This is a genomic window from Mesorhizobium sp. WSM4311, assembly GCF_002295115.1.
Taxonomy (GTDB): Bacteria; Pseudomonadota; Alphaproteobacteria; order Rhizobiales; family Rhizobiaceae; genus Mesorhizobium.
The window spans coordinates 225,300-281,437 of record NZ_NSFV01000008.1; the positions used below are offsets into that span (position 1 = coordinate 225,300).

Annotated in this window: 56 protein-coding genes and 1 pseudogene (1 of these 57 only partly in view); 15 read left to right on the forward strand and 42 right to left on the reverse strand. The window is 61.9% G+C overall.

Annotated elements, in window-relative coordinates; genetic code table 11:
- The 4 genes from CK226_RS22355 to dusB all read right to left on the reverse strand — a co-directional run.
- On the reverse strand, window positions 1-605 hold the start of the coding sequence (locus CK226_RS22355) for a PAS domain-containing sensor histidine kinase (protein WP_095775757.1). Its footprint begins 1,681 nt before the window's first position; only the first 605 of its 2,286 coding nucleotides appear in the window; it begins with the start codon at window positions 603-605; the stop codon falls past the left edge of the window.
- Between the two features lie 128 nt (window positions 606-733).
- On the reverse strand, window positions 734-2,194 hold the full coding sequence (gene ntrC, locus CK226_RS22360) for a nitrogen regulation protein NR(I) (RefSeq protein WP_010909344.1): 1,461 nt from the start codon (window positions 2,192-2,194) through the stop codon (window positions 734-736).
- The gene (locus CK226_RS22365; protein ID WP_095793089.1) at window positions 2,191-3,333 is read right to left on the reverse strand and encodes a nitrogen regulation protein NR(II); all 1,143 of its coding nucleotides are present in this window, start codon (window positions 3,331-3,333) and stop codon (window positions 2,191-2,193) included. The genes ntrC and CK226_RS22365 overlap by 4 nt, the downstream gene beginning before the upstream one ends.
- The gene (gene dusB, locus CK226_RS22370; protein ID WP_095793090.1) at window positions 3,330-4,358 is read right to left on the reverse strand and encodes a tRNA dihydrouridine synthase DusB; all 1,029 of its coding nucleotides are present in this window, start codon (window positions 4,356-4,358) and stop codon (window positions 3,330-3,332) included. The genes CK226_RS22365 and dusB overlap by 4 nt, the downstream gene beginning before the upstream one ends.
- 244 nt (window positions 4,359-4,602) lie before the next feature.
- Here dusB and CK226_RS22375 point away from each other — a divergent pair, with 244 nt between their 5' ends.
- Complete coding sequence (locus CK226_RS22375; RefSeq protein ID WP_095793091.1) at window positions 4,603-5,826, forward strand: bifunctional 2-C-methyl-D-erythritol 4-phosphate cytidylyltransferase/2-C-methyl-D-erythritol 2,4-cyclodiphosphate synthase; 1,224 nt, start codon at window positions 4,603-4,605, stop codon at window positions 5,824-5,826.
- A complete protein-coding gene (locus tag CK226_RS22380) occupies window positions 5,823-6,311 on the forward strand; it encodes a CinA family protein (RefSeq protein ID WP_095793092.1) in 489 nt (162 codons plus the stop codon). Before CK226_RS22375 ends, CK226_RS22380 begins: the two co-directional genes overlap by 4 nt.
- On the opposite strand, the gene CK226_RS22385 is transcribed toward CK226_RS22380, so the two are convergent.
- The 10 genes from CK226_RS22385 to CK226_RS22430 form a co-directional block, all read right to left on the reverse strand.
- Window positions 6,308-6,766 carry a type II toxin-antitoxin system RatA family toxin gene (locus tag CK226_RS22385; RefSeq protein WP_095775763.1) on the reverse strand — a complete coding sequence of 153 codons (459 nt, stop codon included), beginning with the start codon at window positions 6,764-6,766 and terminating at the stop codon, window positions 6,308-6,310. The genes CK226_RS22380 and CK226_RS22385 overlap by 4 nt on opposite strands.
- Window positions 6,767-6,776: 10 nt before the next feature.
- Window positions 6,777-7,742 (reverse strand): lipoyl synthase, encoded by a 966-nt coding sequence (gene lipA, locus CK226_RS22390; protein WP_095793093.1) that lies wholly within the window; start codon window positions 7,740-7,742, stop codon window positions 6,777-6,779.
- 137 nt (window positions 7,743-7,879) lie between these two features.
- A complete protein-coding gene (locus CK226_RS22395) occupies window positions 7,880-8,137 on the reverse strand; it encodes a GlsB/YeaQ/YmgE family stress response membrane protein (protein ID WP_095775765.1) in 258 nt (85 codons plus the stop codon).
- A 99-nt stretch (window positions 8,138-8,236) separates the two neighbouring features.
- Window positions 8,237-9,682: a dihydrolipoyl dehydrogenase gene (gene lpdA / locus CK226_RS22400; RefSeq protein WP_095788723.1), complete on the reverse strand. Its 1,446-nt coding sequence runs from the start codon at window positions 9,680-9,682 to the stop codon at window positions 8,237-8,239.
- A 16-nt stretch (window positions 9,683-9,698) separates the two neighbouring features.
- Window positions 9,699-10,334, reverse strand: a complete 636-nt coding sequence (locus CK226_RS22405) for an SGNH/GDSL hydrolase family protein (protein WP_095793094.1) — start codon at window positions 10,332-10,334, stop codon at window positions 9,699-9,701.
- Window positions 10,335-10,353: 19 nt separating this feature from the next.
- The gene (locus tag CK226_RS22410; protein WP_245437816.1) at window positions 10,354-10,638 is read right to left on the reverse strand and encodes a hypothetical protein; all 285 of its coding nucleotides are present in this window, start codon (window positions 10,636-10,638) and stop codon (window positions 10,354-10,356) included.
- A 14-nt stretch (window positions 10,639-10,652) separates the two neighbouring features.
- Window positions 10,653-12,029 (reverse strand): pyruvate dehydrogenase complex dihydrolipoamide acetyltransferase, encoded by a 1,377-nt coding sequence (locus CK226_RS22415; protein ID WP_095793095.1) that lies wholly within the window; start codon window positions 12,027-12,029, stop codon window positions 10,653-10,655.
- A gap of 18 nt (window positions 12,030-12,047) precedes the next feature.
- Complete coding sequence (locus tag CK226_RS22420; RefSeq protein WP_095775769.1) at window positions 12,048-13,433, reverse strand: pyruvate dehydrogenase complex E1 component subunit beta; 1,386 nt, start codon at window positions 13,431-13,433, stop codon at window positions 12,048-12,050.
- Between the two features lie 14 nt (window positions 13,434-13,447).
- Complete coding sequence (gene pdhA, locus CK226_RS22425) at window positions 13,448-14,485, reverse strand: pyruvate dehydrogenase (acetyl-transferring) E1 component subunit alpha (protein ID WP_095775770.1); 1,038 nt, start codon at window positions 14,483-14,485, stop codon at window positions 13,448-13,450.
- A gap of 193 nt (window positions 14,486-14,678) precedes the next feature.
- Complete coding sequence (locus CK226_RS22430) at window positions 14,679-15,002, reverse strand: septum formation initiator family protein (RefSeq protein WP_044550389.1); 324 nt, start codon at window positions 15,000-15,002, stop codon at window positions 14,679-14,681.
- 216 nt (window positions 15,003-15,218) lie between these two features.
- On the opposite strand from CK226_RS22430, the gene CK226_RS22435 reads away from it, so the two are divergent.
- Entirely contained in the window at window positions 15,219-15,737 is a 519-nt protein-coding gene (locus CK226_RS22435; RefSeq protein WP_095793096.1) for a MarR family transcriptional regulator, read from the forward strand.
- Complete coding sequence (locus CK226_RS22440) at window positions 15,734-16,330, forward strand: gamma carbonic anhydrase family protein (protein WP_095775772.1); 597 nt, start codon at window positions 15,734-15,736, stop codon at window positions 16,328-16,330. Before CK226_RS22435 ends, CK226_RS22440 begins: the two co-directional genes overlap by 4 nt.
- 170 nt (window positions 16,331-16,500) lie before the next feature.
- Here CK226_RS22440 and eno read toward each other — a convergent pair whose 3' ends face one another.
- Window positions 16,501-17,775 (reverse strand): phosphopyruvate hydratase, encoded by a 1,275-nt coding sequence (eno, locus tag CK226_RS22445; RefSeq protein ID WP_095793097.1) that lies wholly within the window; start codon window positions 17,773-17,775, stop codon window positions 16,501-16,503.
- A gap of 199 nt (window positions 17,776-17,974) precedes the next feature.
- Between eno and CK226_RS36030 the strand changes: the two genes are divergently transcribed.
- Complete coding sequence (locus tag CK226_RS36030) at window positions 17,975-18,100, forward strand: hypothetical protein (RefSeq protein ID WP_095775774.1); 126 nt, start codon at window positions 17,975-17,977, stop codon at window positions 18,098-18,100.
- 60 nt (window positions 18,101-18,160) lie between these two features.
- Here CK226_RS36030 and CK226_RS22455 read toward each other — a convergent pair whose 3' ends face one another.
- The 6 genes from CK226_RS22455 to CK226_RS36035 all read right to left on the reverse strand — a co-directional run bounded on the left by CK226_RS22455 (window position 18,161) and on the right by CK226_RS36035 (window position 21,336).
- Complete coding sequence (locus tag CK226_RS22455) at window positions 18,161-18,526, reverse strand: PRC-barrel domain-containing protein (RefSeq protein ID WP_032933411.1); 366 nt, start codon at window positions 18,524-18,526, stop codon at window positions 18,161-18,163.
- Window positions 18,527-18,609: 83 nt separating this feature from the next.
- Entirely contained in the window at window positions 18,610-18,813 is a 204-nt protein-coding gene (locus tag CK226_RS22460) for a dodecin family protein (protein ID WP_095775775.1), read from the reverse strand.
- A gap of 86 nt (window positions 18,814-18,899) precedes the next feature.
- A complete protein-coding gene (kdsA, locus tag CK226_RS22465) occupies window positions 18,900-19,760 on the reverse strand; it encodes a 3-deoxy-8-phosphooctulonate synthase (protein WP_095793098.1) in 861 nt (286 codons plus the stop codon).
- Complete coding sequence (locus tag CK226_RS22470; protein ID WP_095793099.1) at window positions 19,757-20,647, reverse strand: VOC family protein; 891 nt, start codon at window positions 20,645-20,647, stop codon at window positions 19,757-19,759. The genes kdsA and CK226_RS22470 overlap by 4 nt, the downstream gene beginning before the upstream one ends.
- A 93-nt stretch (window positions 20,648-20,740) precedes the next feature.
- Window positions 20,741-21,031: a Dabb family protein gene (locus tag CK226_RS22475; RefSeq protein WP_095775777.1), complete on the reverse strand. Its 291-nt coding sequence runs from the start codon at window positions 21,029-21,031 to the stop codon at window positions 20,741-20,743.
- A gap of 170 nt (window positions 21,032-21,201) precedes the next feature.
- Window positions 21,202-21,336, reverse strand: a complete 135-nt coding sequence (locus tag CK226_RS36035) for a hypothetical protein (RefSeq protein ID WP_257784390.1) — start codon at window positions 21,334-21,336, stop codon at window positions 21,202-21,204.
- A 281-nt stretch (window positions 21,337-21,617) separates the two neighbouring features.
- Here CK226_RS36035 and CK226_RS22480 point away from each other — a divergent pair, with 281 nt between their 5' ends.
- Window positions 21,618-22,874, forward strand: coding sequence for a cyclopropane-fatty-acyl-phospholipid synthase family protein (locus CK226_RS22480; protein WP_095775778.1), 1,257 nt, complete (start codon window positions 21,618-21,620; stop codon window positions 22,872-22,874).
- Window positions 22,875-23,003: 129 nt separating this feature from the next.
- Here CK226_RS22480 and CK226_RS22485 read toward each other — a convergent pair whose 3' ends face one another.
- Together CK226_RS22485 and CK226_RS22490 are read right to left on the reverse strand one after the other, a co-directional pair.
- Window positions 23,004-24,983 (reverse strand): bifunctional 2',3'-cyclic-nucleotide 2'-phosphodiesterase/3'-nucleotidase, encoded by a 1,980-nt coding sequence (locus CK226_RS22485; protein WP_095793100.1) that lies wholly within the window; start codon window positions 24,981-24,983, stop codon window positions 23,004-23,006.
- 149 nt (window positions 24,984-25,132) lie between these two features.
- Window positions 25,133-26,398 (reverse strand): NAD(P)/FAD-dependent oxidoreductase, encoded by a 1,266-nt coding sequence (locus tag CK226_RS22490; protein ID WP_095793101.1) that lies wholly within the window; start codon window positions 26,396-26,398, stop codon window positions 25,133-25,135.
- 162 nt (window positions 26,399-26,560) lie between these two features.
- On the opposite strand from CK226_RS22490, the gene CK226_RS22495 reads away from it, so the two are divergent.
- Window positions 26,561-27,211 carry a 5-formyltetrahydrofolate cyclo-ligase gene (locus tag CK226_RS22495; RefSeq protein WP_095775781.1) on the forward strand — a complete coding sequence of 217 codons (651 nt, stop codon included), beginning with the start codon at window positions 26,561-26,563 and terminating at the stop codon, window positions 27,209-27,211.
- A gap of 32 nt (window positions 27,212-27,243) precedes the next feature.
- Here the strand turns inward: CK226_RS22495 and CK226_RS22500 are convergent, their stop codons facing one another.
- Window positions 27,244-27,717, reverse strand: coding sequence for an Lrp/AsnC family transcriptional regulator (locus tag CK226_RS22500; RefSeq protein WP_095775782.1), 474 nt, complete (start codon window positions 27,715-27,717; stop codon window positions 27,244-27,246).
- Between the two features lie 157 nt (window positions 27,718-27,874).
- Between CK226_RS22500 and ald the strand changes: the two genes are divergently transcribed.
- Together ald and CK226_RS22510 are read left to right on the forward strand one after the other, a co-directional pair.
- Window positions 27,875-28,990, forward strand: a complete 1,116-nt coding sequence (gene ald, locus CK226_RS22505; RefSeq protein WP_095775783.1) for an alanine dehydrogenase — start codon at window positions 27,875-27,877, stop codon at window positions 28,988-28,990.
- A 212-nt stretch (window positions 28,991-29,202) separates the two neighbouring features.
- Window positions 29,203-30,507 (forward strand): outer membrane beta-barrel protein, encoded by a 1,305-nt coding sequence (locus tag CK226_RS22510; RefSeq protein ID WP_095793102.1) that lies wholly within the window; start codon window positions 29,203-29,205, stop codon window positions 30,505-30,507.
- Between the two features lie 229 nt (window positions 30,508-30,736).
- Here the strand turns inward: CK226_RS22510 and CK226_RS22515 are convergent, their stop codons facing one another.
- The 6 genes from CK226_RS22515 to CK226_RS22540 all read right to left on the reverse strand — a co-directional run bounded on the left by CK226_RS22515 (window position 30,737) and on the right by CK226_RS22540 (window position 35,325).
- Window positions 30,737-31,204: a DUF1203 domain-containing protein gene (locus CK226_RS22515; RefSeq protein ID WP_095775784.1), complete on the reverse strand. Its 468-nt coding sequence runs from the start codon at window positions 31,202-31,204 to the stop codon at window positions 30,737-30,739.
- Window positions 31,205-31,384: 180 nt separating this feature from the next.
- Window positions 31,385-31,942 carry an OmpA family protein gene (locus CK226_RS22520; protein WP_095793103.1) on the reverse strand — a complete coding sequence of 186 codons (558 nt, stop codon included), beginning with the start codon at window positions 31,940-31,942 and terminating at the stop codon, window positions 31,385-31,387.
- Between the two features lie 100 nt (window positions 31,943-32,042).
- Entirely contained in the window at window positions 32,043-32,606 is a 564-nt protein-coding gene (locus CK226_RS22525; RefSeq protein WP_095775786.1) for a GNAT family N-acetyltransferase, read from the reverse strand.
- 5 nt (window positions 32,607-32,611) lie between these two features.
- A complete protein-coding gene (gene sseA, locus CK226_RS22530) occupies window positions 32,612-33,508 on the reverse strand; it encodes a 3-mercaptopyruvate sulfurtransferase (protein ID WP_095793104.1) in 897 nt (298 codons plus the stop codon).
- Window positions 33,509-33,547: 39 nt separating this feature from the next.
- A complete protein-coding gene (locus tag CK226_RS22535; protein ID WP_095793105.1) occupies window positions 33,548-34,291 on the reverse strand; it encodes an alanyl-tRNA editing protein in 744 nt (247 codons plus the stop codon).
- On the reverse strand, window positions 34,291-35,325 hold the full coding sequence (locus tag CK226_RS22540) for a cysteine synthase A (protein WP_095793106.1): 1,035 nt from the start codon (window positions 35,323-35,325) through the stop codon (window positions 34,291-34,293). The genes CK226_RS22535 and CK226_RS22540 overlap by 1 nt, the downstream gene beginning before the upstream one ends.
- 226 nt (window positions 35,326-35,551) lie before the next feature.
- Between CK226_RS22540 and CK226_RS22545 the strand changes: the two genes are divergently transcribed.
- Window positions 35,552-36,373, forward strand: coding sequence for an SDR family oxidoreductase (locus tag CK226_RS22545; protein ID WP_095788708.1), 822 nt, complete (start codon window positions 35,552-35,554; stop codon window positions 36,371-36,373).
- A gap of 95 nt (window positions 36,374-36,468) precedes the next feature.
- Entirely contained in the window at window positions 36,469-37,443 is a 975-nt protein-coding gene (locus tag CK226_RS22550) for an alpha/beta fold hydrolase (protein WP_095793107.1), read from the forward strand.
- Window positions 37,444-37,550: 107 nt separating this feature from the next.
- Here CK226_RS22550 and CK226_RS22555 read toward each other — a convergent pair whose 3' ends face one another.
- Window positions 37,551-38,972 (reverse strand): DEAD/DEAH box helicase, encoded by a 1,422-nt coding sequence (locus CK226_RS22555; protein ID WP_095775791.1) that lies wholly within the window; start codon window positions 38,970-38,972, stop codon window positions 37,551-37,553.
- A gap of 391 nt (window positions 38,973-39,363) precedes the next feature.
- On the opposite strand from CK226_RS22555, the gene CK226_RS22560 reads away from it, so the two are divergent.
- Window positions 39,364-40,896, forward strand: a complete 1,533-nt coding sequence (locus tag CK226_RS22560; protein WP_095793108.1) for an acyl-CoA carboxylase subunit beta — start codon at window positions 39,364-39,366, stop codon at window positions 40,894-40,896.
- An 11-nt stretch (window positions 40,897-40,907) separates the two neighbouring features.
- Here CK226_RS22560 and CK226_RS22565 read toward each other — a convergent pair whose 3' ends face one another.
- Window positions 40,908-42,437 (reverse strand): NAD(P)H-hydrate dehydratase, encoded by a 1,530-nt coding sequence (locus tag CK226_RS22565; protein ID WP_095793109.1) that lies wholly within the window; start codon window positions 42,435-42,437, stop codon window positions 40,908-40,910.
- Window positions 42,438-42,791: 354 nt separating this feature from the next.
- On the opposite strand from CK226_RS22565, the gene CK226_RS22570 reads away from it, so the two are divergent.
- Window positions 42,792-43,130, forward strand: coding sequence for a P-II family nitrogen regulator (locus CK226_RS22570; protein WP_006205430.1), 339 nt, complete (start codon window positions 42,792-42,794; stop codon window positions 43,128-43,130).
- A gap of 62 nt (window positions 43,131-43,192) precedes the next feature.
- Window positions 43,193-44,602: a type I glutamate--ammonia ligase gene (glnA, locus tag CK226_RS22575; protein WP_010909302.1), complete on the forward strand. Its 1,410-nt coding sequence runs from the start codon at window positions 43,193-43,195 to the stop codon at window positions 44,600-44,602.
- Window positions 44,603-45,218: 616 nt separating this feature from the next.
- Here the strand turns inward: glnA and CK226_RS22580 are convergent.
- Both CK226_RS22580 and CK226_RS22585 read right to left on the reverse strand, forming a co-directional pair.
- Window positions 45,219-45,485: pseudogene (locus CK226_RS22580) on the reverse strand (transposase); the annotation flags it as partial.
- A 132-nt stretch (window positions 45,486-45,617) separates the two neighbouring features.
- Window positions 45,618-46,658: a glutamine synthetase beta-grasp domain-containing protein gene (locus CK226_RS22585; protein WP_095793110.1), complete on the reverse strand. Its 1,041-nt coding sequence runs from the start codon at window positions 46,656-46,658 to the stop codon at window positions 45,618-45,620.
- A 316-nt stretch (window positions 46,659-46,974) separates the two neighbouring features.
- Here CK226_RS22585 and CK226_RS22590 point away from each other — a divergent pair, with 316 nt between their 5' ends.
- Window positions 46,975-47,166, forward strand: coding sequence for a DUF2735 domain-containing protein (locus CK226_RS22590; RefSeq protein ID WP_095775795.1), 192 nt, complete (start codon window positions 46,975-46,977; stop codon window positions 47,164-47,166).
- Between the two features lie 76 nt (window positions 47,167-47,242).
- On the opposite strand, the gene CK226_RS22595 is transcribed toward CK226_RS22590, so the two are convergent.
- The 8 genes from CK226_RS22595 to CK226_RS22630 all read right to left on the reverse strand — a co-directional run bounded on the left by CK226_RS22595 (window position 47,243) and on the right by CK226_RS22630 (window position 56,056).
- Window positions 47,243-49,132: an MFS transporter gene (locus CK226_RS22595; RefSeq protein ID WP_095793111.1), complete on the reverse strand. Its 1,890-nt coding sequence runs from the start codon at window positions 49,130-49,132 to the stop codon at window positions 47,243-47,245.
- Between the two features lie 185 nt (window positions 49,133-49,317).
- Window positions 49,318-50,109, reverse strand: a complete 792-nt coding sequence (locus CK226_RS22600; RefSeq protein WP_095793112.1) for an ATP12 family chaperone protein — start codon at window positions 50,107-50,109, stop codon at window positions 49,318-49,320.
- Between the two features lie 12 nt (window positions 50,110-50,121).
- The gene (locus tag CK226_RS22605) at window positions 50,122-50,991 is read right to left on the reverse strand and encodes a DMT family transporter (RefSeq protein WP_179295970.1); all 870 of its coding nucleotides are present in this window, start codon (window positions 50,989-50,991) and stop codon (window positions 50,122-50,124) included.
- A 47-nt stretch (window positions 50,992-51,038) separates the two neighbouring features.
- Window positions 51,039-52,019 carry an RluA family pseudouridine synthase gene (locus CK226_RS22610; RefSeq protein ID WP_019857981.1) on the reverse strand — a complete coding sequence of 327 codons (981 nt, stop codon included), beginning with the start codon at window positions 52,017-52,019 and terminating at the stop codon, window positions 51,039-51,041.
- Between the two features lie 61 nt (window positions 52,020-52,080).
- Complete coding sequence (gene crcB, locus CK226_RS22615) at window positions 52,081-52,455, reverse strand: fluoride efflux transporter CrcB (protein ID WP_095775799.1); 375 nt, start codon at window positions 52,453-52,455, stop codon at window positions 52,081-52,083.
- A gap of 47 nt (window positions 52,456-52,502) precedes the next feature.
- Window positions 52,503-54,155, reverse strand: coding sequence for a hypothetical protein (locus tag CK226_RS22620; RefSeq protein ID WP_095775800.1), 1,653 nt, complete (start codon window positions 54,153-54,155; stop codon window positions 52,503-52,505).
- 323 nt (window positions 54,156-54,478) lie between these two features.
- Entirely contained in the window at window positions 54,479-55,309 is an 831-nt protein-coding gene (locus CK226_RS22625; RefSeq protein WP_095775801.1) for an aspartyl/asparaginyl beta-hydroxylase domain-containing protein, read from the reverse strand.
- Between the two features lie 159 nt (window positions 55,310-55,468).
- Window positions 55,469-56,056, reverse strand: a complete 588-nt coding sequence (locus CK226_RS22630; protein WP_245437817.1) for a DUF930 domain-containing protein — start codon at window positions 56,054-56,056, stop codon at window positions 55,469-55,471.
- Between the last annotated feature and the right edge of the window lie 82 nt (window positions 56,057-56,138).

Below are 56,138 nucleotides of genomic sequence, written 5' to 3' on the forward strand. Positions count from 1 at the left end.
AGCGCCGCATGGGCCAGCGACCGGCCCACCGCCTCCTTGTTCAAGAGGTCGAGAAAGCCTGTGCGATCAAGGCCGTAGAGTGTTCGCGACGCGTCGAGATCATAGGCCATCGACAGCGTCGTGCCCTGCAAGTTGCGGGCATTTTCCTGAACATAGGCATCGGCGATCGATAACGAGGAATTGACGATCGTCTTGGTGCGAATCTCGAACCAGCGATCGAGGCCGATATCGAGCGTGATCGAGGCGATAATGGCCACCATGATGGCGGGAATGGCGGCAACCAGCGCGAACATGGCAACGATGCGCACATGCAGCCGCGAGGCCGCCTTGCCATGCCGGCGCGCCATGACGATGCGATGCACCTCGCGCCCGACCAGCGCCATGAGGAACAGCACGAAAGCGGCGTTAAGCGCGATCAGCGCCCAGGTCGTCCTGGCGTCAGGCGCGATCGGCGTCGCGCCGACCAGGATAGTGAATGAAATGGCCGCCATGACCAGCGCGCCGACGACCGCCACCACGCCGGGCAGCGCCAGCAAGCGGCGTCCGTCGCGCGCGCCGGGTTCGCTGAATAGCGGTTGGTTGAGTACAGGTGCCTGCGGAGCCATGTCGCCGTCTGGGAGCCAATGATTGCGTCCGATCTATGCAACGCATTGTGGCGATTATGCAACAAGTGTGACAATGGCGGAAATCTTTCGCCGCTCAGTCCCCTGAAAAGAGTGCGTCAGACCAGCACTCAGCCCGGCCGCGACGATTTATAGACGTTGACGCCCAGTTCGCGAATCTTCTTGCGCAGCGTGTTGCGGTTCAGCCCCAGCAGTTCCGCAGCCTTGATCTGATTGCCGCGGGTTGCCGTCATCGAGGCCAGGACCAGCGGATATTCGACTTCGGACAGGATGCGCTGGTAGAGCCCGGCTGGCGGCAATTCGCCGGCAAACGAGGCGAAATAGCGCTGCAGGAAATGCTCCACCGCCTGGCCGATGGAAAGGTCGTCGGGAATGAGGTTGCCGCCGCCGGGGACCACGGGGCGCTCGCCGGTCTTCAGCTCCGCCTCGATGATTTCGGCGGAGATCTCATCCTGTGAATAGAGCGCGGCCAGCCGGCGAACCAGGTTTTCCAGTTCGCGCACATTGCCCGGCCACGGGTAGCGCTTCATCAGTTCGATGCCGCCGGATGAAATACGCTTGGTCTGCAGCCCTTCCATTTCGCCGAGCTTGAAGAAGTGGCGCACGAGATCAGGCACGTCCTCGGAGCGCTCGCGCAGCGCCGGCAACCTCAGCGGAACGACATTGAGGCGATAGAACAGATCCTCGCGGAACAATCCCTGGTTGATTAGGGTGCGCAGATCCTTGTTGGTGGCGGCGACGATGCGCACATCCGTCTTGATCGGCGTGCGGCCGCCGACCGTCGTGTATTCGCCCTGCTGCAGGACACGCAGCAGGCGCGTCTGCGCCTCCATCGGCATGTCGCCGATCTCGTCGAGGAACAGCGTGCCGCCCTCGGCCTGCTCGAAGCGGCCGGTGGAGCGGTTCTGGGCGCCGGTGAAAGCGCCCTTCTCGTGGCCGAACAGTTCCGATTCGATCAGGTCGCGCGGGATCGCCGCCATGTTGATGGCAACGAACGGTCCGCCGCGACGGCGGCCATATTCATGCAGCGCGCGCGCCACCAGTTCCTTGCCGGTGCCGGATTCGCCCGAGATCATCACCGTCAGGTCGGTCTGCATCATGCGCGCCAGCATGCGATAGATGTCCTGCATGGCCGCCGAGCGGCCGACCAGCGGCATCGTTTCGGGCTGCTCGTCGGGCCGCGCATCGATTTTCGGCCGGCGGGGCTCCGACAGCGCCCGGTTGACGATATTGAGCAGTTCGGTCAGGTCGAACGGTTTCGGCAGATATTCATAGGCACCGGTCTCGGATGCACGGATTGCCGTCATGAACGTGTTCTGGGCGCTCATGACGATCACGGGCAGCTCCGGCCGCGCCTTCTTGATGCGCGGCAGCATGTCGAAGGCGTTCTCGTCCGGCATGACGACGTCGGTGATGACAAGGTCGCCTTCGCCCGCCGCCACCCAGCGCCACAAGGTCGAGGCGTTGGACGTGACGCGCACCTCGTGGCCGACGCGCGAGAGAGCCTGGTTGAGCACGGTGCGGATCGCCGCATCGTCATCGGCGACGAGAATATTGCCGCGAGCGGTCATTTGCGGTCTCCTTCACCGTCTTCTTCAGCGCCGAACGGCGTTTCCTTCCAGGCCGGCATCAGGATGCGGAAGGTGGTCCCGCGCGGGGTCGATTCGCATTCGATGATGCCGCCATGCTCGCCGACGATCTTGGCGACCAGCGCCAAGCCCAGCCCCGAGCCGTTCGGCTTGGTGGTGATGAAGGGATCGAACAGGATCGGCAGTATATCCTCCGAGACACCGGAGCCATTGTCGCGCACGCAGAATTCGAGCGGCAGCGACACGCGGTCCTGCGTGCCTGGAACCGAAACGCGGATGCCAGGCCGGAAGGCGGTCGACAGCACGATCTCGCCATGCGGGTCGCTGCCGATAGCCTCGGCGGCGTTCTTGACCAGGTTCAGGAACACCTGGATCAGCTGGTCGCGATTGGCGAATACCGGAGGCAATGATGGATCATAGTCCTCCAATATCCTGATTTTCTTCGCAAAACCGTTCTTTGCGATCGCCTTCACATGGTCGAGTACGACATGGATGTTGACGGGGTAGCGATCGATCGGCCGCTCGTCGGAAAACACCTCCATGCGATCGACCAGCGAGACGATGCGGTCCGTCTCGTCGGTGATAAGCCGGGTCAGAGCGCGGTCTTCATCGGAGGCGGACAGCTCGAGCAGTTGCGCGGCGCCGCGGATGCCGGAGAGCGGGTTCTTGATCTCGTGGGCGAGCATCGCTGCCAGGCCGGTCACAGAGCGTGCGGCACCGCGATGCGTCATCTGCCGGTCGATCTTGTCGGCCATCGACCGTTCCTGGAACATGACCACGACGGAGCCCGGGAATTCCGTCACTGGTGCGACATAGAGATCGACGACCTTCTCGATGCCGAGGCGTGGCGACGACACATCGACCCGATACTCGTTGACCGGAGCCCGACGCTCGCGCACCTGATCGACCAGGGTCAGCAGCGGACTGCCGAAGGGGACGAGCTTGGACAGCGTGTTGCGCGCCAGCATGGTCGCGCTGGAGCGAAAGAAATCCTCGGCATCGGCATTGGCGAAGGTGATGAACCCGTCCTCGCTGATCATGATCACCGGGCGGCGGATGGTGTTGAGGACGATCTGGGCGGCATCCACCATTTCAGTTCCCTGGCCAGCAGTGGCGTTCATGCGGCGCTCCGCAGGCTCAAGGGTTGCGGATCGCGCGAAAACACATTGCGCAGCAAGGCAATGACGCGGGCCGGATCGAACGTCGTCAGGATGGCCTTTCGGTGGTCGTCGGCGACGCCAACGGCATGGCGATCGAGATACCAGCCCAGATGTTTGCGCGCCTGGCGCAAACCGCTCTCGACGCCATAAAGCGCCAGCATGTCCTCGTAGTGGCCGACGATATAGTCGGCCAGAGCCGCGGGAGTCTGCGGCACGTTGGCCGCCGTTTGGCCTGCCGCAGCTGCCGCGATGCCACCGGCGATCCAGGGCGCGCCGTAATGCGCGCGACCGACCATCACGGCGTCGGCGCCGGATTGGCCGAGAATGGCGGCTGCCTCGGCCGGGGAACAGACATCGCCATTGGCAACGACCGGAATGGACACGGCTTCCTTGACACGGGCGATGGCGCGCCAGTCGGCCTTGCCCTGATAGAACTGGCAGCGCGTGCGGCCGTGCACCGTCACCATCTTGACGCCCGCTTGCTCGGCACGGCGCGCGAGGATGGGCGCATTGAACGCGCCCTCGTCCCAGCCGAGCCGCATCTTGACCGTCACCGGCACCTTGACCGCGCCGACCACAGCCTCGATCAGCGACAGCGCATGGTCAAGATCCAGCATCAATGCCGAGCCGGCATAACCACCGGTGACCTTCTTGGCCGGGCAGCCCATGTTGATGTCGATGATGTCGGCGCCCTCGCCTGCGGCAATCCGTGCGCCTTCGGCCATGTGGATCGCTTCGCGGCCGGCTAGCTGCACCATATGGACCGGCAGGCCGGAATGCCGTATGCGCAGGTCGAAGCCGGCCCTACCCTTGGCGAGTTCGCCGCTTGCCACCATTTCGGACACGACCAGGCCCGCGCCATGCGCATGGGCGCGCTGCCGGAAAGGCTCGTCGGTGATTCCCGACATCGGCGCGAGGAATACGCGGTTGCGGATTTCCACGCCGCCGACGTTCAAAGGCGCGGCCAATCTGGTTGAGTTAACCATGCACAAAAACCAAGCATGTCCATTCGTTGCACATTCTCTAGCCATATCAGCGGCAATGTGCAACGCGGAATGACGTCACATTGAGGCGCAATCGGGAAAATTCCAGAGCCTTGGGGATTTGCCGCGGCCAAGGCGCCGCGCGTCCTTCATGCCGTGTGAAGGAGGCTTTTGAGTTCATATTTGACGCACGATCTTTTCGGAAAACCAATTACACTTTTGGGGATCGTGCGCTAAGCCAATCGCCATGACTGACGGAAGTGAAAACTCGAGCGCGACAGGTGGGGTTGCGGTGGTGATCGTCGCCGCCGGCCGCGGCGCTCGTGCCGGGCAGGCCAACGGACCCAAGCAGTACCAGAACATTGGCGGCCGCGCTGTCATTGCGCACACGCTGGAGATGTTTCTGACCCATCCGCGAACCGGCCGGATCGTTGTCGCCATCCACGCCGACGACCACGAATTGTTCCGGCAAGCGGCGGGCGCACAGGCACAGCGCGTCACTGCCATCATTGGCGGACCGACCAGGCAGGAGTCCGTTCGGCTCGGGCTGCTGGCGCTGAAGGACCACGCGCCGGGCCAGGTTCTGATTCACGACGCCGTCCGCCCGTTCGTCGATGCGGAGTTGATCGACCGCACCATCGCCGCCATCGGCGAGAACGAGGGGGCGTTGCCCGCCCTGCCCGTCGCCGACACGCTGAAGCGCGAGTCGGCCGCCGGCGTGGTCGCGGAGACCGTTTCCCGCAGCGGGCTGCACGCGGCGCAAACGCCGCAAGGTTTTCCCTACGGGCCGATCCTTGCCGCGCACGACAGGGCCTACCAACTGGGCAGGCTGGATTTCACCGATGACGCGGCCATCGCCGAATGGGCGCAGATACCAGTCAATCTCGTTCCGGGCTCGCCGGACAATGTCAAACTCACCTGGGCACGGGACATCGCCATGGCGCACCAGCGGCTTTCCAGCGAACGCACGCATTTCCCCGACATCCGCACCGGCAACGGCTACGATGTCCACGCCTTTGAGCCCGGCGATCACGTCACACTGTGCGGCGTCGCCATTCCACATGACAAGAAACTGTCCGGTCATTCCGATGCCGATGTCGGCCTGCACGCCTTGACCGACGCCCTGCTGGCAACCTGCGGCGCCGGCGACATCGGCACGCATTTTCCGCCATCCGATCAGCAGTGGAAAGGTGCGGCGTCGCGGATCTTCGTCGAACACGCGGCGAAGCTGGTGCGCGAGCGCGGCGGACGCATCGCCAATGCCGACGTCACATTGATCTGCGAGGCGCCGCGCGTCGGGCCGCATCGCGAGGCGATGACGGCAGCCCTGTCGCGGATGCTGGGGATTTCCGCCGACCGCATCTCGATCAAGGCGACAACCAACGAAAAATTGGGCTTTGTTGGTCGTGAAGAAGGCATTGCGGCGATCGCCACCGCCAGCGTGGTGTTCCCCGGCGAGGTGCCGGAATGAGCAACGCCGAACTGGCCATTGCCCTGTTCGAGGCCTGCCGCGAACGCGGCATCATGGTGGCGACGGCGGAAAGCTGCACCGGCGGCATGATCATCGCCGCGCTGACCGACATTGCCGGTTCCTCGGCCGTGGTCGATCGCGGCTTCATCACCTATTCCAACGACGCCAAGATGGACATGCTTGGCGTTTCAGCGGCGACGCTCGAGGCGCATGGCGCGGTGTCCCGCGAGACGGCGATCGAGATGGCGGCCGGAGCACTTGCCCGTTCGCGAGCGGGACTAACCCTTGCGGTCACCGGCATCGCCGGGCCAGGCGGCGGTTCGGCGCAGAAGCCTGTCGGCCTGGTGTGGTTCGGCGTCGGATTGGAAGGCCAAACCGTGACGGCCGAACACAGGCAGTTTGCAGATAAGGGCCGCGATTTCATCCGCCGTGAGACGGTCGGGCACGCCCTGGAGCTTGGGCTGCGAGCGCTTGGCCGGATTTAGGTCGACGACGCGACGCCATAGATGACGTCGGCACGCTTTTCGAAAGCCTCGGCGAACATGCGGAAGGCACGGTCGAACATGGTGCCCATCAGCGCGCCCAGGATACGGCTCTTGAACTCATAGTCGATGAAGAAGCGAACGGCACAGCCGGCGCCATCGGGCTCGAAACGCCAGACATTGCTCAGATATTTGAACGGACCATCGATATACTTCACGTCGATGGCGTTCTCGTCGGGCTTCAAAAGCACCTGCGTCGTGAAGGTCTCGCGGATCGCCTTGTAGCCTATGCTCATGTCGGCCAGGAGAACGGTACGTCCGTCACGCTCCTTGCGCGAGCGTACCGTCAGCGCTTCGCAAAGCGGCAGGAATTGCGGATAGGCCTCGACATCGGCTACCAGCGCAAACATCTGTTGCGGCGTATGGGCGACGCGGCGGGTGGCTTCGAATTTCGGCATTCAACCAGCGCTAGACCGACTTCTGAAGCTGTGCTTCCCGCGCCGCGCGGAGCCGGGCGAAATCGTCGCCGGCATGGTGCGATGAGCGCGTCAGCGGGCTCGATGCCACCAGCAGGAAACCCTTGGTCCGGCCAATCGTCTCGAAGGACTTGAACTCTTCGGGCGTGATGAAGCGGATCACCGGATGGTGCTTCTTCGACGGCTGCAGATACTGGCCGATGGTCATGAAGTCGACATTGGCCGTGCGCAGATCGTCCATCAGCTGCAGGATCTCGTTCCGCTCCTCGCCCAGGCCGACCATGATGCCGGACTTGGTGAAGATCGACGGATCGAGTTCCTTGACCCGTTGCAACAGCCGGATCGAGTGGAAATAGCGGGCACCCGGCCGAACCTTCAGATAATTCGACGGCACGGTTTCGAGATTGTGGTTGAAGACGTCGGGCTTGGCCGCCACCACAATCTCCAGCGCGCCGTCCTTGCGCAGGAAATCAGGCGTCAGGATTTCGATCGTCGTCGACGGCGTTGCCGCGCGGATCGCGCGGATGACATCGGCAAAGTGCTGCGCACCGCCATCGGCAAGATCGTCGCGGTCGACGGAGGTGATGACGACGTGGCTCAGCCCCATCTGCCTGACGGCATGCGCGACGCGGGCCGGCTCGTCGGGGTCGAGTGCGGTCGGAATACCGGTGGCGACATTGCAGAAGGCGCAGGCGCGCGTGCAGATCTCGCCCATGATCATGAAGGTGGCGTGCTTCTTGTCCCAGCACTCGCCGATGTTGGGGCAACCAGCCTCTTCGCAGACCGTCACCAGCTTGTGCGATTTGACGATCTCGCGTGTCTCGGCATAGCCCTTGGAGACCGGCGCCTTGACGCGAATCCAGTCCGGCTTGCGCAACACCTCCTGGTCGGGCTTGTGCGCCTTCTCGGGGTGCCGCAGCCGTGGCGCGTTGGCGATCGTGTCGAGGACAGTAACCATCTGGACCCTGGCTTTTCTCGCGACCGCCCGTCGGCGATCGTCACTTCATCGTCATCTAGGACTTTTCGGCGCAAAGAAAAAGGCAGCGGCGGCGCATGCCGCTACAACCGTTTTCGCATAGCCGGGAACGGTACCGACTAGCGGCGCACCAGGCGACCGACCCAGATCAGCAGGCAGGCACCGATGAAGCCGGTGATCAGATAGGCGGTCCAGCCGACGCCGAACGGGCCGAAATTGAGCGCCTGCAGGATGGCGTTCAACACGATCGCTCCAACGATGCCCATGATAATGTTCATGAAAATGCCAGTGTTGCTCTTCATGACCATTTCGGCGAACCAGCCTGCCAGGCCGCCGATAATGATGGCTGCGATCCAGCCCACGCCGTTCAAGTGCATATGCCTTCTCCTTGCGCGCGTAAAAATGCATGCGGAAACGAGCTGCCTTGCCGTCGAACTCCTGCGGCTTTCGCGGTTGAGTCTCTTGCGGCGAATCTATCATGCGTTCAGCGCGCGGCCATAGGCGTCGAGCACGCTCTCCTTCATCATCTCCGACAGCGTCGGATGCGGGAAGATGGTGTGCATCAGCTCTTCCTCGGTCGTCTCCAAGTTCATCGCGACGACAAAGCCCTGGATCAGTTCGGTCACCTCGGCGCCGACCATATGGGCGCCGAGCAGCTGACCGGTCTTCTTGTCGAAGATGGTCTTGATGAAGCCCTGATCCTCGCCAAGCGCGATCGCCTTGCCGTTGGCGGCGAACTGGAAGCGGCCGACGCGGATATCCTTGCCTTCGGCCTTGGCCTTGGCTTCCGTCAGGCCGACGGAGGCGACCTGCGGATTGCAGTAGGTGCAGCCGGGGATCTTGAGCTTGTCGATGGCGTGCACGCCGGGGAAGTTGGCGATCTTTTCCACGCACACAACGCCCTCATGCTCGGCCTTGTGGGCAAGCATGGGAGGGCCGGCGACATCGCCGATGGCGTAGATGCCGGGTACGTTCGTCTTGCCGTAGCCGTCGACGACGACGCAGCCGCGGTCGGTCTTCACGCCGAGCGCTTCAAGGCCGAGATTCTCGATATTGCCCTGGACACCGACGGCCGAGATCATGCGGTCGGCGGTGATCTTCTCGACCTTGCCGTCCTTCATCTCGACATGCGCGGTGACCGAGTTGGCGCCCTTCTCGACCTTGGTCACCTTGGCTTCGAGAATGATCTTCATGCCTTGCTTCTCGAACTGTTTTTGCGCGAATTTCGAGACTTCGGCGTCCTCGACCGGCATCACCGCCGGCAACAGCTCGACCACCGTCACCTCGGCACCCATGGTGCGGTAGAAGGAAGCAAATTCGATGCCGATGGCGCCCGAGCCCATCACCAGCAGCGATTTCGGCATCTCCTTTGGCACCATGGCCTCGAAATAGGTCCAGATGAGCTTGCCGTCCGGCTCGATGCCGGGCAGCGCGCGCGGCCGCGCGCCGGTCGCCAGGATGATGTGCTTGGCGGTGTAGGTGCCCTCGCCCTTGACGCCCTTCGGCACCGGCGGCTGCGGTTCCATCGGCTTCTTGGCCGTCTTGGAGACGACGACCTCGCCGGGTTTCGACAGCTTGGCTTCGCCCCAAATGACGTCGACCTTGTTCTTCTTCATCAGGAAGGCAACGCCGCCATTGAGCCGCAGCGAGACTTTGCGCGAGCGATCAACGACGGCCGAGGTGTCGACGCTGACCTTGCCGTCGAGCTTCAGGCCATAGTCCTTCAGATGGTCGGAATAGTGCATGATCTCGGCCGAGCGCAGCAGCGCCTTGGTCGGAATGCAGCCCCAGTTGAGGCAGATGCCGCCGAGATGTTCGCGCTCGACGATGGCCGTCTTGAAGCCGAGCTGGGCGGAACGTACCGCCGTGACATAGCCGCCGGGGCCGGAGCCGATGATGATGACGTCGTAGTTCTCAGCCACGGATTTTCTCCTTCAATCACAATTCCAGCATGACGCGCACGACCGATGTCAGCGTCTTGCCGATGTTTCGCGTGTTTTCGGCATCGAGATGGACGCCGTCGAGGGGTGTGGTTTGCGCCACCGTGCCGGCATCGAAGAAGCCGCAGCCGACTTCGTCGGCGAGCGCCGCATATTGCGGGGCGAGCTGCTTCGACGCCTCGTCGCCGCCGGCAAACATGTCCCTGAAGTCGGCATTTTCGGTGCGGCTTACAACGGGCGGCGACACAATGAGTATCTGTGGCGCCGGCCAGTCGAACGGATAGTCATGACCGCGCACGATGTCGATCAACCGTTGGATGCCTTGCTTGGCCGCGACCGGATTGCCGTGGATCCAAGGCTTCATGTCGTTGGCGCCGAGCATGATGACGATCAGATCGATCGGTGCATGCGTCGTCAGCACCGTCGGCAACAGCCGCGCGCCGTTGCGATCGGCACCTGCCAGATGGTCGTCGAAGGCCGTGGTGCGGCCATTGAGTCCGTCGGCGATAACCTGGACGCCACTGCCCAGGCCGGCCTGCAGGACGCTTGGCCAGCGGTCTTCCAGCGCATGACGCCCGCCTTCGGCGTTGTAACCCCAGGTCAGCGAGTCGCCGTAGCAAAGCACCGTCTTCATGCGTTCACCTGTGCATTCATCAAACCGCGCCCCAACCGCCAGCGTACGAACAGCCAGTGGACCAGCACCGTGGCCAAGCTTGGCAAGACCAGGCCGGCGACGAGTCGATGATCGCGGGTGCATTCGAAAAAAACTTCGCAACGAAAAACACAATCGTCACGACAATGGTGACAAGCGCGGACGCCATGAACACCAGAATGTATTCTTCCCGGGCTTCCGTTGCGGTGGCCGGTCCCAGCGCCGTCAGACCGCCGGCAAACCAGGAAATGAAAAAGGCGAAAAGGCTGGTGAAGAACTTCCGCACAGCCTTTTCCTTTCCTAGACCAGCATGCCCATCGGGTTCTCGATCAGCCGTTTGAAGGTGACGAGCAGTTCCGCGCCGAGCGCCCCGTCAACCGCGCGATGGTCGGTCGACAGCGTCACCGACATCACGGTGGCGATTTTGATCTCGCCATTCTTGACCACCGCCCGCTCCTCGCCGGCACCGACCGCCAGGATCGTCGCATGCGGCGGGTTGATTACGGCGGCAAAATCCTTGATGCCGAACATGCCGAGATTGGAGACGGCCGTCGTGCCGCCCTGATACTCTTCCGGCTTCAGTTTGCGGCTGCGGGCGCGGCTAGCCAGGTCCTTCATCTCGTTGGAGATGGTGGACAGCGTCTTTTCATCCGCATGCCGAATGATCGGCGTGATCAGGCCGCCGGGGATCGACACGGCGACGCCGACATCGGCATGCTTGTGCTTGACCATGGCGCTTTCGGTCCACGAGGCATTGGCATCCGGCACCGCCTTCAGCGCCATCGCCATCGCCTTGATGACCATGTCGTTGACCGACAGCTTGTAGGCAGGCACGTCACCCTTCTCGGTCTTTTTCATTGGTGCGGCCGCATTGATCTGCGTGCGCAATGCCAGCAACGCATCGAGTTCGCAGTCGAGCGTGAGGTAGAAATGCGGGATGGTGGACTTGGCCTCGACCAGGCGACGCGCAATGGTCTTGCGCATGTTGTCGTGCGGGACGAGTTCGAAGGAGCCGGGTTCAAACAGCTTCAGCACCTGGTCGTCCGACATCGCTTTCACCGCCGGAGCAGCGGCGGCAGGTGCACCGGCAGGAGCCTTGGCGGCGGGCTCAGCCCTGGCCCCGCCACCGGCAATCGCGGCATCGACATCGGCCTTCACCACGCGGCCATGCGGGCCGGTGCCGGTCACGGCTGACACATCGACGCCGGCTTCCTTGGCGATACGGCGTGCGAGCGGCGATGCGAAGGTGCGCTCGCCAGTCGCATGGCCATTGGCGACCGGAGCCGGCTCAGCCTTCGGAGCGGCTGCGGCAGCAGGTTCAGCCTTTGGTGCCTCAGCCTTTGGTGCCTCAGCCTTGGGAGCGTCCGCTTTCGGCGCTTCGGCTTTCGCCGGTGCGGTACCGCCACCGCTTTTCGCGGCGGCGCCCGCATCCTCGCCCTCAGCGGCAAGCACGGCGATCAGCGCGTTGACCTTGACGCCTTCGGTGCCGGCGGGAACGACGAGCTTGGCGACCGTGCCCTCGTCGACAGCCTCGACCTCCATCGTCGCCTTGTCGGTCTCGATCTCGGCGATGACATCGCCCGGCGAAACCTTATCGCCTTCCTTGACCAGCCACTTCGACAGATTGCCCTCTTCCATCGTGGGCGAGAGCGCCGGCATGGTGATGTTGATTGGCATTTTGTCCTCCCGGCCGGTTCAGCGATACGTAACGGCTTTGACTGCCTCGATGACCTCGCCGACATTCGGCAAGGCCAGCTTTTCGAGGTTGGCCGCATAAGGCATCGGCACATCCTTGCCGGCAATGGTGATGACCGGTGCGTCGAGAAAATCGAAGGCGCGCTGCGACACCTGGTTGGCGATATGGTCGCCGACCGAGCTCTGCGGATAGCCTTCTTCGACCACGACAAGCCGGTTGGTCTTCTTGACCGAAGCGATGATGGTGTCGAGGTCGAGCGGGCGGACGGTGCGCAGATCGATGATCTCGGCGTCGATGCCCATGCCGCGCAGTTCGGCTTCGGCCTTGACCGCGTAGGTCATGCCGATGCCGAAGGAAACGATGGTGACATCCTTGCCTTGCTTGTGGATGCGGGCCTTGCCGATCGGCAGCACGAAATCATCAAGCTTCGGCACGTCGAAGGATTGGCCGTAGAGGATTTCGTTCTCGAGGAAGATGACCGGGTTCGGGTCGCGGATGGCTGCCTTGAGCAGACCCTTGGCGTCGGCGGCCGTATACGGCATCACCACCTTCAGGCCAGGAATGTGGCTGTACCACGCGGCGTAACACTGCGAGTGCTGGGCGGCGACGCGGGCAGCAGCCCCGTTCGGTCCGCGGAACACGATCGGCGCGCCCATCTGGCCGCCGGACATGTAGAGCGTCTTGGCGGCCGAATTGATGATCTGGTCGATCGCCTGCATGGCGAAGTTGAAGGTCATGAACTCGACGATCGGCTTCAACCCGGCCATCGCCGCACCGACGCCGACGCCTGCAAACCCATGCTCGGTAATCGGCGTGTCGACGACGCGACGCGGCCCGAACTCCTGCAGCAACCCTTGGGTGATCTTGTAGGCGCCCTGGTATTCGGCGACCTCCTCGCCCATGACGAAGACATCGCCGTCGCGGCGCATTTCCTCGGCCATGGCATCGCGCAGTGCTTCGCGCACCGTGGTCGAGACCATCTCGGTGCCCGCGGGGACATCCGGGTCAGCGGCAATCTCGGTCTTCGGCGCCGCCGCGACAGGTGCCGCGGCCTCGTTCTTCGCCGCAGTTGGCGCCGGCGCAGCCGTTTCAGCCTTGGCGGGCTCTTCGCCAATACCTTCGCCGGCCTTGTCGGTGTCTTCGCCGTCAACCGCAAGCACGGCGATCACCGCGTTGACCTTGACGCCTTCGGTGCCGGCGGGAACCACGATCTTGGCAAGCGTGCCTTCGTCGACGGCTTCGACTTCCATCGTCGCCTTGTCGGTCTCGATCTCGGCGATGACGTCGCCGGCGACGACCTTGTCGCCCTCGTTCTTCAACCACTTGGAAAGATTGCCCTCTTCCATGGTCGGCGAGAGAGCGGGCATGAGAATTTCGATCGGCATGTCCTGGCCCTCCCTCACAATACGATATCGGTCCAGAGCTCGGACGGATCCGGCTCCGCATCGTTCTGGGCAAATTCGGCGGCGTCGGCGACGATGTCGCGAACCTCCTTGTCGATGGCCTTGAGTTCGTCCTCGGTCGCCCATTTCTTCTCGGTCAACCGCGCCTTGACCTGTTCGATCGGGTCATGCTCGGAGCGCATCTTCTGCACTTCTTCCTTCGAGCGGTATTTCGCAGGGTCGGACATCGAGTGACCACGATAGCGATAGGTCTGCATTTCGAGAATGATCGGCCCGTTGCCGCCGCGGCACCATTCGGTCGCCTGATCGCCGGCGGATTTGACCGCGCGCACATCCATGCCGTCGACCTGAATGCCGGGAATCTTGAACGAGGCGCCACGATGCGAAAAATTGGTTTCGGCCGACGAGCGCGACACCGAGGTGCCCATGGCGTAGCGATTGTTCTCGATGATGTAGATCACCGGCAGCTTCCACAGCGAGGCCATGTTGAAGCTTTCATAGACCTGGCCCTGGTTGGCGGCGCCGTCGCCGAAATAGGTCAGCGAAACGTTGTTGTTGTCGCGGTAGCGGTTGGCGAACGCCAAGCCCGTGCCGAGCGACACCTGCGCGCCGACAATGCCGTGGCCGCCGTAAAAATGCTTTTCCTTGGAGAACATGTGCATCGAGCCGCCCTTGCCCCTGGATAGGCCGCCACGGCGTCCGGTCAGTTCGGCCATGACGCCGCGCGGGGAAAGCTCCATGGCCAGCATGTGGCCGTGGTCACGATAGGCCGTGATCATCTGGTCGCCATCGATCAGCGCCATCTTCATGCCGGTGACGACAGCTTCCTGGCCGATATAGAGATGGCAGAAGCCGCCGATGAAGCCCATGCCGTAGAGCTGGCCGGCCTTTTCCTCGAAGCGGCGGATGAGCAGCATGTGCCGATACGCGGCAAGCTCCTCATCCTTGGTGAATTCAGCAGGCTTGGGCGCGGAAAGCCCTGATTTGGCTTCGGATTTGGATTTGGCAGGCGCTTTTCTGGCTGCGGTGGCCATGCATCACTCCCTGTTGGCGTCTCTTTGCGGACATTAGGGCAGGATGAAATCCGCCCTGGGAAGATCAGCTCTCCCCACCGATTTATGCAAGGCTAACACGCGTTAGAGCGTTGCGCCATGACGAATTTGCATAGCTGGCATGCGCCTAAGCGATTAAAATCATTGAAAATATTGCCGATTAACTGAAATTCAGTTATTTCGACGAGGCCGGCAGCATGATGGTGATTTCATCGGCCTGGGACAGATTGAGCGCCCTGCGCGCCTGTTCGTCAAGCATGTCCTTCTCCAGCGTGCCGTCATGCATCAGCCGAACGCGCCGTTCGAGTTCCATCCGGCGCGCCTTGATCGCATCAAGCTGAGCCTGCAGAGCAACGGTCTGGGCTTCCAGCTGATATTTCGAATTGATGCCGAACTCGCCGTGATAGGCATGGAAGCCGAAATAGGCGAGAAACACCACGCAAAGCGAGGGGATGATCAGCCGGCCGGTATTTCTCTGCTTGTGCTGACGCGTCCACATGATCCGAATCCCCGCGGCCGCGAACTCATGCGGCTCGCATCTTTTTCGCCCGATTGTGCTTAACGGACGGTTACGTGCCGTGGGGTTTGGCGAGCGGGGCATGACCTGGCCCGGCAAGTTGCATCCGGCCGTCGTTTTTTTTCAATCCTTTGCAGTCGTGCAGCTTGCATGCGGAAAAGCGGTTGACGTTCTGCCGAAATAACATATGCATACGCTATGCAATTATTGGACGCCAACAAACTCGGCGCGCTCGGCGCCATGATTCGCGACAGGACGGAAGCCTCGTTGAGAGAGCTTTCACCAAGCGCTGCGGCGGTGCTGTCGATGCTGCATTTCAAACCCGGGTTGACGACGACAGAACTCGCCGAGGTCGTCGGCGTCAGTCAACCGACAGCCGTGCGTTTGATCGACGGCCTGGAACGGCAGGCGCTGATAGTGCGTGGCAGCCCGGTGGGTCGCGTCACTCCGCTGTCGCTGACGGAGACTGGCCACGACCAGGTAAGGGAAATGCAAGCTCTTCGGCTCGCCGCGCTCGACGGATTGCTGTCTGCGCTGCAGCCGGACAAGCGGCGGCACTTTGCTTCCATGCTGGACGAGATCCTTGCCGGCGCGACGACTTCCCGCGCTTTCGCGAGAACAACGTGTCGCCTCTGCGAGCATGACCTTTGCGGGCATGAGATTTGCCCGATCGGCTGCCGCGCGGCTGAGATCGAGAGAGAGGAGAGCGAGCGATGATCGTTTCTTATGCAGGGCATTCGCCTGCGATCGACACCGATGCTTGGGTCGCCCCGGATGCCACAGTATGTGGCGATGTCGTCATTGGCGCTGGCAGCCGGATCATGCACGGCGCCCGCCTTGTGGCGGAGGCTGGCGGCTCAATTCGCATTGGCCGCGACTGTATCGTGTTGGAAAATGCAGTGATCCGGGCCACAGCGAGTCATCCTTGCACCATGGGGAACCATTGCCTTGTAGGCCCTAACAGCCACGTGGTTGGCGCGGAAATCGGCGATGACGTTTTTGTCGCTACAGGCGCGGCGGTGTTCCATGGTGCGCACGTAGGCCGCGGATCGGAAGTCCGCATCAATGGCATCGTTCACCTGCGTACCCGCCTCGAACCTGGTACGGTCGTACCGATCGGCTGGATTGCCGTCGGCAATCCAGCTCAGATTCTGCCTCCGGACCAGCATGAAGCGATCTGGTCTCACCAGAAACCGCTCGATTTCCCAGGCTTCGTCTACGGTGTCGAGCGAGACTCGCCGGATATGATGCAGAAAATCACTGCAGACCTCTCGTTGGCGCTAGGCGTGCATCGCACGGAAAGCGCTTGAGCGCTTCCCGCCACAGCAGAAGCGTTCCAGTTCGAGCTCGGCAGCGCATGTCGCCCAAAGCTTGCTCATGGGCCAGGACCGAGGGTGCGCAGCGCGTCACACGAGGCCGTGTGACGCGCGTTGGCGGCAGCGAATGACCCGCCTACACATTCCCTGGAATTTGGCCCGGATCAGGCCTTCCATACCGACTTGCCGGCGTAACTCGCCTGCTTGCCAAGCTCTTCCTCGATGCGGATCAGTTGGTTGTATTTGGCCATGCGGTCGGAGCGCGAGAGCGAACCGGTCTTGATCTGCCCGCAATTGGTGGCGACGGCGAGATCGGCAATGGTCGAATCCTCGGTTTCGCCCGAACGGTGCGACATGACAGCGGTGTAGCCGGCCTTGTGCGCGGTCTCGACGGCATCGAGCGTTTCCGTCAGCGAGCCGATCTGGTTGACCTTGACCAGGATCGAATTGGCAACGCCCATGCGGATGCCGTCGCGTAGACGCGCCGTGTTGGTGACGAAGAGGTCGTCGCCGACCAGCTGCGTCTTCTTGCCGATCAGGTCGGTCAGATACTTCCAGCCTTCCCAGTCGTCCTCGGCAAGGCCGTCCTCGATCGAGATGATCGGATAGTCGGCGGCGAGCTTGGCGAGGTACTTGGCCTGGGCCTTGGGATCGCGCGTCTTCTTCTCGCCGTCATAGACGTAATTGCCGTCCTTGAAGAACTCGGTGGCGGCGCAATCGAGGCCGAGCGCGATTTCCTCGCCCGGCTTGAAGCCTGCCTTTTCGATCGATTCCATGATGAAATCGAGCGCCACCGGCGCGCTCTTCAGGTTCGGGGCAAAGCCGCCCTCGTCGCCGACATTGGTGTTGTGGCCGGCATCCTTCAGCTTCTTGCGCAGTGTGTGGAAGATTTCCGAGCCCCAGCGCACGCCTTCGCGCAAAGTCGGCGCGCCGACCGGTAGGATCATGAATTCCTGGAAGTCGATCGGATTGTCGGCATGGGCGCCGCCATTGATGATGTTCATCATCGGCACAGGCAGGATATGCGCCTTGGTGCCGCCGACATAGCGATAGAGCGGCAGGCCGGCCGCGTCGGCAGCAGCCTTCGCCACCGCCAGCGAAACGCCGAGAATGGCATTGGCGCCGAGCCGGCTCTTGTTGGGCGTGCCGTCGAGCTCGATCATGGTCTGGTCGATATGGATCTGGTTCTCGGCTTCCATGCCGCCGATCGCCTCGAACAGCTCGCCATTGACCGCCTCTACGGCCTTGAGCACACCCTTGCCGAGATAGCGGGCGCCGCCGTCGCGAAGCTCGACGGCTTCGTGGGCGCCGGTCGAGGCGCCCGACGGCACCGCGGCGCGGCCCATCGAACCGTCTTCGAGTACGACATCGACCTCGACGGTCGGGTTTCCACGGCTGTCCAGGATTTCACGTCCGACAATGTCGATGATGGCGGTCATTGCGATGTCCCCGATTGATCTGACGAAAGGTCGCGCCCGTCTTAGCCAAAGCGACGCAAAAGGCAATCCGGCCATGGCCGAATAGTGTCACCAGCCCGATTCACGAAGCGCAAATTTCTGTCATCATAAGTCATGCGCCCGGACATCCATTTCGGGTTATGGCTGTTGTCGCGCGGGGCGAAACAGGAGGAGTTTCGCCATGTCCGAGTTGAGCGGTATCGTGAGTTTGTTCCTGATCGCGGCGGCGTTGCTGACGTCGTGCGACACACAGCAATCGCCGCCAAAGGCCCTTGCGCCTTTGTCGGCGTTGAGCACCAGCGAATAGGCGTTCGTGTTGAATAAAAAAGGACCCCGTCGAGACGGGGCCCTTTTGATTGCGGTTGCATCAATGCCAGTAGGGCGTGACCTTGTAATACTCATAGGATGCGTCTCGCGCCGCCTCGCCATCCGCGCCGGCCAATTCGTTGATCGAATAGGCGGGTGCTGCTTTCAGCTGCTCCTTCGAGAAGGGCACGACATAACCGCCCCTGTTCTCGTCGTAGTCGAGGCTGGCCCAGGGAATGGCGTGGTACTTCTCGCCGATGCCTAGAAAACCGCCAAAGCCGATCACCGCGAACATGATGCCGTTCGACGTCTTGTCGAGCATGATGTCCTCGATGCTGCCGATGCTCCTGCCTTCAGTATTGTAGACTGACGTGCCGATGACGCGCGAAGCGGCTATGGCTTCGGTGTGGCCTGTCTGTGTTGTCATAATCTGCTCCTCGTTGTCGTTGAACTCTGCTTTGACAATGAGGGGCGCGGGTGAAAGTTCCCGACTTTTTCGGCGTCGGCCAATCACTCCGCGAGGATGAAAGTCACCTTCATGTTGACGCGATAGGCAACGATCTTGCCGTCCTCGACGACGATCTTCTGATCCTGGATCCAGGCGCCTTCCACGTTCTTCAGGGTTTTCGCAGCGCGGGCGATTCCCTTCTCGATGGCGTCCTGAAAGCTCTTCTTCGACGACGAGGTGATTTCGGTGACGCGGGCGACGGACATGGCTTCCTCCTGGCAACACGCTCATTTGCCGGCCAAGCGTACAACCGGCCCCTCCCGACCACAAGCACGGGCAGGAAGCGCAGGGCTCAGCGGCCCTTCGCGATCCGGTCGAAAGCCATCAGCCTTTCCAGGAGGGCCGGCATATTCTTCAGCGGCAGCATGTTGGGCCCATCGGAAGAGGTCGAATTGTCAGGATCCTGATGGGTCTCGATGAAGACGCCGGCGACACCGACGGCTACGGCCGCACGGGCCAGCGTCTCGACAAAGCGGCGCTCGCCACCGGACGAGCCACCCTGCCCGCCTGGCTGCTGGACCGAATGCGTGGCGTCGAAGATCACCGGCGCGCCGATCTCGGCCATGACAGGCAGCGCGCGCATGTCAGACACCAGCGTGTTGTAGCCGAAGGACGCGCCACGCTCGGTGGTGAGCACATTGGCGTTGCCGGAACCGGTGATCTTGGCGACCACATTCTTCATATCCCAGGGCGCGAGGAACTGCCCCTTCTTCACGTTGATGACCTTGCCCGTTTTCGCGGCGGCGACCAGCATGTCAGTCTGGCGCGACAGAAAGGCTGGGATCTGCAGCACATCGACATGCGGCGCGACGATCGCGCACTGTTCCTCGGTGTGGACATCGGTCAGCACGGGGAGCGAAAATTCCTTGCGCAACTCGTCGAAGACCGGAAGTGCGGCGTCCATGCCGGCGCCGCGCGTTGCCGACAGCGAGGTGCGGTTGGCCTTGTCGTAGCTGGTCTTGTAGACGAGGCCGATGCCGAGCTTGGCAGTCAGTTCCTTCAGCGCGCCGGCCATGTCGAAGGCATGCTGGCGCGACTCGAACTGGCATGGGCCGGCGATCAGCGCCAAAGCCGCCTTGTTGTCGAACACGACATTACCGACCGTTACCGACGAATTGGGTGCCATCGAATTGGGCACTTGGGGCTTGTTCATTGTATCTCCCGGAAGATGAAAGCCGCGCCCTGTCCGGATGCCGGCCGCACGACAATATCAGTGCCCGCTATATCGTGCTGGACAGCTTTGGCTGCAAGCAGGCTCGACGTGGCATCGATGCTGCGGACAGCAAAGACGATCGCGGCGAAGCGCAGCTTTGTGGACGAACCCGCCGGAATGCCAAAGCGAGCGGTGAAGAATTTGGGGTCGAGCACGCTCAAGGTTGCGTTTGGCAGGAAAAACGCCCCGCCCTCGCCGCTGGCAGCAGGATCGTTCGCCGCGATGGACACCAGCCTATGCTGTTCGGCGGGCTGGTCGCTGATCGCCACCACCTCCAAAATGCCGGTGGCGCCATTGGCGTGGGCCTGCAAAGCCGTACGGTCCAAGTCAGGCGCATTGATCCGCTGACAGGCAAACAGGAACGCGTCGGTTGCTCCGCGGGTCGCAGCAAAGGCGAGCTTGAACGATGCGATATCGCTCTTGCCCGACGTATCGGCGAAAGCGCGCGAAAAGCTCAGAATGTCTCCCGCCGACAGACCGGCGCCGACAAAGCGTGCATGGTCGGCATCGGCATTGTCGGTCGCCAGGACCACAGCCGAAAACCCCTCATCGCCACGGCTGTCGCGATAGAGGCGATCGCGCGCGACGAAGACGTTGCCGGCGGCCGTCGCATCGATCGCTGCCTGCTCATCGCCAATCGCGAGCGGCTCCAGATAGGTGCCGTCGGCGAGGAAGACGCAGCAGTTTACCGTTCCAAAGGGATGGACACCGGTCGGCGCAACGACGAAGCCCAGCGCAGTGAGCCGGGCTCGCGCCACCTCGAGGTTCTGCGTCGGCAGAACGAGATGGTCAAGCGGATGCGTGCCGGTGGTTGGTCTGTCGGTCATCGGGCGCGGTGTGCATCATTCGGGAGCGCGGTTCAAGGCCGTTTCCGGTCGGCGGCCGCAGGCACTTGTCGAGATCCAGAACCGCGCCCGGGATCAGCTGCCGGCGACGACATCGGCGGAATAGCGCAGTTCGCGTAACGGTTTGACCTTGGCTGTGGTCTGCGCATAGAGCGGATGCGCCTTGTAGGCGGCCAGCGCCGCGTCGTCGGCGAACTCGGCGTAGACGACGACATCAATTTCATCCGACAGCGGGTCGACCTTGGTGTTCAAAGTGACCTCGAAGAAACTGGAATGCGGAATTTTGCCGAGTGCCAGCAGGCCGGTGCGCACCGCCTCCACATCCTCCTTGCGCCGCGCGCTGAAGAAAACGATATGCCGGATCAATCCCGCCTCCTCGATCTGAATGCCGGGGTCTTTTGTGATGGCGGTTTCGTCGCGTCAACCGTTCATGGCGCCACGCGTCCTTGCGACGCGCCCCAAACGATGCGGGTGCCAATCCCGCGGCGCCGGGCACGTCGTGCGACGCGCCAGGCTGCGCTCTTCGGGAGGGAAATTCAGGCCTTGCCGGTCACGTAACGCACGACGTGGTTGAGCTCCCTGACCGAGATGTCGAGATACCGGCCCTGGTTGTAGAGACCGTCCCAGATCAGGAAAAACGCGATTGCCGCAATGACGATTACATAACGCATGGCTAAAGCTATCGCACATGCGCTGCGACGGCCATAGACGTTTTGGATCGTGGACAGCAGCAACTTGACGCAAGGCGCCGATGCCAGACGCCACGTGGCACAGCCCAGCCAGTGGCCTGCCTCTTGAAGTTCCCCCTCATCACGTGGAAGATTGTGGCAGGCATTCACTGGGAAGCACTGGGAGCTACCTGGACAGGCAAGGCTTTCGAACCTGGCGAATGATCCAAGAGAACCGTGACCCGGCAATTTGCGCCGGCACCACGGAAATCCAGGGGCGTGAAATGGCAGACGGGGACCATCAAAGCGTAGCGCCGGGCGAAGCGGTCAGGCTCGACGAGTTCAATTTCGCCGAGATCGTCAAGGGCCTGCCCGCCAAGGCGCGCATGGTGCTGTCGGCGGCAATGAACCTGCCGCGCGGTTCGCTCAAGGTCAGGATGCCGGATGGCCGCGCCGTTCTGGTTGGCGGCAAGGGGCCCGGCCCGGACGCCGAGCTGGTGCTCAAGAACTGGCGCCTGCCAGGCCGCGCCTTTTCCGGCGGTACGATCGGCGTTGCCGAATCCTACATGGACGGCGATTGGGAAAGCCCCGACGTCACCAGCTTCCTGGAATTGTTCGTGGTCAATTCGGCGATCGGCGAACGCGTCGCTGGCGGCGCCAGCTGGCTCATCAACACCGTCCAGCGCATCCGCCACTGGTTCAACGAGAACACACGCACCGGTTCGAAGCGCAACATCTCGGCGCATTACGATCTCGGCAACGCCTTCTACAAGGAGTGGCTCGATCCGAGCATGACCTATTCCTCGGCGCTCTACGCGAATGGCGCCAACGACCTGGAGAGCGCCCAGGCCGCCAAATATCGGGCGCTGGCCAGGGACACGGGTATCGGCGGAAAGGACCATGTGCTGGAGATCGGCTGCGGCTGGGGCGGTTTTGCCGAATTCGCGGCACGCGAAATCGGCTGCCGCGTAACCGGGCTGACGATCAGCCGCGAACAGCACGATTTCGCCAAGGCACGCATCGCCAAGGCCGGGCTTGCCGACAAGGTCGACATCAAGTTGCAGGATTACCGCGACGAAACAGGGACTTACGACCGAATCGCCTCGATCGAGATGTTCGAAGCGGTCGGCGAGAAATACTGGCCGGTGTTCTTCTCGAAGATGAAGTCCTGCCTGAGGCCCGGCGGCACCGCGGGCCTGCAGATCATCACCATCAACGAGGCCTCCTACGACACCTATCGCGCCAGGCCGGATTTCATCCAGCGCTATGTGTTCCCGGGCGGCATGCTGCCAACACCGTCGATCCTGAAGGCGCTCGGCAAGGACCATGGCCTCGCGCATCTGTGTGAGCGCGTGTTTCCCAACGACTATGCGCGCACGCTCGCCGAATGGCGCAACCGCTTCTGGGGATCCTGGGAGAAGATCGTGCCTCTCGGCTTCGACGACCGCTTCAAGAAGCTCTGGGAGTTCTACCTGCACTATTGCGAAGCCGGTTTCCGCGCCAGCTACATCGACGTGCGGCAGGTGGTCTACAAGGCGTAGGCTTTACACGCGTCGGTATCATTTGCCTGCGGCAGACGCCGATACCCCGCAACCAACGGAAGCCGCCGTTTCGCGACCAAGCCCACGCTTGTATGGCGTGGGCCTGTCTCCAAGGGATCGCCGATACCCTCAAAGAAGGATGCGATATTTCGCAAACCCTGCTTCGCCCTCGCCCGCCGGTTCGATCTTCAGCGCCTTCACATCGGCAATGAAATCCTTTGCCTTTACGCCTGTCTCGAACACGACGCTGGTTCCCGGCAGTGGTGCGAACGACCAGTTGCCGTCGGCCGACGGGTTGATCGTGCCCTGGCTCACAATGTAGCGAACGATGACGTCGCGGTTGGTGTCCGGCGCCTCGTAGATGATCTTCGAGGCATTGATGTCGGGGAAATTGCCGCCGCCGCCGGCACGGTAATTGTTGGTCGCAACGACGAATTTCTGATTGGAATCAATTGGTTTGCCGGCGAACATCAAGTCGACGATGCGATTGGCGCCGGCATTTGCCACTCCGCCCTTGGTGTCATATTTCGGCGGCTGCGCGAGATCGATCTTGTAGGAGACGCCATCGATGACATCGAAATTGTAGGACGGGAAATCGGTGTTTATGAGAGCCTGGTCGGCCTTCCCCACCTCTATCCTGTTGAAAATGCCGGCCGACATCTCCAGCCATTCCTTCACCTGGGCCCCCGTGATCTCCACGGCCCGCACGGTGTTCGGGTAGAGATAGAGGTCGGCGACGTTCTTGATGGCGATGTCGCCGGCCGGCACGTCGGTGTAGTAGTCGGCGCCGTTGCGCCCGCCCGCCTTGAAGGGAGCAGCGGCCGACAGCAGCGGCACGTCCTTCCACTGCGTACTTTTGAGAATATCCTTCAAGTACCAGGTCTGCGCCTGGCTGACGACCTGCACCGACGGATCGTCGGCGACCAGCGCGAAATAGGAATAGAGCGGCGCGGAGGTCTTGCCGACCGGACGGCGCACATAGGTCAATGTCGCCTGGTGGTCCTGTTCGAGGGCGGCGATGATGCGCTTGTCGTCGGGGACAGTCGGCTTGTTCTTGTTGTCGACGCGCTCGAAGATCGGCCGCGCTTCGGAGGTCGCGGAGACAACCTTCCATTTCGATCCGTCACGTTCCAGCATCAGGTCGATCAGACCCATATGCGAGCCCCAGAAACCGCCCATCACAGCGGGCTTGCCCTGCAGCGTGCCTTTCTGCGTGTCGACGCCTTCGAGCGACTGGAAGTCCTTCTTGCCGGGGAACACCAGATGCTGGTGGCCGGTGAACACGGCATCGATGCCATCGACGCCGGCAACGAAGAACGAGGCGTTCTCCATCATGTCGCCCTGCTTCACGTCGATGCCGGAATGCGAGAGCGCGATGACGATGTCGGCGCCCTCTTCCTTCATCTGAGGCACCCAGGCCTTGGCCGCCTCGACGATGTCTCGCGTCTTGACGTTGCCTTCGAGATTCTTGAGATCCCAGACCATGATCTGTGGCGGCACGAAGCCGATGATGCCGATCCTGATCGGCTGTTCGGCGCCCGAACCGTCCTTGATCTTCTTGTCGAGGATCACATAGGGCTTGAGATAGAGCTTGTCGTCGCGCGGGTTGGCGGCAAGCTCGGTGCCGCGGATCAGATTGGCGCAGACGAAGGGGAAATTGGCGCCCGCCAGCACCTTGTCCAGGAAGGAGAGGCCGTAGTTGAACTCGTGGTTGCCGAGCGTCGAGCACTCGTAGCCCAGCAGGTTCATGCCTTTCATGATCGGATGCAGATCGCCGTCCTTCAGGCCCTTCTCGTAAGCGATGTAGTCGCCCATCGGGTTGCCTTGCAGCAGGTCGCCATTGTCGATCAGCATCGAATTGACGGCTTCCTTGCGCACCGCGTCGATCAGCGACGCCGTGCGCGAGAGACCCATCGTGTCGTTGGCTTTGTCGGCGTAGTAATCATAAGGCAGCACGTTCACGTGGATGTCGGTGGTCTCCATGATCCGAAGATGCGCCTGGTTGGCTTGAGCGCGGGCGGAGAAGGGATGAAGCACGATCAGCGCCCCTGTGGCTGCGGCGCCGGCGAGGAAACCGCGGCGGGAGACTGGCTGGAGCAGTTGCGACATGTTTTCTCCTCATTGACGACGTGACACGCCCTGCCCCAAGCGAACTTCGCGCCGAAATCAGCTCAAGTCCATTCAAGAAGTCGCGCGCATCCGCACGTCAATCCATCAGCACCAGATGACGGGCGGATGAATGGGACAGCAAAGAAGAGTCAGGTCTTGTCGTTGTCACCCTGGGTGATCAGCCGGGCGCTGCGCTGGCCCGTCACGTAGATCCATAGCCAGCTCAGGGAAACCGCAAGTCGGTTGCGGAAACCGATCAGGAAATAGATGTGCGCGATGCCCCACAGCCACCAGGCGAGCCAGCCCGTGAGCTTGATCCAGCCGAAGTCGATCGCGGCGGCGCGTTTGCCGATCGTCGCCAGATCGCCGGCATGTTTGTATTGAAATGGCCGCGTGGTGTCGTCACCGCCGAGCCTGGACTTGATGGTCGCGGCGACGTGGCGACCCTCCTGCTTGGCGGAAGGCGCCACGCCGGGTACCGGCCGTCCATCGGGCCGCAGCACAAGGGCGGCGTCGCCGATGACGAAAATCTCCGGGCTGCCCGGCACGCTGAGGTCAGGCTCGACGAGCACCCTGCCCGCGCGGTCCGCCTTCGCTCCCAGCCATTCGGCGGCGGGCGAAGCGGCAACGCCAGCTGCCCACAGGATCGTTCGGGCTGCCAGCTGCTTGTCGCCAAACACGACACCTTCGGCGTCGCAGCGTGTGACGGCCCGGCCGAGCTCGACCGTCACGCCGAGCCGCTCGAGCGCCTTGCTGGCATAATCTGAGAGTTCTGGCGCGAAATTGGCCAGGATGCGGTCACCGGCCTCGATCAGCACCACGCGCGTTTGCCGCGTGTCGATGTTGCGGAACTCGCCGCGCAGCGTGTCGTGCGCCAGCTCGACGATGGTGCCGGCCAGTTCGACGCCAGTCGGCCCGCCGCCGACGATCGCAATGGTCAGCAGCGCCTGGCGTCTGGTGGGATCGGTTTCCCGCTCCGCCTGCTCGAAGGCCGTGAGAATGCGCCGGCGAATGGTGGTGGCGTCCTCCAGCGTCTTCAGGCCTGGCGCGAAAGGCTCCCATTCGTCGTGGCCGAAATAGGCGTGACGGGCGCCGGTGGCGAGCACCAGCGTGTCATAGGCGACTGTGCTGCCGTCGTCGAGCAATACGCGTTTGCCGGTACGGTCGACGCCGGTGACATTGGCCAGCAGCGTCGTCACGTCCTTGCGTTTGCGCAGAAGATGGCGGATCGGCCAGGCAACCTCGGAGGTCGCCAGCGCGGTCGTCGCCACCTGGTAGAGCAGCGGCTGGAAAAGATGGTGGTTGCGCTTGTCGATCATGGTGATGCGCACGGGCTGTCCAGCCAGCGCGTGGGTGAGTTCGAGGCCGCCGAACCCCGCGCCGACGACGACAACATGGTGGCTGACCTGGTTCATCTCGTTCACCCCAATGGCAAGATGCCTGTCCCGGATGTAGGTATTTTTGTGCAATGCAACAACAGAAGGATAGTGCCCGGGACTCGCCGTCCCATGTCGTGAATGCACAAGTTGTATCGTGTCGCGAGGTATAGCGTCACCGAATACGCTATGAGGTGACGCATGGCCAACAATCATGACGACCAGGGTCCGGCACAGTATGCCTCGCCGCCCTGTTTCATGCATGAACTCGATCCGGAATTCCGGGCGCCGCTGTCCGACTGGACCGATGTGCGGCGCTGGCGCAAGGCCGAACGCGAGCGGCTGATCGCAGCCCGCCTTGGAGTTTCGGCCGACGCGCGAACGGCAATGTCCCGGCGCATCGCCGAAGGGCTCGACACGATCATAGGCGAGATCCGCGGTCGCATGGTCAGCCTTTACTGGCCGTTTCGCGGTGAACCGGATCTGCGGCCATGGATGGCGTCCGTCAACGAGCGCGGCGGCAGCACGGCGTTGCCCATCGTCGTCGAGAAAGGGCACCCCCTGATCTTCCGTGCCTACAAACCGGGCGACCGATTGGAAAAGGGCGTCTGGAATATCCCGATCCCGGCCGAGGGCGATCCGGTGCTGCCGGACATCGTCATCGCGCCGATCGTCGGCATTGATCCGGCAAATTATCGCCTGGGTTATGGCGGCGGCTTCTTCGACCGCACGTTGGCCGCCATACCGTCCAAGCCGCTGGTCATCGGCGTCGGCTACGAACTGCAGCGCATCGCCACCATCTATCCGCAGCCGCACGACATTCCGATGAATCGGATCGTCACTGAAGCCTGAAGCCTGTTTAGAGCAAGGTCAGGCCGGCAAGCTCAAGCCATCTCCGGCTTCATGCCCATGGCGGTGCGGTCGACGATTTCGCGCAAAGCGAAGGACGAGTTGATCTTGGTCACATGCGGCATCGCCGACAGCCATTCCTTGTGGATGCGCTCATAGTCGACCAGGTCTTTCGCTGCGATGCGCAGGATGTAGTCGTACTCGCCCGACATCAGGTGGCAGGACAAGACATTGGGGCAACGCTTGATGGCTGCTTCGAAATCCGACAGCGTCTTCTCGAACTGGCCCGACAGCGATATATGCACGATGGCCGTCATCCGATGGCCGAGCGCGGCATTGGACAGCCGGGCGTGGTAGCCACGAATGGTTCCGGATTTTTCCAAATTATCGAGCCGGCGCGAACAGGCCGACTGCGACAGGCCAACCTTCTCCGCGAGCGCCGCATTGGGTATCCTGCCGTCCTTCTGCAAAGTCTCAAGAATGGCGATATCGATCCTGTCGAGCGGCATTTTTCGTGAATCCTGCGAATATCCTGCTATTTCGCGCAAGGATTATCGAAACCTGCCTGTCCGCGCAAGCGCATTCGCAAACACTTGCGAGCCGATTCATGGTTCACTCCGACAATACAGGGAGTGAGCCCAAAAGGGCCCGGATCAGGAGAAGAAAATGCGCGTCGGCTGCCCCAAGGAAATCAAGAACCACGAATATCGTGTCGGCCTCACACCAGGCTCGGTCCGCGAATATGTGGCGCACGGCCACGAAGTTCTGGTCGAAGCCGGCGCCGGCGCCGGCATCGGTGCCGATGACAACGCCTATCGCGCCGCCGGCGCCAGCATCGCCAAGACCGCCGCCGACGTGTTCGCCAAGTCGGACATGATCGTCAAGGTCAAGGAGCCGCAGCCCAATGAGTGGGTTCAGCTGCGCGACGGCCAGATCCTCTACACCTACCTGCATCTGGCTCCGGATCCGGAGCAGACCAAGGGCCTGCTCGCTTCGGGCGTCACGGCGATCGCCTACGAAACCGTGACCGACGATCGTGGCGGCCTGCCGCTGCTCGCGCCGATGTCGGAAGTCGCCGGCCGCCTGTCGATCCAGGCCGGCGCCACGGCGCTGCAGAAGGCCAATGGTGGCCGCGGCGTGCTGCTCGGCGGCGTGCCCGGCGTGCTGCCCGGCAAGGTCACCGTGCTCGGCGGCGGCGTCGTCGGTCTGCACGCGGCCCGCATGGCCGCCGGCCTTGGCGCCGATGTCACCATCATCGACCGCTCCATCCCGCGCCTGCGCCAGCTCGACGACCTCTTCGCCGGTCGTGTGCACACCCGCTACTCCACCGTCGAGGCGCTCGAGGAAGAATGCTTCTCGGCCGACATCGTCGTCGGCGCCGTGCTGATTCCCGGTGCCGCAGCACCGAAGCTCGTCACCCGCGAAATGCTGTCGGGCATGAAGAAGGGCTCGGTGCTGGTCGACGTCGCCATCGACCAGGGCGGCTGCTTCGAGACCTCGCATGCGACGACTCACGCCGAGCCGACCTACGAGGTCGATGGCGTCATCCACTATTGCGTCGCCAACATGCCAGGTGCGGTGCCGGTCACTTCGGCCCACGCCCTCAACAATGCGACGCTGCACTACGGCTTGCAGCTCGCCGACAAGGGCCTGAAGGCGCTGGTCGACGACCATCACCTGCGCAACGGCCTCAATGTCCACAAGGGCAAGATCACCAACCGGGCGGTCGCCGAAGCGCTCGGCTACGAGTTGGTCGAGCCGAAAGCTGTTCTGGCCGCCTGATACACCCAGAAAAAGTCAACTTGCTATTGTTGCCCGCCGGTCCACGCCGGCGGGCTTATTATTGGCCGATCTAGGGCGGTGGCCTGGTTACTGGGCAGAACAGTGTCAGCCGCAGGTTTTGGTTTGCCCAAAACTGTTGCACATTTGTCATTCCTAATCTGACCGACTCCCTGCTAGAGACGCGGTGGGTTTATTGATTAGGGGTTTGGGCTATGTTTCTTCGCGTTTCCGCGAAATCTTTCCTTTTAAGCGCAGTTTCTGCAGTGGCTTTGATGTCTGCCGCGCATGCTGCCGATGTGGTGCAGCCGGTCGAGGCGTCCGGTCTCAACTGGAGTGGGCTGTATGTCGGCTTCGGTGTGGGTGCAGGTGCCAACGTTCATAAACTCAGCAGCGACTTTATTCCGATTTCACTGAACGGCATTGGCGGTGAGGGTGTTTACGGCGAGCTGACCGCTGGTTACGACTATATGGTGTCTCCCCGCTTCCTGCTCGGCGGATTGCTGGACGTCCACGTGGGCGATATCAAAACCAAGATCGATGCCGCCGGTTTCAACGCCTCGATCCAGGAGACATACGGTTTCGACGCTGGCCTGCGCGTCGGCTATCTGTTTACCCCGAACACACTGGGCTACGTGCTCGGCGGCTATTCCTGGCAGAAGTACAAGCTCGATACCAATGCTGGCTTCGGCTTTGATTGGGACCAGAGCGGCTACTTCGTCGGCGGCGGCATTGAAACGGCCATCAACAGCAACTGGACGATCAAGACAGAGTACCGTTATACGCGCTTCGGCACCAAGGGGGACCTCCTCTCGGAGGCCGGCCTTATCGGAGCTCCGGATGGCCTTCTCAACCTCGATACGTCGCGGCATACGTTCCAGATTGCGGCCAACTATCGTTTTGGCGCCCGGAATGGCGGCGGTGCTACTTTTGAAACCCCTGCATACAACTGGACCGGCTTCTATATCGGCGGCGCGGCTGGCGCGGGTGCGTCCGTGCACCAGATCGAAATCCCGCCGCTCGGCGGCGCCAAGTTCAATGGCCTCGGTGGCGAAGGCGCGTTTGGCGAGTTGAACGTTGGTTACGACCAAGACTTTGGCAACTGGGTTGCAGGCGTTATGGTCGACGCCCGCTACTCCGGCATGACCTCGAAGCTGGACCTTGGCGGCGGATCGATCAATGTCGACACCGACTACGGTTTCGACGTGCTCGGCCGCGTCGGCATGAAGATGAACGAATCGACGCTTGCCTACGCACTGGCTGGCTACAGCTGGCAGCATTTCGACATAAATGCTTCCGACCCGATCGGCGATATCCTCGACTGGGGTTCCAGCGGTTTCTCGGTTGGTGGCGGTCTGGAAACGGCAGTGTCCAGCAACGTCACGGTCGGTGTCGAGTATCGCTATTCGCAGTTTGCCAAGAAGGATTTCTCGTCGGAGTTGGGGCTGCCCGACGACTCCATCACATCCACTTCTTCTTTCCATACCGTGCGTCTCGGCGCGAAGTACAAGTTCAACTAAAGCTCTCCAGGTAAAAGTTGCGGCCCGCCGGCCTAGCCGGCGGGCTTTTTTTGCGCTGAAGGCTTTTGCGCTGGACCCAAGCAACAAAAAAGCGGAGCCAAAGCCCCGCTTCCTCGGTATCGAGATTGCCGCCGGTTCATCCGCGGTCGGCCAATCTATCGACAATCGCGTTCTATCGCATCTATGCGACGGGAGTACGACAGGCTTCCCGAGCGCAGTCCTTTGCGTTTCAGGCCCGCTCAATCCGGCACTGGTAGCAGTTGTTACGCGCCGAGCGGACATGCACATAGGCGATGTCGTCGCGCTCGAACAAAGTCTCGGCCCGTGCCGCAATCGCTTCGGTAGGAATGACCCCGCCACTGCCGTAGACGATTCGATCATCCCTGCCATAGCCGCGCACGATGTAGTCCGGGCTTTCGAGGACCTCGGGAAGCAATTCGGTCTCGGCCGCACGCTCGCACTCTTCCGCATGCAGAAAGATCGGCCCGGTTTCAGCATAGGGCTGAAGCTCCGGAAAGGGGCGGTAGGCAAGGATGAGATAGGCATCGCCGGCGGCGATGTTCTTCAGGCAATGCCGGCAAGGCATGCCGTCGCCGTCGGAAATCCTCCGCTCTGGCCTCTGGCCGTAAGCGTCGAGACCGCCGCGTTGCAGCGTCCTGACTTGTTCGCTGGGTAGCGCCTTGAACTGAATGGCCATGATGAAAACCTCCGGTTTGCTGACCGGAAATTATGTGCTCGGGCCAATGTTTCCCACCCGATTCTTGCTAAGGGATCGAGGGACCGATCCGATGTCGGTCCCTCCCATAGATCAAAAAGCATCATCGATAGGGCCGACCGATTAAAACAAGCCAGCTAATTAAAGTTGATCGAACCTGGTTCACCGAATGAAATCGTCGAAGCGTCGCAATGTCACCCTGCGATTCTGCCAGTTTTCGTTCTGCGTCGGCACGAGCAGGAACTCCTCGCCGTAGCCCACGGTTTCCAGGGCATAGCCGGGCACGCCGAATTCGCGCACCAGCGTACGTTTCAACGAAGCGGCCCGTCGTTCGGAAAGGATCTGGTTCGACTGGAAGGAACCGACGGCATCGGTATGCCCTTCGATCAGCACGCGGGCGCCGGGATCGCGGCGCAGGATGCGCCGCAGCGCGTCGGCGATATTCTCGATCTTGTCGTATTGCGAACTGGAAATAGCCGCCGAGCCGAAGGCGAAATTGATCGACTGGATGTCGATCGAGCGCGCCATGCGGCGCAAATCCGGCCGGCGCTTGAATTCGCGGATGGTGACACGCTCGTTGGGCCGCAGCCTCACCCGGGGTGCCGCCTCGAGCTTGCGCTCGATCGTCGCGGCCGAAGGCGTCGTCGCCTGGGCGGCGGCAAGGCTCGGCATGGCGATCGCTGCGATCAGCGCGGCGACGAGTGTACGGCGTGTCAGCATATCTATTTCTCCTTCGGCCTCGGCCGCATTGATGATGCGGGCAAGATGCCAAAGGCAGGCTGAAGCGCCGATGAACGGCCGGTTCAGGTTCCGGCCAATGTCACGGGCGCATGACGCTGGCCGAGCGCTCGGCGAAAGGCAGCGGATGCACGACCTCGTTCTTCTGCGCGACCGGCTTGAAGCCGAGCTTCTGGTAAAGCGGCAGAGCTGCCGGATGGTCCAGCGTGCAGGTCTGCACCGTTACCCGTTTTGGCCCATGCGACCAGGCGGCTGAAATCGCCGAACCCAGGAACCAGCGGCCAATGCCTTGCCCGGTGGCATGTTCCATCATGCCGAAATAGGCGAGTTCGACTTCATCAGGCAGATGCGGCTTGAGGTCAAAGAAGCCGGCAGGCGCGCCGTCGAGGTAGAGCACCCTGATGTCGCGGTCCTCGCGGTGGATGCCGGCCGAAAGCTCCTCATCGTCCAGCCTGAGAACATTCACCCAATGCCATTTGCGCCCGACCCGGTCCATCAGATAGCGATAGAAATGCAAGGGGATGTCCCTGGTCTTCAGCAGCGCGATCTGGCGGTTGTAGGGCACTGGCGGGGAGACCGCAGGAGGGGCATGCATTTCGAGAAAAGTCACCGTGACTTCAATGTCCTGCAGCACACCGTTTTCCATCGCGTTCATTCCTTGCCGCCCTTGGCGGGGCCGGTCTTGGCGGGGCCAACCGTCGCGGGGCCGGTCACGACAGGCGTATCGGAGAGCCCGCCCCATTCCGTCCATGAGCCGTCATAAAGCCTGTTGTCGGTGTGGCCAAGCGTCTCCAGCGCGAGCGTAACCACCGCGGCGGTGACACCGGAGCCGCAAGACGTGACGACGGGCTTCGACAGGTCGATGCCGGCGTCCTCGATCACCTTGCGCAAACGGTCCTTCGACAACAGCATGCCGTTTTCCGACAGTGCGGAGTACGGCACGTTGCGTGCGCCCGGCATATGGCCGGAGCGGACACCCGCGCGCGGCTCGGGCTCGACGCCGGTGAAGCGGCCGGGTCCACGGGCATCGGCAATCTGGCTGGCGCCGGTCTCGACGATCCCTCGCATGTCGGCGAGGCTGGCGACGCGGCCGGCGTCGAAATCGGCATGGAACACGCTTGGCGCGATCTTCGTCGGCTCAGACGTTACCGGGCGGCCGGCCGCCTTCCAAGCGTCGAAACCGCCATCCAGGATATAGGTCTGGAAAACACCCATGATGCGGAACATCCACCATGCCCGGGGTGCCGAGAAGAAACCCGGACCATCATAGACGACAATGGTGTCGTCGGCGGACACGCCCATCGCACCGACATATTGCGCGAAATGCTGAGGCGAAGGCAGCGTGTGCGGCAAGGCAGCGTCGGGATCTGACACCGCGTCCTGGTCCAGGAAGCGGGCGCCTGGAATATGGGCGGCATCGTATTCGGCGCGCGCGTCGCGCTTTTGCGCCGGCAGGTACCAGGACGCGTCCACGATGGTCAGGCCGGGCTCGCCCAGGCGCGCCTGCAGCCAGTCCGCGTCGACGGTGAAAGGACTGTCTTCGGCCATTCTGGTTCTCTCTATTGCGGGTAGGGCAAGGGTTAAGTGTCAGGCGGCCGGCATCGGGCCGAAACGGATGCGGAAGCGCCTGTTCTCGCGACCCTTCTTTTCGATCTTGCCGATGTGGATTTCACCGATTTCGCCGGTGCTTTTCACGTGTGTGCCACCACAGGGCTGGCTATCGACCGCGCCATTCTCACCAATGCAGACCAAGCGGATCCTGCCGGTGCCGACCGGCGGCCGGACGTTCTTCGACTTGACCAGGCCGGGGTTAGCGGCGAGTTCCTCGTCGCTGATCAGCCTGGTGAAAATCGGATGATCGGCGCGCACCAGATCCATCAGGCTGGCGGTGACTTCTTCCTTCGAGAAGCTGGCGTCCGGAATGTCGAAATCGACCCGGCTATCGTCCTCGGAAACCGCCGCACCGGTGATTGGAAACGGACAAACGACGGTAAGCAGATGGCAAGCCGCGTGCATGCGCATCAACAGGTGCCGACGTTCCCAGTCTATCGCGAGGTTGACCTTCTCGCCAACCGCCAGATCCGCCTGCTCCGGCGCCGGCACATGGATGATCTCGTCCTTGGTCTCACCTGTGATGGTGGCGGCAATGGCGATGCGGCTGCCATCGGCACGTTCGAGATAGCCGGTATCGCCCGGCTGGCCGCCCGAGGTGGCATAGAAGATCGTCCGGTCGAGGATGATGCCGCCACGATCATTGACTGCGGCAACCGCCGCATCCGCCGTACGCAGATAGGCGTCGTCGCGAAACAGCGCTTCCGTCTTGTGCGCCATCATGCGACCTTTTCGAAAGGCACCGAAATCTTGCTCTGCAGTTCCATCCAGCCCGGCACCGGGAGATTCTTCTCACGCAGGAATTCCGGATTGAACAGCTTCGACTGGTAGCGTGTGCCGTAGTCGCAAAGAATGGTCACGATGGTGTGGCCCGGGCCCAATTCCCTGGCGAGCCGGATAGCGCCGGCAATGTTGATGCCGGTCGAGCCGCCGACGCACAGGCCTTCTTCCTGGATCAGGTCGAAGACGATTGGCAGCGCGTCCTCGTCCTTGATCTGGAACGAGAAATCCGGCGTGAACCCTTCGAGATTGGCGGTAATACGCCCTTGCCCGATGCCTTCGGTGATCGAACTGCCTTCGGACTTCAATTCGCCGCTGGTATAGAAACTGTAGAGCGCGGCGCCAAGCGGGTCGGCAAGCGCGATTTTCACATCCTTGCTCTTGGCCTTCAGCCCGAAAGCGACGCCGGCCAGCGTGCCGCCTGAACCCACCGCCGAGACGAAACCGTCAACCTTGCCGCCGGTCTGGGTCCAGATTTCCTCCGCCGTGGTGCGGATATGCCCATCGCGGTTGGCGACATTGTCGAACTGGTTGGCCCAAATTGCGCCGTTGGGCTCGGTCCTAGCCATCTGCTCGGCCAGCCGCCCCGACAGTTTCACGTAATTGTTGGGGTTCTTGTAGGGCACGGCCGGCACCTCGATCAGCTCGGCGCCGAGCAACCGGATCGTGTCCTTCTTCTCCTGGCTCTGCGTATCGGGAATGACGATGACGGTGCGATAACCCAATGCCTTGGCGACCAGCGTCAGCCCGATGCCCGTATTGCCTGCCGTGCCCTCGACGATGACGCCGCCCGGCTTCAACAGGCCGCGCTGTTCGGCGTCGCGGATGATGAAAAGGCCGGCGCGATCCTTGACCGATTGCCCCGGATTCATGAATTCGGCCTTGCCCAGGATCTCGCAGCCGGTTTCTTCGGACGCTTTGTTAAGGCGGATCAGAGGCGTGTTGCCGATCGCGTCGATCACAGAACGGGGCATTCAGGATTCCTTGTGTGCGTGCGCCGAAACCCTAGAAACCCGAAGCTTCGGTTTCAAGGCAAGAATTCGCCTGGTCCAGTCGCATTTCCGGCACTGCTGTGCGTCTACACCCTTTGCAGCCTGCTCGATATCCCACAGTTCATTTGCATCCGTGGTCGAAAAGCACTCTTTTCATTCGATTCCCTGACCGCTAGAGCAAGGCACCAACAACTCGGCAGGGCGCAGCATGACACTCTATCGGGCCGATCCGAAACACGGCGTCGCCTGGGTCACGGGCGGCAGCAGCGGCATTGGCCGCTCGCTGGCCAGGGATCTGGCGTCCCAGGGCTATGCGGTGGCGGTAACGGCTCTGGACGACGATCCGATCGACACGCTCATCGTCGAGACCGCGCAGATGCCGGGCAGCGTCACGGCCTTTCCCTGCGACGTCACGGACGAGCCGCGCATGGCAAGAACGGTGGCCGCGATCGAGAAGGAGCTCGGCCCCATCGTGCTCGCCGTCTTCAATGCCGGAAACTACATTTCGACGCCTGGAGAGGCTCTCGTCGTCAAAGACTTTCGCCGGTCCTTCGAGGTCAACTATTTCGGCATCATCAACGGCCTGGTGCCGGTCGTGGAGTATATGCGCGTGCGGTCGCGCGGCCACGTCGTACTGGTCGGATCGGTCACCGCCTATTTCGGCTGGCCAACCACGGCCGCCTATGGCGGCACCAAGGCGGCGATCAACATCCTGGCCGAATCGCTGAAGTATGATTTCGACAAGATGAACATCCGCGTCCAGGTGATAAACCCCGGCTTTGTTGACACGCCGCTGACCGAAAAGAACATGCTGCCAATGCCAGGCCTGATGCCGGTCACCCGGGCGACGCGCCGCATGGTGAAGGCAATCAAATCCGGCGGCTTCGAAGTCACTTTCCCGTACCGCACGAGCTGGCCGCTGAAATTTCTCGCTTTGTTGCCCAGGCCGATAAGCCGATGGGTGATCAGCTTGATGACCAGCTGGAAGGCACGGCCGCTGCATTACGAGCGCAAGTCACCCAACGAATAGGATGCCCACAGGATTTGGTGGTGCGACGGCCTGAACGGTCGTTGCCTGTTCATGGCCACCGCCATAGGCTTTGTTGTTGTTGCGTGGAGTCTGCGATGGGGCGACGGATCGTGCTTGCTGTGCTGACCCTGGTCGCCGTCCTCGCATTGGCTTTCGTCTTCGGCCCGCGCGTTCCCGTCGACACCACGATCCGCTTCGATCCTTCCGTCATCGGTGACGATCCGCAGGCCTATGTGGCGAAGGTGGAAGCCGCCGTGCCCGGTATCCGCGACGGGCTCGAAAAGGAGATCGTCTGGGCCAACCCCATGGTGCATGCCAAGACGCCGCTGTCGATCGTCTACATCCACGGTTTCTCGGCCTCGAAGGGCGAGGTCCGCCCCCTGCCCGACGACGTGGCCGACCTGCTGGACGCCAATCTCTTCTACACCCGCCTGACCGGTCACGGGCGGGACGGCGCGGCGATGACGCAAGGCAGCGTCAACGCCTGGATCAACGACTATGAGGAAGCGCTCGCCATCGGCCGGGCGATCGGCGACAAGGTGATCGTCATCTCGACCTCGACCGGCGGCTCGCTGGCGGCATGGGCGGCAACGCAGCCGGGTGCATCGGATGGGGTGGCGGCGATTGCATTCATCTCGCCCAATTTCGGCGTCAAGGCATCCGGCGCCGAGATCCTGACGATGCCCTGGGGCAAGCAGATCGCGGAACTCGTCATCGGCAAGGAGCGCAGTTTCGTGGCGCGCAACGCGCTGCACGAGAAATTCTGGACCACCAAATATCCGGTTGCCGCGACGCTGCCGATGCAGGCGTTGACGGAACTCGCCTATAGGGCGCGGGTGGAGAAGGCTGATATCCCTGCCCTGTTCATCTTCTCGGATTCGGACAGGGTGGTGCGGCCAGATCGCACCCGCGAAATCGCCGGGCGCTGGAGGGCACCCCACGAACTGGTGCCGGTCGACGACACCGGCGACCCGGACAACCATGTCATTGCCGGCGATGCGCTGTCGCCATCGACCACGGCATTTCTGGCGCAACGGATTGCCGTCTGGATCGCGGCGGTGGCGAAGTAAGGTGCGCAGACGAAAAAGGCGGCTGAAGCATCGCTTCGGCCGCCTTTTTCTGTGTCAATCACGCAACCAGCCAAGCGCCAAGGCTTGGCCGGCCTTCATGAGGCTGGTCAGGCAGCCCGCGCTGCCGGACGCTTGCCGCCGAAACGGCGCTTGTTGTTGCCCTTGAAAGGCTTAGCGCCTTCCGGCTTGCGCTCACCGGCAAAGGCCGGCTTGTCGCCGAAGCGCTTCTTGCCAAAGCCGTTGCCCTTGTTCTCGCCGCCCGGCCGCCGGCCGTCACGACGGCCATTGCGGTCGTTGCGATCATTGGCGGGCTCGAAGCGTTCGTGCTTTTCAGCCGGATTGCGCTGCGGATCGGGGCTGCCGAGATGGTCGGCGACGATCGGCAGTTTGGTGCGGATGATGCGCTCGACCTGGCGCAGCTTGCTGTTTTCCGAAGGATCGCAAAGCGTGATCGCAATGCCGTCCATGCCGTTGCGGCCGGTGCGGCCGATGCGGTGGACATAGCTTTCAGCCTCGTCCGGCAGGTCGAAATTCACGACATGGCTGATACCGGGGACGTCGATGCCGCGCGCCGCGATATCGGTCGCGACCAGAATGCGGACCGATCCATCGCGAAAATCGTTCAACGCCTTCTGACGGGCATTCTGCGACTTGTTGCCATGGATGACGGCGGCCTTGAAGCCATCGCGCTCGAGGTCCTTGGTCACCCGGTCGGCGCCATGCTTGGTGCGCGAAAAGATGATGACGGACTTCATCGCCTCGTCGGCAAGCATCGTCGACAGCACCTGCCGCTTCTGCTTGGTGCGGGCGAAGACGACGCCCTGGACGATCTCGGCCGCCGCGGTGCTTTGCGGCGAGACTTCGATACGAACCGGGTTCTTCAGAAGACCCTTGGCCAACTCGGCGATCTCGTCCGGCATGGTGGCCGAGAACAGCGCCGTCTGGCGGTCAGGCGCGGTCGCCTTGGCGATGCGCTTGACGTCGTTGATGAAGCCCATGTCGAGCATGCGGTCGCCCTCGTCCAGCACCAGCCATTTGGTGTCGGAGAGGATGAGGTCGCCCTCGCGCACCAAGTCGGTCAAGCGGCCGGGCGTGGCAATCAGGATGTCGACGCCGGGAGCAACCTTCTTCACCTGGCTGAAGCGCGAGACGCCGCCCAGCACGAGTGCCGTCGAGACATGCGCGCCCTTGGCGAGGATCTTGATCGTATCCTCGATCTGCACGGCGAGCTCGCGGGTCGGCGCCAGGATGAGCGCACGGGTCGTCTTGGCGCGCCGCTTGGTGCCGAGCGCGATGATCTTCGACAGGATGGGCAGCGCAAAGGCCGCGGTCTTGCCGGAGCCGGTCTGCGCGATGCCAAAAATGTCACGGCCTTCCAGCTGCGGCGGGATGGCCTGCATCTGGATCGGCTTCGGCTCCGTGAAGCCGGCATTGTGGGTGGCCTTGAGCAGCGCACCCGTGATTCCCAGCGCTGCGAAGCCGGAGAGTTCCACGGTTTCGTTGCTGGGCAATGTGTTTTCGTTGGTCAAAATATTCTTCTTTCACGCGGCTTCTTGGCCGCAAACATCAATGGCGGCAGGGCGCAACCTGCCGTCGAAAAACTGATATGAAACGACAAGGCGGGCGGACGCGTGCGTCCGCTCGGCTGCGCTGTCGTGCCCGCAGGCATCATGCCACGGGGCTTTTTCGCCGCCTTACCGATTTGCCGGAAAGAGGGAAAACAGACGCAACCAGTCTCATTTGTCGAGAAGGCCGGAATCTCCCGGCCCAAGCGCCTATGGGCTGCATATGGCTGAGTTCGCCCCGGAATGCAAGGGGCGTCATGTTGCAGCGCAGCAAAACCGGCTGGGAAAGCCGACGCTTGCACTCCCCGACGGGCATCATTACCACAAATGCAGCTTCTATTTTGGGGACCGAGCGATGAAGGACGTGCTGAAGGAACTCGAGCGCCGGCGCGACATCGCCCGTATGGGTGGCGGACAGGCGCGCATCGACGCCCAGCACAAGAAGGGCAAGCTCACCGCGCGCGAACGCATCGAGGTGTTCCTCGACGAAGGCTCCTTCGAAGAGTTCGACATGTATGTCGAGCACCGCTCGACCGATTTCGGCATGGAGAGGACCAAGATCGCCGGCGATGGCGTCGTCACCGGCTGGGGCACGGTCAACGGCCGTCCGGTCTACCTCTTCGCCAAGGACTTCACCGTATTCGGTGGCTCGCTGTCGGAAGCGCATGCCGAAAAGGTCATCAAGGTGCAGGAGATGGCGCTGCGCAACCGCGCGCCGATCATCGGGCTCTACGATGCCGGCGGCGCGCGCATCCAGGAGGGCGTGGCGGCGCTCGGCGGCTATGCCGAGATTTTCCAGCGCAACGTGCTGGCCTCCGGCGTCATTCCGCAGATTTCCGTGATCATGGGTCCGTGCGCCGGCGGCGACGTCTATTCGCCCGCCATGACCGACTTCATCTTCATGGTGCGCGACACCTCCTACATGTTCGTCACCGGCCCGGATGTGGTGAAGACCGTCACCAACGAGACGGTGACCGCCGAAAGCCTCGGCGGCGCTTCGGTGCACACGACGAAGTCCTCCATCGCCGACGGCGCCTATGACAATGACGTCGAGGCGCTTTTGCAGATGCGCCGGCTGGTCGACCTGTTGCCTGCCTCGAACACATCTGACATTCCCGAGATCGAATGCTACCAGTCAGTCACTGACCACGATTTGTCGCTCGACCGGCTGATCCCCGACACCGCCAACAAACCCTACGACATCAAGGAGCTGATCCTGAAGGTCGCCGACGAGGGTGACTTCTTCGAAATCCAGCAGAGTTTCGCCAAGAACATCGTCACCGGCTTCGGGCGCGTCGAGGGCCGCACCGTCGGCTTCGTCGCCAATCAGCCGATGGTGCTGGCCGGCGTGCTCGATTCCGACGCCAGCCGCAAGGCGGCGCGCTTCGTGCGCTTCTGCGACTGTTTTTCGATCCCGATCGTCACCTTCGTCGATGTGCCGGGCTTCCTGCCCGGCACCGCGCAGGAATATGGCGGGCTGATCAAGCACGGCGCCAAGCTGCTGTTCGCGTATGCCGAAGCGACCGTGCCGAAGATCACCGTCATCACCCGCAAAGCCTATGGTGGCGCCTATGACGTGATGGCCTCGAAACATCTGCGTGGCGACATGAACTATGCCTGGCCGACGGCGCAGATCGCGGTGATGGGAGCGAGAGGCGCGGTCGAGATCATCTACCGCAAGGACATTGGCGATGCGGAAAAGATCGCAGCCCATACAAAGACTTACGAGGATCGCTTCCTGTCACCCTTCGTCGCCGCCGAACGCGGCTATGTCGACGAGGTGATCATGCCGCACTCGACCCGCCGCCGTATCGCCCGGGCGCTGCGGATGCTGCGCAACAAGGACATGCAGAACCCCTGGAAGAAGCACGACAACATCCCGTTGTGAGGCGACGGCCTTCAGCGCCCGCCTCGATCCGCAACCAGTTCGCGCAGCACCGGCACCAGCGCCAGCGGCAGATCCTCGGCAATCAGCCCCGCACCGAACCGGCTGCCGGCCTCGGCATGGATCCAGACCGCGGCGCAGGCCGCTTCGAACGCCGGCATGGCTTGCGCCAGCAGACCGGCGGTGATGCCGGACAGCACGTCGCCAGACCCGGCAGTGGCAAGCCAGGCCGCGCCATTGGAATTGATCGCCGCCCGGCCGTCGGGAGCAGCGATCACCGTGTCGGCGCCCTTGTAGACGATAACGGCATTGGCTCGTGCGGCCGCCGCGCGTGCCTTGTCGAGTTTGGACGAGGCATTGTCAGAGGCGATGTCAGGAAACAGCCTGGCGAACTCACCGTCATGCGGCGTCATTACCAGGGCTGGCGCATGTGGCCTGCGCGCCGCTTCGAACAGGACGTCCGGCGCGTCGCGAAACGCGGTGATCGCGTCGGCGTCGAACACGAGGCCATCAACCTGTGTGGCAGCAGCTTGAGCCTGTCCGGAGGCGAGGAGTGCCAGCCCAAAGGTCCGCGTTTTGTCACCAACGCCGAAGCCGGGGCCAAGAACGAAGGCCGAAGGCCGGCGTTCGCCGACAAATTCCCTGATGTCGGCGACATCATCGGTTTTGCGCAGCATGATCGAGGTCAGATGGCCGGCATTGACCTGCATGGCATTGCCCGGCGACAGCACGGTCACCGCCCCTGCTCCGCTTCGAGCCGCGGCAAGCGCCGACAGCCGCGCGGCCCCGGTAGCGCTCGGCCCGCCGGAAAAGACGCCCACATGGCCGCGCTTGTACTTGTGTGCGTCGACAGCCGGCACCGGGAAATCGCGCAGCCAATGCGCCGGCCTGTTCTCGAATATCCGGGACTGGAGCCGTGCAATGATGTCGTCGCCGATGCCGATATCGGCGAGCACGATGTCGCCGCATCGCTCTCGGCCCGGCAGAAGCAGATGGCCTGGCTTCTTGCGCGCGAAGGTCACAGTGGCGGCTGCGGCAAACGCCAAGCCCAAAACTCTGCCGCTGTCGCCGGAAACGCCCGAGGGCAGATCGACCGCGACAACCGGCAAACGCCGATCAGTGGCGACCCCCACCGCCCTGACGGCATCGCCCGACAGCGGCTTGGACAGCCCTGCCCCATAAAGCGCATCGACCAGGATCGAGCCGGGCTCCGCTTCAAACCTGGACAGCGGCCGGGGCGCGATCGGGCACTCGGCCGCGGCTAGTGCCGCGTCGCTTTGCGGCCTCGGCGCACCGGACGCCCAGATCGTCGTGGCAACGCCGCTGCCGGCTAGGATGCGGGCGACGACATAGCCGTCGCCCCCATTGTTGCCGGGCCCGCACAACACATGGACATGCGTCGCTGACGGGTAACGCCTGAGAACTTCGCCCGCGACCGCTTCGCCGGCACGGCGCATCAGGCCGATGCCGTCGATTGGACCGGCGGCAATCGTCAGCCAGTCCGCCTCGCCCATTTCGGCGGAAGTAAGAAGTTCATCGCTCATGGATTGCCGATCCGCATTCGATCAAGCATTGTCCAGTTTTCGAGCCGACGCAAACAAAGAGGAGCGCATCACCAACTGCGGCCATGCCACCAAGGCGGGTATCAAGGCAAAATCGCACACCAGATGAGCATCCTGCCTAATTGTTAGGCGGACGCAATCATGGGGACTGTGTCGCTTCAGCAGGCCATGCCGCATCCGATACTGCGAATGACGCGAATTTGCATCTCGGCGCGGCATAGGTTGGAAATCGTATGAAACCGCTTCGAATCCAGCTATCTGGCACAGTTCGTGCTTGATGGAGGCGCAAGCGGGGGTTCACAACCCGTTTTTTTGGCAGTGGAGGCCACTTTTTACATGAAAAAGATCGAAGCGATCATCAAGCCATTCAAGCTGGACGAAGTGAAGGAAGCGCTTCAGGAGGCCGGACTGCAAGGCATCACCGTGACCGAGGCCAAAGGCTTCGGGCGTCAGAAAGGCCATACCGAACTCTATCGTGGCGCCGAATATGTCGTCGATTTCCTGCCCAAGGTGAAGATCGAGGTCGTGCTCGGCGACGACGCGGTCGAAGGCGCCATCGAGGCCATCCGCAAGGCGGCCCAGACCGGCCGCATCGGCGACGGCAAGATCTTCGTCTCCAATATCGAGGAAGTCGTGCGCATCCGCACCGGTGAGACCGGAATGGACGCGGTCTGACGCCACCAGCCTTCCAAGAAACGTCATCCATCAAAAAACGTCATCAAACAGGGATACATGACATGACGACAGCCAAAGACATCATGAAGCAGATCAAGGACAACGACGTGAAATTCGTCGACCTGCGCTTCACCGACCCGAAGGGCAAACTGCAGCACGTAACGATGGATGTCGTCGAGGTCGAGGAAGACATGTTTGCCGATGGCGTCATGTTCGACGGCTCCTCGATTGCCGGCTGGAAGGCCATCAACGAGTCCGACATGGTGCTGATGCCCGATCCGGACACGGTCCACATGGACCCGTTCTTCGCCCAGTCGACCATGGTCATCCTGTGCGACATCCTCGACCCGGTCTCGGGCGAATCCTACAACCGCGACCCGCGCGGCACGGCCAAGAAGGCCGAAGCCTACATGAAGTCGGAAGGCATCGGCGACCAGATCTTCGTCGGCCCGGAAGCCGAGTTCTTCGTGTTCGATGACGTCAAGTACAAGGCCGATCCCTACAACACCGGCTTCAAGCTCGACTCCACCGAACTGCCGTCCAACGACGACACCGACTACGAGACCGGCAATCTCGGCCACCGCCCGCGCATCAAGGGCGGCTATTTCCCGGTGCCGCCGATCGACAGCGCGCAGGACATGCGCTCCGAGATGCTGACCGTGCTCGCAGAAATGGGCGTACGCGTCGAAAAGCATCACCACGAGGTCGCGGCTGCGCAGCACGAACTCGGCATCAAGTTCGACACGCTGGTCCGCAACGCCGACAAGATGCTGATCTACAAGTATGTCGTGCATCAAGTCGCCAACGCCTATGGCAAGACGGCCACCTTCATGCCGAAGCCCATCTTCGGCGACAATGGCTCGGGCATGCACGTCCACCAGTCGATCTGGAAGGGCGGCAAGCCGACCTTCGCCGGCAATGAATATGCCGGCCTGTCCGAAAGCTGCCTGTTCTACATCGGCGGCATCATCAAGCACGCCAAGGCGATCAACGCGTTCACCAACCCGCTGACCAACTCCTACAAGCGTCTGGTGCCCGGCTATGAAGCGCCGGTGCTGCTCGCCTACTCGGCGCGCAACCGTTCGGCCTCCTGCCGCATCCCGTTCGGCTCGTCGCCGAAGGCCAAGCGCGTCGAGGTCCGCTTCCCCGATCCGGGCGCGAACCCCTACCTCGCCTTCGCCGCCATGCTGATGGCCGGCCTCGACGGCATCAAGAACAAGATCCACCCGGGCCAGCCGATGGACAAGGACCTCTACGACCTGCCGCCGAAAGAGCTGAAGAAGATCCCGACCGTCTGCGGTTCGCTGCGTGAAGCCCTCCAGAGCCTCGACAAGGACCGCGGCTTCCTGAAGGCCGGCGGCGTCTTCGACGACGATCAGATCGACAGCTACATCGAGCTGAAGATGGCCGAGGTGATGCGCTTCGAAATGACCCCGCATCCGGTCGAATACGACATGTACTATTCGGTGTAAGAACCCGTACCGGTAGCGTTGAAAAGGCCTTTGAAGGATATCCGCCTTCAAGGGCCTTTTGCTGTTCGTCAATGCTCATCGACCAATGCTCACCGATGGGCGCGCACGTCGCCAGCCACGCAAGCGCTGCTATTTCGTTCCAAAGATCGTTTGATGTCCCGTGCCAGGGTCGTGACCACCGGCGGAAATCACAAATGAAGGCTTGTGGGTGGCAGTTTCGAGCGCGCAATCGAACGCCAGGAGCGAGCGGCGCACTGCCTCAGGCTGCAATGCCCGCTCGTCCGGCGCCCCCGCCAATGCCGTCGTTCAAGAAACCCCGCCCCGTTCGAACAGCATCGCTTTGGCGTAACCACATGGCCACGAATACGCATGCCGCAGCGTGATCTGTCAACGTCGCCGGACGAAGGCATAAATCGCCGATTTCGATGTATGAACAGAGGCTTATAGAAAGGATCGTTGGACTACGGATGAGATGAAACAGGCCGTTTTCCGGGCTTTTCCGGCGAAGTGGAAAGCGCACCACACCGGTGGCGGCAAGTAGTATCAGCCAAAAGCCTCTCCATCCGGCAAATTTGCCCGGTCTTTTTCAACCTGACTTTTTTTGGGGGTATTCGCTCCGCCAGGCGACATTGACCTCGATCTCGCGCAGCAACTGCCTTTCCGAGCGCACGCCGAACAGGTAGCCCACAAACAGCGCCTTGAACATCAAAGTCGGATCAAGTGGCGGCCGGCCATTGTCGGCGCAGTAGACCGGGTGCCGTCAGATCGTGGATGAGGGAAAAGTCGACTGCGCGGTCGATCTTGCGTAACAGGTGGTCAGCAGGATCCAACTGATCCAACGTTACCATCTCAAGCGCGGTTCGGGGGCGGGTCGCTTCAACATGACCCATTGAATCAAAAACCCCCGGCAATTGCCAGGGGTTTGTCAGAAACCTGAGCCCTGGCGTTTCCGCCAGGGCTTTTTGTTATCGAGTTCTGGTCGAGGCGAAGACCTTGCGTTCGGCGCCGCGAACAATCAGGCGGCGGCCGAAACCTTCGCGTCGGTCGCGACCTGCGAGATCGTCTTCAGCACCTGCGAAGCGATCTGGTAGGGGTCGCCCTGGGAGTTCGGACGACGGTCTTCCAGATAGCCCTTGTAGTCGTTCTTGACGAAGGAGTGTGGCACGCGGATCGACGCGCCACGGTCGGCGACGCCATAGCTGAACTTGTTCCACGGCGCGGTCTCGTGCTTGCCGGTCAGGCGCTTGTCGTTGTCCGGACCGTAGACGGCAATGTGGTCCATCAGGTTCTTGTCGAACTGCGCCATCAGGGCCTCGAAGTAGGCCTTGCCGCCGACTTCGCGCATGAACTTGGTCGAGAAGTTGCAATGCATGCCGGAGCCGTTCCAGTCCGTGTCGCCGAGCGGCTTGCAGTGGAACTCGATGTCGATGCCGTAAGCCTCGGTCAGACGCAGCAGCAGGTAGCGCGCCATCCAGATCTGGTCGGCGGCCTTCTTGGAGCCCTTGCCGAAAATCTGGAATTCCCACTGGCCCTTGGCCACTTCGGCGTTGATGCCTTCATGGTTGATGCCGGCCGCAAGGCACTGGTCGAGATGCTCCTCGACGATCTTGCGCGCGACGTCGCCGACATTCTTGTAGCCGACGCCGGTGTAGTACGGGCCCTGCGGTGCGGGATAACCGCTCTCGGGGAAGCCGAGCGGGCGGCCGTCCTTGTAGAAGAAGTATTCCTGCTCGAAGCCGAACCAGGCGTCCTCGTCGTCGAGGATGGTCGCGCGGCTGTTCGATTCATGCGGGGTGACGCCATCGGGCATCATGACCTCGCACATGACGAGAATGCCATTGGTGCGGGCCGGATCCGGGTAAAGCGCCACAGGCTTCAACACGCAATCGGAGCTGCGGCCTTCGGCCTGCATGGTCGAGGAACCGTCGAAGCCCCACAGCGGCAGCTGTTCGAGCATCGGGAATTCGGCGAATTCCTTGATCTGCGTCTTGCCGCGAAGGTTGGGGACCGGGGTGTAACCATCGAGCCAAATGTACTCGAGCTTGTATTTCGTCATTCTAGCCTCTCGTTGCTTGTTCACCGAACACCAAACGGCCTCGACACACGTCTGCCGTCGGCAGCCGGCGCTGCCGATCCCTAAAATGCAATTCATGTGCCACTCCGACTTCGGCGGGTGCGGCAAAATGGCAGGGGTATCGCGTCGAATTTCATGAGCCGCCTCAACACTGGGCCCAAATCAATCAAGCTCGAATTATGCATAAATATTAGGCAATTGCTGATCTTTTCGTAGGCATATTGCCTAAAGGAATCGCAGGACCTATCTTGTGCGAAAGCTGAATCGACAAGCTCCTGAAAACGAAAGGAGACCGCCCATGGAAGTCGTCCCCTCCCGTCCGTCGGCAAAAATTCTGATGTTCCCTCTGGCAGCGCGAAATTCTGCCTCAAATTTAGGCGCAAAGGCGAAATTCGCGGCAGAGATCGCCTCGTTGCGCTGCACGTACGCCGATTTTGACGGCTGGTATCATGAAGCGGCCATCGAGGAAGAAAATCAGCCAAAGAGCTGATCCGCTTCTTCGGAGTCTCAGACACGGAAAGCCCGGCGTGAGCGATCACGCCGGGCTTTCTGTTGGCCGAGGACGGCTACTCCTTGCCGTACAGGTCGGTGCCAAGCGTATCCTTGACGAAGATCATGCCGATGATCAGCGTCATCGCCGCGATCACCACCGGATACCACAGGCCATAGTAGATATCGCCCTTGTAGGCGCTGAGCGCGAAGACTGTTGCCGGCAACAGACCGCCGAACCAGCCATTGCCGATATGATAGGGCAGCGACATGCCGGTGTAACGAATGCGGGTCGGGAACATCTCGACCAGGATCGCCGCGATCGGCCCGTAGACCATGGTCACGAACAGGACCAGGATGAACAGGATGCCGATCGTCATCGGCCAGTTCACGGCGGCCGGATCGGCGAACATGGCGAAGGCACCGCCGCCCGGTATGTTGTAGACGGTGACCTCTGGCGCGCCGGCGGCCTCCTCCGACGTCAACAATTTGTCCTTGACCGCCTGATCGGTCGGCACCGCGGTTTTTTCGCCGCCGCGAATGGCAGCCGCGTCGAGCTTGAGTTCGGGATTGGCCGCGACGAAGGCGTCGAGCTTCTGGTCCGCTACCTTGATCGCCGCACGCTTCAGCGGATACCCGCCGTCCTGCAGCGACATGTTGACCGCCTTGACGAAGGCGGCGTCCTTGGCCTTGGCCTGATCGCCAGCAGCGACCGCGTCGTAGGACGGCACCGTCTCGTTGCCGATCTTGACGGTAGCAGCCGTTCCGGCTGCCGCCGTCGATACCACGTCATAGGGAACCGAGTTCTTGGTCAGGAACGAAGTCGCTATGTCGCATGACGTCGTGAACTTGGCGGTGCCAACCGGGTTGAACTGGAACCTGCAGTCGCCGGGTGCTGCCGTGACCGTTGCCTTTGTGTCCAGCTGCGCCTTGGCGAGTGCCGGATTGGCGGCCCAGGTCAATGCCTTGAACAGCGGGAAGGTGCAGACGATGGCGAGCGCAAGGCCAGCCATGATGATCGGCTTGCGGCCGATCTTGTCGGAAAGCCAGCCGAACACGACGAAGAAGATCGAGCCGAGTGCCAGCGCGATCGCGATCATGATGTTGACCGACTGCGCATCGACTTTCAGCACGTTCTGCAGGAAGAACAGCGCATAGAATTGGCCATTATACCAGACGACGGCCTGGCCAGCAGTCAGGCCAAGCAGCGCCAGCAATGCGATCTTGGCATTCTTCCACTGACCAAAGGCTTCCGAAAGCGGTGCCTTCGAGCCCTTACCTTCGTCCTTCATCTTCTGGAAGGTCGGAGACTCCGAGAGAGACAGTCGAATCCAGATCGAGACGGCGAGCAGCACGAAGGAAACGATAAACGGAATACGCCAGCCCCAAGCGGCGTAGGTTTCCTTGCTCAGGGAGCTCTGAACAGTCAGAATGACGATCAACGACAGGAACAGGCCAAGTGTCGCCGTCGTCTGAATCCACGACGTGTAGAAACCGCGGCGGTCATCAGGCGCGTGCTCAGCGACATAGGTCGCCGCACCGCCATATTCGCCGCCGAGGGCTAGGCCCTGCAGCATGCGCAGCCCGATCAGGATCACCGGAGCCGCGATACCCAAGGTCGCATAACCGGGCAGCAAGCCGACCAGGAAGGTCGATAGACCCATGATCGTCATGGTGACGAGGAAGGTATACTTGCGGCCGACGAGGTCACCGACACGGCCAAACACCAGGGCGCCGAACGGGCGGACGAGAAAACCGGCGGCAAAGGCCAGCAGCGCGAAGATGTTGCGCGTCGCCTCCGGAATGGTCGGGCTGAAAAAGGTCGAGCCAATGAAGGCCGCCAATGAACCGTAGAGATAGAAATCGTACCATTCGAAAACGGTGCCGAGTGAGGAAGCGAAGATGACCTTCTTCTCTTCCCGAGTCATGCCGCGGCTCGTTTTGCCGGCGGTCGATGCCATTGCCATAGAGTTGTCCTCCCGTGAGACCCTTGTCCTCGATGCCGGGCGCCAGTGTCAGCGCTCTCCTCCGAACGCGGACTCGGAAAATGCCGGGCCATCACGGGAAAAATGACAGAAAGCGCCCGCCGACGGCAGAGCGACGATGGGATTATGACTTTGGTATTAGGTGCGGTGCGGCAATCGCCGCATAGTCAGCCCCTGAGTGCTTCGAGAAGGCTGACGGCAGCCATCATATCGCGTTTGCGGGAGGCACGGCGCGCAACCGCTTCGGCATCCTGCCCCCAATGCTCGATCTGCCAGTCCTCGTCGACATGGCTGGCGGCCCAGGCAGTCTCGGCATCGAGCTTGCCGAAATCGACCGCCAGCGCCAGCAGCGCCGAACCCGTCAGCGAGGTCATGAGGTGGATGGCGGCCAGCCGCAGCGGCTCGGCGCGCTGATTGAGATGACTGCCCAGAACGGCGATCGTCTCGCGCGGCTGCTCGACATGGATGATCCCCTCGGCAAGGTTGAAGCGAGCCCCCAATGTCGTGCGCGCCCAATCGATGACCGGATCCCACTGCTCGTTCTGCCGCTCGACCAGCCCCTGGGGGGCGTCGGCGCGGTAACAGAGCAGATCCGATGAGGCAAACCGCAGTATGTCTTCCAGCACCGCCTGCGGATCGCTGGCAACGCCGTCGATGGCGGTGTTGACCAGGCGCATCACCGGCATCGTCACCGGATTGATCGTCTCGCCCTGTTCCGCGAATTCGCCTGCAACCAGCACTGCCGCCGCCTCGGTCGGCAGCGCCAGCAGCGTCTTGCCCGGCGTGCGCACCGGCTTGCCGTCGAGATGCACGGCGAAACCTCCCGCTATCGGCGCAACCGAAGCGGTTTTGTAGAAGCGCTTGGGCAGCGGCGTCTTCATCTGGATCTGGGCGCGGCGCACCGGATCCGGATCGGAAAGATACTTGCCCGCTTCGAGGTCGTTGAGGATGTCACGCATGAAAAGCCTCTCTCACACCGGTGTCAGCTTGCGCGCCGGCCGGTTAACGATGATCAGGCCCGCCGCAATCAAGCCAAGTGCCAGGAAAATGCGAATGGTCAGCGGCTCGTTCAAGATGATCGCGCCGCACAGGACACCAAAAACCGGCGACAGGAAGGTAAAGCTGGACAGGCCGGAGGCCGGATAGCGACGCAGCAGCCAGAACCACAGGACATAGGTGAAGGCGACGATATAGATCGCCTGGAAAAGCAGCGCCAAAGTCGGCAACAAGGACGGATCGCGCACCGGCGGGCCGGCGAGAGGCAGCACCAATATGCCGACGATCGCCGCGCCGGCGAGTTGGTAGAGCAGCAGCTTCTCGGCGCTCGCCTCAACCAGTTTCGAGCGCTTGATGAGGATATTGGTCAAAGCCCAGAAAAATCCGGAGCCAAGACTGAGCAGATCGCCGAACAGCATGTCGCCGCCGCCAAGCTTGTCGGAAAAGACGGCGGTGAGGCCGGCAAAAGCCAGCAGCAGGCCGAGGAACTTGCGCATGGTGATCTGTTCGCCAAGCAGGAAGTGACCGCCAATCAGCATCCAGAACGGCATCGAGTTGACCAGCAGCGTGTTGCGGGCAACGGTCGTATGCTCCAGGCCGACATAGAGGCAGAGGAACTCGATGCCGAAAAGCACGCCCACGGCAATGCCGGCGAGCAATGTGCCATCGCGCCTGAACAGAGCGATGCCGCGCCAGCGGCACCAGAGGAAGACGCAGACGCCGCCGATGATCGAGCGTGCGATCGACAGGAAGACGGGGTCGTAGCCGGCATAGGAGATTTTGGCGGCGACGTAGTTCAAGCCCCAGGAAAAGGTCAGACCGACCATGATGGCGGCGGCGGCCATGTCGACCGTGTCGCGCCGATCGAGCGCGTCAGTGGCGCCGCTCAAGATCAATCCTCCGCGCTGGCGTCGTCGAAGCCGATCAGGTTCCAGCTCTGGCGCATATGCGGCGGCATCGGCGCGGTGACGTCGATGACGCCTTTGTCGGGATGCGGAATGATGATGCGGCGCGCATGCAGATGCAGGCGATTCTGAATACCGCCGGGGAAGTCCCAGTTGGTGTCGGCCTCGAAATATTTCGGGTCGCCGATGATCGGGCAGCCGATATAGGCGGCATGGACGCGAAGCTGGTGGGTGCGGCCCGTATAAGGTTCCATCTCCAGCCAGGTCATGGTCTGCGCCGCCTGCTCGATGATACGGTAGTAGGACACGGCATGGTCGGCGCCTTTTTCACCATGCGCGGCGACCCGGACACGGTCGCCATCCTCGGTCGGCTCCTTGATCAGCCAGGTCGAGATCTTGTCCTCGCGCTTCGGCGGCACGCCCTTGACCAAGGCCCAGTAGGTCTTCTTCGTTTCGCGGGCGCGGAACGCCTCCGACAGCTTCATGGCGGCCAGTCTCGTGCGGGCGACGACCAGCACGCCCGACGTGTCGCGATCGAGCCGGTGGACCAGCCGCGGCTTCTCGCCCTTCTGGTTGCGCCAGGCCTCCAGCATGTCGTCGACATTGCGGGTGACGCCCGAGCCGCCCTGCACCGCCAGGCCCGCCGGTTTGTTGAAGACGAAAACCTTTGGGTCCTCGTGGATCAGCATTTTCGCCAGGACGTCGGCATCGCCCTGGTTGCGGATCGAATGGCCAGTCAGCGCGCTCTCGCCCTTCTTGTCGACCTCGAGCGGCGGGATACGCACCACCTGGCCGGGCTCGACACGGCTGTCGGCCTTGACGCGGCCGCCATCGACGCGGATCTGGCCGGAGCGCAGCAGCTTCTGCAAATGGCCGAAACCTAGGCCCGGGAAATGCGTCTTGAACCAGCGATCGAGCCGCATGCCCGCCTCGCCGGCCTCCACCGTGATCTGTTCAACGCCTGCCATTTTTTCTTCGCTTATCCGTTTCCAAAGCAGGGCTCGGCCTGCGCTTGGCGCGGCAATAGCATTAAGGCAGGCTTCTTGCGAGCCAAAGACCTAAAAACAGGGCGATGATCGCGCCAATGACACTGGCCAGCGCATATCCAAATGCCGGCAGCGTGGCTCCCCGTTCCCACAGCGTCGCGAAATCGAGCGAAAACGCGGAAAAGGTAGTGAAACCGCCAAGAATGCCGGTGGCGACGAACAGCCTGACTTCGTTCGACCCGCCACGCCGCACCAGGATGGCGATGAACAGGCCCATGGCAAAGGAGCCTACGATGTTGATGGCCATCGTGCCCCAGGGATAATTGGGGCCGACAAGACGCAGCGCGCCCATACTGGTGAGATGGCGAATGCCGGCGCCGATGCCGCCGCCGACGACCACGAGAAGCAGATTGAACATCATGGTCTACTGCCCGTGTCGAGGCGGTGGCGTCAATCCCTTCACCGTCACCATTCAGGCGCTGCCCAGTCCGGATACTTCTTCCTGAATTCAGCGTAGAGGGCGTCGACCTCGGCTTTGCTGACCGGGCGCACCTGTTCGTAGAGATAGCCGGCGACGCCGCCTGACAATTGGTACTGCGCAATGCGCCCGTACGCGGCACCGATACCCTTGCCTTCAAGAATATACTGGTTCGGGAGCGTGACGCAGATCTGCGCGCCCGGTTGCAGATGAGTAACCGGCCGGTCGGTCACGACAACGTATCTGGATTTCAATGCGTCCGGTCGGAACCGGTCACGACTGTCCACCTGGCAAATCCATCCGACATGGGCAACAAGATCCCGTTTCATGCCGAACAACAGGGCGTCGCTCATCACAGGACCCGACGCAAATACCGAAAAGCGGTCCTTCGGTTCCATCCTGTCGACGAGGTCATCGATCAGGCGGCTGTATTCGGCGAGATTGTCGAGGTGAAGGGGAAGCGTGGCTTCCCTGGCGAAGACGAAGCCAACCGGGGACAACAACTGACGGCCGGCTGGAAAAAACGTGCCCAAAAAAGCAAATCCGGCAACAGCGACCATAGCGACGGTCGGCCATCGTGATTTCAGGCCCGGCACGGAGACGATCGAAACAATTGCCTGGGCATAGGCGGGAAAGAGCCAAAGAAACATCGGCAAGGAATGATGACGTTCCGGGTCCTGCGTCCGGATGAAAGCCAGGAAGGCAAGCACCGAGGCCATGGCACAGAACACCGCAAATCTGTTGCGGCGCACAACCGAGATGTGGAGGCCCACCACAATCAACGCCCAGTTCAGATAGCTGAGCCGGGATCCGACGTCACCGAGCTGAGTGACAAAGGTCGTCTTGTATCCGCTGTAAAGGTCAGCGTAGCTGGTTTGCAGAATCTTGGCAATCAACGGCAGCTGGAAGTTCAACGCCGTCGCGGCAATAAGGAAAATCGCGCACGCGCCGCCCAGGGCCGCGTTGCGGAGGGCCGGCAAATCCCGCTCCCTTGCAATCTGCAGCAAACCCAGGAATGCCGCTGACACGGTGATCCCTATGTCCGCATAGGCGTACCAGCGGCGCAGCATGAACGCCAACCACAGGCAGGCGCCGACGGATATTCCGCTCATCACCGGTTCGCGGGTCAGGAATTTGGATTTCCAGAGAAAATAGGTTGCCGCGGTCAAGGCGAGACAGCCGGCAATGTCAGGCATTCCCCGAAGCGTCGGCGCCCAGAATGGCGTGTACAGGAAGGCCGCGATCCATACGGCGATCCAACTACGGGAGGGCGTCTCGGAGACCGCCTCCTGATAGCTTATTCTGCCTATCAAAAGAACCGCCGGAACCAGGTAGACCGCGACTATTCCGGTAACGAAGGAAAGCCTTGAACCGCCAAAAACAAGGTGAAACGGCATCAGGGGCACCAGGATCGCCACGCCGTAATCTTCCGTGGCGATGGAGGTGCCCAATTGGCTCAGCCATTCGAAAGGGCTCTCGACAAGCAGAGCGCCCTGCTGGTTGAACATGTTGAAATAGGCCGCGAAGTCCCAGTAGTAGACGGGCTCTTCGAGATTTATGTACGCGGCGCTCAGAGCGGCGCCAAGTAACACGGTGCAGATGTAAGCACCCCAGAATCCGAAGATTTTTTTCCCGATCACCTGAAGCCGCCAACAAAGGAAGAGACGGGTTTGTAGCAGTCTAATTTAAGCTATTTCTAATGCACTCGAAGTGCCGTTCCACCAATCGGGATTACCAAATTCGTATCACGAATTATTGATAACTTGATAAATATGTATACTTAAACGCATGGACATCACAAGCGTCGACGACGCACAGTAATACCGCCGAAGGGACCGCTTCTTCCAAACGGCCGTTCGATATATTATACATATGTGATATACAGAAGCCGTGCGCGCGGCAGAGATAAAATGCATCGCGCCCTGACGCTGCCAGCAGAGCCGGCAGCGTCGACGTTTTCAGGTCAGGTGGTTTCGGCGTTCTTCGGCTTGGTCGAGCCGATCATCTTCCAGTTCTTGTAGAACATCGAATTGATGCGCTCGACGCTGACCGAGACAACCGCGAGCATGCCGGCAATGAGTCTCGGGAACGGGGACGGCCTGATGATGTCCATGAACACGCAGTAGCGGCGGCCGTCATATTCGTTGACCGAACGGTGCAACAGCGTGTCGTCGAAAATGAACTGCGGATTGTCGTACCAGTAGTTCTTGACGTTGCCGCATTCGACGAAGATTTCCGCTTTCACGGGGATCAGGTTGTAGAGGATACGCAGGCTGAGCCGCAGCGGGCCGAAATGCCAGGAAGTCGATTCGCGCTTGCTGAAGACCGAAACGGCGATGGTCTTGATGTATTTGAAATCCTTGTTGAACTCGGCGACGTTGTCGATCCGGTGCTTGCCGTACCACTGGTAGACATACATGCCACGCCGGCCGGCGCCGAAATTGGCGTCGATGTCGGCGATGATCTCATCCTTGCGCGCCTTGAAGATGTCCAGGACCTCATTGACCTCGCGCTGATAATCCTCCGGAAACTGCTCCAGCTTCCACACGCCGGGATTCCGGTAGCAGAGCAGATCGACCAGCAGGTTGAACGGCGACAAGAGCCAGGTGAACAGGCCGTTGCCGAGGAAGTAGCCTGAGAACAGCGCCAGATCCTTCCTGTCGTTGCGCAGCACGTCGATCAGGCCGCAGACGATGAAGATCGTCGTCAGAATGGGGATAAAGTAGAAGCCAAGGGCGAGAAGCGGGATGGCGATGGCGAATTTGCGAAGGGATTTGCGAAGGGCTTTTGTCATTTTTCCACGCGCGGAGCGCGATCCTGTTGCGAATGAGTGTGCCAAATCTCGGCAACGACCACCGCCCGGTCGTGCGCCTTGATAAGGTTTTTTGGGTCGCCGCACAACGCCACGACATCGTGGCCCGGCAGTTGCCTGGTGGAATTTACCAGCCGTCGGTCAATGCACCGCTGGCAAGCTGAGCTCGTCCCATTTCTCCCTGGCCACGGGATCGCCGACCAGGAACTCAAAGCCGATGACGCTTTCGCCGTCCCGCGCGAGCTGGCATTTGAACTTCAGACCATACCAGTTTTTGCGACTGCGGAAAGCCGCGCCGTCCGCGGTGATCGCGGTGCCGCTGATCTTCTCCTCGGCCGTTGCATAAGGCACGACGCGTTCCGGCTCAAAGTCCGCGCGCCATCGCCGGATCTGGTCCATGGCCTCGAGATTGCACAATTGCACCATGCGTTCATCGGAAGCGAAGGTCGCGAGATCTGCGCGCGCCTGCCGGCTGCGCGGATCGGCGAGCGTCTTGGCCGACAGCATTTCGGTCGGCCGAATCATGGTCGGCGCGGTGGATGGTGTAGATCGAGGAGCGCTCGGCGTTGGCGTTGGTGCGGGCGCTTGTGCCTCGGGTGCTGAAGGCGGTGCTGGCGCCGGCGGCGGCCTTGTCGAGGCCTCGAACTGCTGGGGTGTCAGAATGTCGACCGACACCCGTTCCTCGTCCAGCCGCTTCGGCCGCTTTGGCAGCGGCATGAGCGCCAGCATCGCAGCCAGCAGGGCGTGGAGAGCAACCGAGGTTGAGATGCCCCATGGCGAGGCCTCGCTTCGAAGCGTGACGACCGCCGGG

Coding starts and splice junctions, on each gene's coding strand:
- CK226_RS22600 (WP_095793112.1), bottom strand. CDS start 50,109: ATGCGTGACATCCTCAACGACCTCGAAGCGGGCAAGTATCTTTCCGAT.
- CK226_RS22500 (WP_095775782.1), bottom strand. CDS start 27,717: ATGCCGCTCGACAGGATCGATATCGCCATTCTTGAGACTTTGCAGAAG.
- CK226_RS22405 (WP_095793094.1), bottom strand. CDS start 10,334: ATGAAGACGGTGCTTTGCTACGGCGACTCGCTGACCTGGGGTTACAAC.
- CK226_RS22485 (WP_095793100.1), bottom strand. CDS start 24,983: ATGTCGCAACTGCTCCAGCCAGTCTCCCGCCGCGGTTTCCTCGCCGGC.
- CK226_RS22495 (WP_095775781.1), top strand. CDS start 26,561: ATGGCCAACAATCATGACGACCAGGGTCCGGCACAGTATGCCTCGCCG.
- lipA (WP_095793093.1), bottom strand. CDS start 7,742: ATGGTTACTGTCCTCGACACGATCGCCAACGCGCCACGGCTGCGGCAC.
- CK226_RS22540 (WP_095793106.1), bottom strand. CDS start 35,325: ATGCCCCGTTCTGTGATCGACGCGATCGGCAACACGCCTCTGATCCGC.
- ald (WP_095775783.1), top strand. CDS start 27,875: ATGCGCGTCGGCTGCCCCAAGGAAATCAAGAACCACGAATATCGTGTC.
- CK226_RS22595 (WP_095793111.1), bottom strand. CDS start 49,132: ATGGCAATGGCATCGACCGCCGGCAAAACGAGCCGCGGCATGACTCGG.
- CK226_RS22515 (WP_095775784.1), bottom strand. CDS start 31,204: ATGGCCATTCAGTTCAAGGCGCTACCCAGCGAACAAGTCAGGACGCTG.
- CK226_RS22460 (WP_095775775.1), bottom strand. CDS start 18,813: ATGTCCGTCGCCCGCGTCACCGAAATCACCTCGTCGTCGAAGAAGAGC.
- CK226_RS22420 (WP_095775769.1), bottom strand. CDS start 13,433: ATGCCGATCGAAATTCTCATGCCCGCTCTCTCGCCGACCATGGAAGAG.
- CK226_RS22560 (WP_095793108.1), top strand. CDS start 39,364: ATGAAGGACGTGCTGAAGGAACTCGAGCGCCGGCGCGACATCGCCCGT.
- sseA (WP_095793104.1), bottom strand. CDS start 33,508: ATGGCCGAAGACAGTCCTTTCACCGTCGACGCGGACTGGCTGCAGGCG.
- CK226_RS22625 (WP_095775801.1), bottom strand. CDS start 55,309: ATGACAAAAGCCCTTCGCAAATCCCTTCGCAAATTCGCCATCGCCATC.
- CK226_RS22520 (WP_095793103.1), bottom strand. CDS start 31,942: ATGCTGACACGCCGTACACTCGTCGCCGCGCTGATCGCAGCGATCGCC.
- CK226_RS22455 (WP_032933411.1), bottom strand. CDS start 18,526: ATGACAACACAGACAGGCCACACCGAAGCCATAGCCGCTTCGCGCGTC.
- CK226_RS36035 (WP_257784390.1), bottom strand. CDS start 21,336: ATGCGTTATGTAATCGTCATTGCGGCAATCGCGTTTTTCCTGATCTGG.
- CK226_RS22590 (WP_095775795.1), top strand. CDS start 46,975: ATGGAAGTCGTCCCCTCCCGTCCGTCGGCAAAAATTCTGATGTTCCCT.
- CK226_RS22395 (WP_095775765.1), bottom strand. CDS start 8,137: ATGCACTTGAACGGCGTGGGCTGGATCGCAGCCATCATTATCGGCGGC.
- CK226_RS22610 (WP_019857981.1), bottom strand. CDS start 52,019: ATGGCAGGCGTTGAACAGATCACGGTGGAGGCCGGCGAGGCGGGCATG.
- CK226_RS22535 (WP_095793105.1), bottom strand. CDS start 34,291: ATGGCGCACAAGACGGAAGCGCTGTTTCGCGACGACGCCTATCTGCGT.
- CK226_RS22570 (WP_006205430.1), top strand. CDS start 42,792: ATGAAAAAGATCGAAGCGATCATCAAGCCATTCAAGCTGGACGAAGTG.
- CK226_RS22380 (WP_095793092.1), top strand. CDS start 5,823: ATGAGCAACGCCGAACTGGCCATTGCCCTGTTCGAGGCCTGCCGCGAA.
- CK226_RS22550 (WP_095793107.1), top strand. CDS start 36,469: ATGGGGCGACGGATCGTGCTTGCTGTGCTGACCCTGGTCGCCGTCCTC.
- CK226_RS22480 (WP_095775778.1), top strand. CDS start 21,618: ATGGCAGACGGGGACCATCAAAGCGTAGCGCCGGGCGAAGCGGTCAGG.
- CK226_RS22525 (WP_095775786.1), bottom strand. CDS start 32,606: ATGGAAAACGGTGTGCTGCAGGACATTGAAGTCACGGTGACTTTTCTC.
- CK226_RS22440 (WP_095775772.1), top strand. CDS start 15,734: ATGATCGTTTCTTATGCAGGGCATTCGCCTGCGATCGACACCGATGCT.
- CK226_RS22415 (WP_095793095.1), bottom strand. CDS start 12,029: ATGCCAATCAACATCACCATGCCGGCGCTCTCGCCCACGATGGAAGAG.
- CK226_RS22545 (WP_095788708.1), top strand. CDS start 35,552: ATGACACTCTATCGGGCCGATCCGAAACACGGCGTCGCCTGGGTCACG.
- CK226_RS22385 (WP_095775763.1), bottom strand. CDS start 6,766: ATGCCGAAATTCGAAGCCACCCGCCGCGTCGCCCATACGCCGCAACAG.
- CK226_RS22605 (WP_179295970.1), bottom strand. CDS start 50,991: ATGGCCGCCGCCGCCATCATGGTCGGTCTGACCTTTTCCTGGGGCTTG.
- pdhA (WP_095775770.1), bottom strand. CDS start 14,485: ATGGCCACCGCAGCCAGAAAAGCGCCTGCCAAATCCAAATCCGAAGCC.
- crcB (WP_095775799.1), bottom strand. CDS start 52,455: ATGTTCAATCTGCTTCTCGTGGTCGTCGGCGGCGGCATCGGCGCCGGC.
- ntrC (WP_010909344.1), bottom strand. CDS start 2,194: ATGACCGCTCGCGGCAATATTCTCGTCGCCGATGACGATGCGGCGATC.
- kdsA (WP_095793098.1), bottom strand. CDS start 19,760: ATGAACAAGCCCCAAGTGCCCAATTCGATGGCACCCAATTCGTCGGTA.
- eno (WP_095793097.1), bottom strand. CDS start 17,775: ATGACCGCCATCATCGACATTGTCGGACGTGAAATCCTGGACAGCCGT.
- dusB (WP_095793090.1), bottom strand. CDS start 4,358: ATGGTTAACTCAACCAGATTGGCCGCGCCTTTGAACGTCGGCGGCGTG.
- CK226_RS22630 (WP_245437817.1), bottom strand. CDS start 56,056: ATGCTGGCGCTCATGCCGCTGCCAAAGCGGCCGAAGCGGCTGGACGAG.
- CK226_RS22435 (WP_095793096.1), top strand. CDS start 15,219: ATGCAATTATTGGACGCCAACAAACTCGGCGCGCTCGGCGCCATGATT.
- CK226_RS22490 (WP_095793101.1), bottom strand. CDS start 26,398: ATGAACCAGGTCAGCCACCATGTTGTCGTCGTCGGCGCGGGGTTCGGC.
- CK226_RS22565 (WP_095793109.1), bottom strand. CDS start 42,437: ATGAGCGATGAACTTCTTACTTCCGCCGAAATGGGCGAGGCGGACTGG.
- CK226_RS36030 (WP_095775774.1), top strand. CDS start 17,975: ATGTCCGAGTTGAGCGGTATCGTGAGTTTGTTCCTGATCGCGGCGGCG.
- CK226_RS22430 (WP_044550389.1), bottom strand. CDS start 15,002: ATGTGGACGCGTCAGCACAAGCAGAGAAATACCGGCCGGCTGATCATC.
- glnA (WP_010909302.1), top strand. CDS start 43,193: ATGACGACAGCCAAAGACATCATGAAGCAGATCAAGGACAACGACGTG.
- CK226_RS22365 (WP_095793089.1), bottom strand. CDS start 3,333: ATGAACGCCACTGCTGGCCAGGGAACTGAAATGGTGGATGCCGCCCAG.
- CK226_RS22510 (WP_095793102.1), top strand. CDS start 29,203: ATGTTTCTTCGCGTTTCCGCGAAATCTTTCCTTTTAAGCGCAGTTTCT.
- CK226_RS22470 (WP_095793099.1), bottom strand. CDS start 20,647: ATGACCGACAGACCAACCACCGGCACGCATCCGCTTGACCATCTCGTT.
- CK226_RS22375 (WP_095793091.1), top strand. CDS start 4,603: ATGACTGACGGAAGTGAAAACTCGAGCGCGACAGGTGGGGTTGCGGTG.
- CK226_RS22585 (WP_095793110.1), bottom strand. CDS start 46,658: ATGACGAAATACAAGCTCGAGTACATTTGGCTCGATGGTTACACCCCG.